Below are 56,044 nucleotides of genomic sequence, written 5' to 3' on the forward strand. Positions count from 1 at the left end.
AGGACCCGATGGGCCGTGCGTTGGAAGCCCGCTTTGAACGCCTTCGCCATCACCTTCAGCGACCGATTCCCGGCAGCTGAAAACTACTAAAGGAAACCGCCGGATACACCGTTAATGAGATAGTCCCGCGTCGACGAGCCCCTTGCGGACGAGTGCGCCGTCTTTCCTGATTTCCACGAATGCTCCCAGGAGGTGCTTCCAGTCGTCCTGGCGGTAGTGGGTCATGGGCGTTCCTTTTCGTTCAGCGGTGAGGACGCAGTTGTGTTCCGGGGTCCCTGAACTTTCAGCGGCGGCCCGCCGGTTCAGCGGGCGATGATGACGTCGAGCTTCCGGGGCCCGTGGACGCCCTCGACGCGTTCGAGTTCGATGTCGCTGGTGGCGCTGGGGCCGCTGATCATGGTGAGCGGGCGGGTGCCGTCGATCCGGCGGAGGGCGTCGGGAAGGATGCCGGCGATGTCGGCGGCCTGCACAATGCAGATGTGGTGGTCCGGGATGAGGCTGATTGCGCGGCGGCCCTGGTTGGGGCTGCCGTCCAGGATGATGGTGCCGGTTTCGGCGACGGAGACGGCGCTGCCGGTGACGACCGCGTCAATGCCGTCGAGTTCAGAGACGCTCAGCGGTGTGGCGGCGGAATCGGTGCGGCGCCGGCTGTCGCGGTCAAGTTCGAGGTGGGTCAGCCAGCCGGTGTCGAACCCGGCGGGAACGACGTAGCTCCGGGCATCGGCGAGGAGTTCCGCGATTTGTGCCGGCACGTCGGCGGCGTCAACCACCGCCACCTGCGCTTTGTAGTCAATAAGGCGGTCCTCCAGGAGCTCGATCAGCGCTGCCTGGTCCAGCCCGGACGTTGACCGGTACAGCCGCGGAACCGGGGGTGCCTCGGGGTTGTCCTGCAGGGCTGTGCGGATCCGGCCGAGAATGTCCTCGCGTGCGCTCATGGCTGGGATTCCTTGTTCTGTGCGGGTGTCTCCTGGGCCACGAAGGGGCCGCCGGCGGAGTCTAGTCTCTGGTGTTGTTTGGCCCACCAGTCGCGGAACGACTGGGAGGGCGGCGCCGGGATGTCCCTGCTTTGCGTCCACCCGGCGGCGATGCCGGGCAGTTTTTTGATCTTCTTGTCGGGGCCTGCGGCGAGGCGTCCCAGCGGCAGCCCCTTTTCGAGCAGTCCGAGCCGTTTGCCGGAGGACAGCGCCCAGGATGCGGCCTTCATGCCCGCGTCCATCTGGGTGGGGAGCTTCTTCTTCCCGCGTTGGCTGTCCACATCGACGCTGCGCAGGTGGACCAGGATGTCGGGGATGTTGATTTTCACCGGGCAGGCGTCATAGCAGGCCCCGCACAGCGAGGACGCGTAGGGCAGCGAGTTGTTCTCTTCCGCCTGGATGCCGGTCATCAGCGGGGAGAGAATGGCGCCGATCGGGCCGGGATAGGTGGAGCCGTAGGCGTGCCCGCCGGTGCGCTCGTAGACGGGGCAGACGTTCATGCACGCGCTGCACCGGATGCAGTGCAGGGCGGAGCGCCCCATTTCGTCTGCCAGGGCGGCGCTGCGGCCGTTGTCCAGCAGGACCAGGTGCATGTTCTGCGGCCCGTCGCCTTCCGTGACGCCGGTCCAGAGCGAGGTGTAGGGGTTCATCCGCTCGCCGGTGGAGGAGCGCGGGAGCAGCTGCATGAACACTTCGAGGTCCTGCCAGGTGGGCAGTAGCTTCTCCACACCCATCACGGTGATGAGGGTCTCCGGCAGGGTCAGGCACATTCGGCCGTTGCCTTCGGATTCGACGACGGCGAGGGTGCCGGAGTCGGCGAGGGCGAAGTTGGCGCCGGAGACGGCCACCTTGGCGGTGAGGAATTTGCGCCGCAGGTGTGACCGGGCGGCCGCGGCGAGGCGGGCCGGTTCGTTGGTGAGGTCCGGGTCCACGCCTTCCATTTCGCGCAGGAAGATGTCGCGGACCTCGGTGCGGTTTTTGTGGATGGCCGGGACCAGGATGTGGCTGGGCTTGTCGTGGTCCAGCTGGACGATCAGCTCCGCGAGGTCCGTCTCGAAGGCGGCGATTCCCTGCTCTTCGAGGTATTCGTTGAGGCCGATTTCCTGCGTCGCCATGGACTTGACCTTGACGACGTCGGTTTCCCCGGTGTCCCGGATCAGTCCGGCGACGATGGCGTTGGCTTCGTCCGCGTCGCGGGCCCAGTGGACGACGCCGCCGCGTGCCGTGAAGTTCGCCTCGAACTGTTCCAGGAGTTCGGGCAGCCGGGCCATCACGGATTCCTTGACGGCGGATCCGGCGTCGCGCAGCTGTTCCCAGTCGGGCAGCTCGGAGACCATTTTCAGCCGCTTGTCACGGATGGTGTGGGTGGCGTGGCCGAGGTTGGCGCGAAGCTGGGCGTTGCCGAGCTCACGGTGTGCCGCCTTCGGGAAGGACTGGGACGCGTGCAGGTTGCCCGTGCCGTAAGCGGGCAGGGCGGGCATGCCGAGGAAGGTGCTCATCGTGTGGCCTTTCCGGTGGAGACGAGGACGTCGCCGGTGACGGCCGCGGGGGCTTCTTCGGTGCTGGCGAGGATTTCGGCAAGGTGGAGGGTAGTGACGGCGCTGCCCTGGCGGGACAGACCGCCGCCAATGTGCATGAGGCAGGACGCGTCCCCGCCGGCGCACAGTGTGGCGCCGGTGGCAGTGATGTTGGCCGTCTTGTCCTCAAGCATCGCGGAGGAGACATCAGCGTTCTTCATCGAAAACGTGCCGCCGAAGCCGCAGCACTGGTCAGCTTCGGGCAGTTCCGCCAGGTCGATTCCCTTCACGCTGGCCAGCAGCCGGGACTGCCGGTCCCCAAGCCGGAGCAGGCGCATGCCGTGGCAGCTGGGGTGGTACGTGACGCGGTGCGGGAAATACGAGCCGAGCTGGGCGCCGGCGTCGGTCACCCCCAGGACGTCGACCAGCAGTTCGGAGAGTTCGTACGTCTTGGCGCCGACGGCGTTGGCACGGGCTTCCAGGGATTTGTCGCCGCAGGAGCGGGCCACCATGGGATGCTGGTGCTTGACGGAGGCGACGCAGGATCCCGAAGGTGCGACGGCGACGTCGTAATCCCCGGTGTCGAAGGCCGCGACGTGGTTGGCCACCACCGGAACCGCTTCTTTGAGGTACCCGCTGTTGACGTGCATCTGCCCGCAGCAGGCCTGCCCGGCGGGGAACAGCACTTCGTGTCCCAGCCGCTCCAGAATCTTCACGGTGGCCTGGGCCGTGGCCGGATACATCGCATCCACAATGCACGTGGCGAATAAGGCGATTCTCATGACAGCCCTTTCGAGGAGCCTAGGATGATGTGGTCTGACCATAGTAAAGCACGTGACGCCCGCCACCTTCAAACACTTTTATAAAGTGAACCCGGTCACACGCAATGGCAAACTATGCGCTACACTCTGATGGTCCGACCACAGTGGTCCGACCATAGACCCGTCGTCTCTCAACGTGGAGGAACTCGCGTGGACACTTTCACTCCCAGCACCGACCCGGTGCTTAACAGCGTCATGTGGTCGGCCCTAGTGGCCCTGCTGCCGCTCCTGACCTTCTTTATCCTGCTCGCCGTCGTCAAGACCAGGGCCCATGTCGCGGGGGCGTTCGCCCTCCTGGTGGCGCTCGTCGTGGGCATCGTGGCCTTCCAGATGCCGGCCGGCCTGGCGCTTCTCTCCGCAACCCAGGGCGGGGTTTTCGGCGCCTTCCCCGTTCTGTGGATCGTGATCATGGCCGTCTGGCTCTATCAGGTAACGGTGCTGAGCGGACGCTTCGAGGACCTGCGCCGGGTGTTCGACGTGATCGGCAAGGGTGATGTGCGCCTGCAGGCCGTGCTGATTGCGTTCTGCTTCGGCGGGCTGCTTGAGGCCCTGGCAGGTTTCGGCGCACCAGTAGCCATCACCGCCACGATGCTGCTCGCGCTCGGCCTGCCGCCACTGCGCGCCGCCGCGGCCGTCCTGGTTGCCAACACCGCACCAGTCGCGTTCGGCGCCATGGCCATCCCGGTCACCACCGCCGCCGGCCTCACCGGACTGCACGCGACGGACATCGCCTCCATCGTGGGGCGCCAAGCGCCGCTGCTGGCGACCATCGTGCCGCTGATCCTGCTCTTCATCCTCGACGGCCGCAAGGGCATCAAGGATTGCTGGCCCGCCGCGCTGGTGGTCGGCCTCTCGTTCGCCATCGCGCAGTTCCTGTGCTCGAACTACTTCTCCTACGAGCTCACCGACATCGTCGCCTCCCTCGCCGGCCTCGGCGCGGCCGTCCTCTTCTTCCGCGTCTGGACCCCCAAGGGCAGCGTTGCCGCCCGCGAACGTCTCGGCGTTGCCACTAATGCGGACGCGAAAAAGACAGTCGCCGCCGCAGGGGGCAGCTCACGCAGGGCGGCGGCAGTCGCCACCGCCGAGGCTGCCGAAGACCGTTTGACCCCGACCCGCACCTGGCTCGCCCTCTTCCCGTACTTCCTCGTGATCGTCGTCTTCGGCATCGCGAAGCTGTGGAAACTGGGCGTGAACGTGCCCGCATTCCTCGCCTCCACCGATGTGAAGATCCCGTGGCCGATCCTCCACGACGCGCTGGTCGACGCCGCTGGGAAGCCCGTGTCCTCCACCGTCTACTCGTTCCAGTGGCTCTCCACCCCCGGCACCCTGCTGCTGATCACCGGCCTGATCGTGGCGTTTGTGTATTCGAAGTACAACGAGGCCGGCCGCTACAGCATCACGGTGGGGGACGCCGTCAAGGAGATCGGGCGCACCACCTACCGGATGCGCTGGGCAGGGCTGACCATCATCACCGTCCTGGCACTCGCGTACGTCATGAACTTCTCCGGGCAGACTGTCTCCATCGGCACCTGGCTGGCCGGCACCGGAGCCTTCTTCGCATTCCTCTCCCCGGTACTGGGCTGGATCGGCACCGCCGTCACCGGTTCCGACACGTCCGCCAATGCGCTGTTCGCCAAGCTGCAGCAGACGGCCGGGCTGAAGGCAGGCATTGACCCGAACCTCCTGGTGGCCGGCAACACCTCCGGCGGCGTGGTGGGCAAGTTGATCAGCCCCCAGAACCTCGCCATTGCGGCGTCCGCGGTCAGCCTGGAAGGCCATGAATCGGTGATCCTGCGTAAAGTAGTCGGATGGAGCGTGGCTCTGCTGCTGGTGCTTTGCACCCTGTCCTACCTCCAGTCCACCCCGATCCTTGGCTGGATGCTGCCTTAGCGTCCGCCGCGCCGCTACGGGGAGTGCGGACCAGCGTCCGGCCCGCACTCCCGCTACTCGAAGGAAGTGCCCGTGACAGCCGCCGAAGCAGGAGCAAACCCCCGCCGCCGCACCCACGACGCGCTCCTGCAGGACATTGAAGCGGACCTCCGCTCAGGCAAGATCAAACTCGGGGACCGGCTTCCCGGTGAACGCACGCTGGCCGAAACCTACGGGATCTCCCGCTCGTCAGTGCGGGAGGCCATCCGGGTTCTTGACGCCATGGGGGTGCTGCGCAGCTCGGTGGGATCCGGGCCCACCTCGGGGGCCATCGTCGTCTCCGATCCCTCGGCCGGCCTGTCATCGGCCCTACGACTGCACGTCGCCAGCAGCCGGCTTCCCGTCGAGGACATTGTGCAGACCCGCATCCTGCTCGAAACCTGGACGGCCACCGCGGGGGCGGCCCGGCCCGGTGGCGAGGATGAGCTTGCGGAGGCAGCCAGGCTGCTCCAGGCCATGGATGATCCCGGCATTGACCGGGCCACCTTCCACGAACTCGACGCGCGCTTCCATGTGACGCTCAGCTCCCTGGCCGGAAACGCCGTGGTGGCCACCATGATGGAATCCCTCAGCGGCGCGATCGTCGGCTACGTCAAGGGAGCGATGGACGCCATGGATGCGTGGCCCGACGTCGTCTGCGTGCTCCGGGCCCAGCACCACGGCATCTTCGACGCCGTCAAGGCACGCGACGGCCAACTCGCGGCCCGGCTCCTGCGCGAACACATCGAATGGTTCTACACCCGGGCGCACGAAGTCACGGCCCAGCCCGCCGCCTGAATCTCGCACTAGTCGGGCGCAAGAAGATGACCCGACCCGTCGTTACCGTTTATCTCGGCTCTCGAATTCTTCGTCAAGTTCGTACCGCCGGAACTCTGTTTCCGGATTGGGCTCGCCCTCGGCCACGATCTCGTGGTCAAACTGGCGTTGGATCTGGCTGTCGAGCACCTGTAAGTCCTGGTCTGAGACCTGCTCCAGATGCAACGGGAATGACTCTTCCGGGGTCAGATGGAAATTGTCCCTCGTCATGGTGATCCACCCTTTTACATCAGGCTCTGGGGCTCCGGTGCTGCCAAACAAGTCTAAACTCGGCAGCCACTGTTCAGGTACTCGATTCGGAATGTGTCCTCAGGCGTACAGAAGAGGCTGCCGTGCGCTGTCACGAGCCGGCTCGGCGGCCCATGGCTGCTTCGAAATCGAGCGGGATAGCCTTACGTCCTTGACCTGATTCCGTTCGGCATCGCCGTCCTGCGCAGACGTCATGGGCGCAGTGGCGCACCCGAGGAGTGGAGGACGCGATACCGACCCGACCAAAGCAAGCCGGAGGTGGCTGCCCACTTGACGGGCTGGGGCGAACAGAGGGTTAGCACGGGACGACGTGGACCGTGGCGTCCATTCAAAGAAGGCTTGGCAGAATCGAGATTCAGCGTTCAAGTCCCCCGCGTTCCATAGGCCGGCCTTTGCCGCCCAGCTCAGCCGTTCTTGATGTCCTGGCCAATGAGGGTTTCTGCGCAACAGCAGCCGAGGGGTGGGTGCCCTGGTGCTTGTCTGCCAGGAGCCGAGAAATAACTGCTTCGCGGTCCCCTCTACCTCCCAGACTTTCGGCCAACTGCTGGCGCCGTTCTGCCGTGTCCCAAGCCGGTTCGCTTTTGCCGGCCCGGTCCTGGCGGTTTGCTGCTGCTACTGCTGCGCCGGCCACCACTTTATCGGCGCGCGCCGCCGCTCTTTTGGTCCGTTCACTTTCGGCCTCGGATCTGGCTTGCTGTGCGCGGGCCAGCGCCGCAGACACGGAGGCCTCGTCCGCTCCGGTGTTATTCACGTCGATGCCGTAACGGCTCTGGACCTGGTCGCTGATTTTCCCGGCCGCCTGCGCAGCTACGGGGTCAAACGGCTTCCATGCGGTGGCGGTTTCATGGACCCGTTCGATCATTGCGGGGGTGGCCTTGTCCCACCAGTCATCGCGGGAGACCGGTGCCAGCTGGGCCCGGGCGGTAGCCCGCTGGGCGTCGAAGCGTTCCTGCAGCTCACGGGCGCGGTGTTCCTCCACTGTGGCGATGGTGCGTTGCTCTTCTTCCCGCATTCGTGCCAGTTGTTCTCCGACGCGCGCGGCGACCATCAGCCCGGTACGCATCGCCCCGTCCACCGCGTCGTCCATTCCGTCTGCTTCGCTCATGCTCGTCCCCTATCGCTCGATGCCTGGATTCTTCTGCGGGTGAGTCTCTTCGGTCCGTGGTTGCGTTCCCTGCAGCTGCTGCGCCGCATCTGGTCGAGTCAGAACGGGAGGCAGCGGTGAGCCGCCTCGTGAACGTTCGACCAGGAGCCTTGATTTGAGGGCTTCTTCTGACGCTTCCGGGTGCTGATGGCGCAGCGTCTCCATCGACATCGGCTGTTCCGTGTGTGTCTGTACGGTGAGTGTCTGTGCGGTGGCGCTGGCTTCGACGACCCTGCTGGCCGCTCGGACGGCCGTGGAAAGTCCCCGGACCCGGCGCAGATCGTCCGTGGCCTGGTGCATGTCATGGATCGCCCGGGCCGTCTGGGCGAGCTGCCGGAACAGGAGGGCGTACGCCGCACGGTCGCTCTTGGAGGTCACGGCCAGGAGGATCATCGCCGCCCCGCGCGCCGACGGCAGGGACACTGCCGGGCGTGCCGGGTAGCGGCGCAGCTGGGCGGACTTGGCGAGTTCCCGGGCGGCGTCTGCGAGCGGTCCCGGCGTAGGTTCGATCCGCTTGGACCATGCACCAAACGCCGCCGATGCCTCGCGGGCTGCCTGCGCCCAGGCGGCGTGATCATCGTTGGCGGTGGCGGCCAGTTTCTCCCGGAGGGAACTGACATCGTTGGCGTACTTGCTCCACAGCTCCGCAGATGGTTGCAGCGTCTCCCGGCCGGGGCTTACCGGCCGGCGGTTGCGCGCCGCAGCGTTCCATTCCGCGACAGCGGAAGTAGCTGACTCAGGGGTGCTCTCCCACTCTGCCCGAAGCTTGGGCAAGGCCAGGTCACGGCCCAACGAGTTTCCGCCGAACCAGACAGCCCGTTCGCCCTTGCGGGGGCGTTCGGCCACGGAGTAGCCGGTCACGACGTCGGTACGCCCGGCCGCGTAGCGGGGCCGGACGAGCATGTCCTCCTGGCGTGCGCGGCGGACGAACTCTGCCTCATCAACCGATGCTGCGGCGCAGACGCGCACCTTGCGGGCGAGGCTGTGGCGCTCAACTTCGGGGAGGTTCTGGCGCACGGCCTTGGCCTGTTCGGCTGGCGTGAATCCGCGCTCGGCGCGCAGGGTCCCGACGACGTTCAGCGCGTACTTCTTCTCCAGTGCCCTGGCAGCCTGCTGGGACTTGTACTTGCTCTTCCAGCCGTTCCATTTGGTGCCGTCGTCCCGGACCATGGACGCCACGATGTGGATGTGGTCGTTGCCGTTCTTGCTCAGTCCGTGACGTACCGCGACCCACCGGGAAGGAGCCCTGCCGCGGTCCTCGGTGAAGTCCATTTCCTTCATGAAGTCGTTCGCGATTTCACCCCAGCGTTCATCGCTGAGCTGGCCTTCTTCGGCGGCCAGGCTGAGGGAGCAGTGGAAGACGTGTCTGCCGTCGACGTCGGTTCCGTAGAACTGCCGGGCCCGGTCGAGTGCGTTGGCAATATCGAGGGCAGCGTCGCGGTTCAGCTCGTTATCGTCGTGCCAGGCCATGAGTGCCGAATCGCCCGCGACGAGGTGCGGCTCCTCGTGTTCGTTGGCCCGCCCCGGCCCGGCAAGGTAGATCATCAGACCCGCCATGCGGTCGCCTTGGGTGATGTTGGCTGGCCTGGGCGCCGGCTGCAAGGGTGATAGACGCGTGGCCTTCCCGTGCCCCCGCTGTGTCCGCTCGCACTCCGCGTAGGCGGGCTTCGCGTTCAGGGGCGATCCATTCTGCTGGCGCCGCTGGACGAGAGGCCGCCTCCCGGCAGCGGCTGGTTCTCGTCGTTGTCGGCGCGCTCCCCGCGCAGTTCACGTCCCCGCCGAATGTCCTCTTCTTCCTTGGCCTGCAGCTTGTCGCTCTTCTTCGTGCCCAGCGGCGGAAGCTGGATGGTCTCCTCGGCTTCGATGCCGGCCTGGAGCTCGCGTCCGCGCTCGGTCTCGGCGTCGAACTCGGCACCGAACAGCAGCGACATGTTCAGGATCCACAGCCACAGCAGCGCGATGAGGATGCCGCCGATCGCGCCGTAGGTCTTGTTGTAGCTGCTGAAGTTGGCCACGTAGAACCCGAAGGCCACCGAAGCGAGCAGGAAGATCAACAGGGCGATGGCCGAGCCCATGCTCATCCAGCGGAACTTCGGCTGCTTCACGTTCGGGGTGGCGTAGTAGAGAATGGCGATCGCCACGATGATCAGCACCAGCATCACCGGCCACTTGGCAATGTTCCAGACGGCCAGGAACGCGCCGCCCAGGCCGATCACGTTGCCGACCTGTTCGGCCACTGTGCCGCTGAGGACCAGCATCGCGGCGAGGATGACGACGATCAGCAGGTTGACCACGGTGACGCCCAGCATGGTGCCGCGCAGCTTGAGGAAGGGCCGGCCCTCATCGGTCTCGTAGACGCGGTTCATGGCCCGGCCGAAGGCGCCCACGTAGCCGGAGGCGGACCAGAGCGCGGTCAGCAGGCCGAAGACGAACGTCAGTCCCGCGGCCGAGGAGCTGGTCAGCTCCTGGATCAGCGGGCGGATGGTGTCCACCGTCTGACCGGGCGCGATCCCCTGGACAATGTCCAGCAGCGCCGAGGTGGTCTTCTGCGCGTCGCCGAACAGGCCGAGCAGGGACACCAGGGCCAGCAGGGCCGGGAAGATGGACAGCACGGAGTAGTAGGTCAGCGATGCCGCCAGGTCCGGGCACTGGTCCTTGGTGAACTCGCGCAGGGTTTTCCGGGCGATGTACTTCCAGGTGGGCTTGGTGACTTCGGTGGGGCGTTCCGGCTTGCGGGAATCGTCCGGCGCGGGGGAGGTGCGCGCTTTGGCGGTGCTGCTCGTTGCGGTTTCGGCGTCGTCCATGGAGCCAGTGTCCGCCTGTGTGAGGTTCTTGGCCATCGGGATCTTCTTTCGTGGTTAAGCGCAGCGGCCGGCTGCCCGCCGCGTCAGCGAGGGCAGCCGGCCGTCTTCCGGGACAGGCTAGGCCTGCTGGACGTTGTCCTTGGCGTCGGCGGCGCGGCCCTTGACGTCGTCGACGGCCGTCTGGCCCTCGCCCTTGACGTTCTGGGCGGCGTCGGTGGCGGTGGCCTTGACGTTCTCCATCGCCGCCTGTGCGGGCTCCTTGAGCCCCTGGGCGACGTTCTGCGCCGCCTCGGTCAGCTCGGTGGTGAGCGGCTCGGCGGCCGACTTCAGTGCGTCGGCTGCCTCGCGTTCCTTCTGGCTGGCCGGGATCAGGGAGGACACCAGCAGTCCTGCGCCGAAGGCGATCAGGCCGGCGGCGAGCGGGCTGCCCTGGGCCTTGGCTTTGACCTGGTTCGGGGCGTCCGCCACGGCGGAGCCTGCATCGCTGAAGTGCGAGGCGGCGCTGCCGCCTGCGGACTGGACGTTGCCGGCGGTGTGGTCGGCTGCTCCCATGACCTTCTCCTTCACTCCGAAGACTGCGTCTTTTACTTTGTCGGTCTGGCGCTGGACGATGTGCGACGGAGTGACCTTGTCGGCCACGGCGTCGACGTTGGTTCCAAGCCGGGCGCGGGTTGCTTCAATGTCGGCACGGATGACATCCGGGTTTTCACTCATTGTTTTTCCTCGCTTTAGTGGCTGGGCTTGAGGGTCGGGGGGATTTCCTGAATCGTCTCGGCGGTCTGGGGCAGGCCCTTGATCGCTTTGAGTTCCTTGCGGCCGATCGAGGCCAGGACGGCACCGATGATGCCCCAGATGATCGCGACGATGACCGCGGACCAGCCAAAGCCGGTCCACTCCTCACCGATGCCCCACCAGAGTGCGAGGGAGAGGAACAGCAGGACGAAGTGGCCCGCGACGCCGGCGCCGGCCAGCATGCCGCCGCCCTTGCCGGCCCGGCTGGTGGTCTGCTTCAGTTCGGCCTTCGCGAGTTCCACTTCCTGACGCATCAGGGTGGACATGTCGCGGGTGACGTCACCGAGCAGTTCGCCCAGGGAACTCGTTTCGGCCTTCACCTGAGCGGTGCTGGGCGATGGCTCCGGTATCTGGTGGCTCACAGCTGGCCGTCCTCCCGGCTCGGAAACGGAACATCGTCCCGGAGGCTGGCGTCGACTGCGGTCCCGGACGGCAGTGTTCGGGTCGACACAGGACCCGACGTGCCGGGCAGGACCGGCTCGTCGAAGAACCGGTCGCCTGAGCCGGCCGCGATCACCGTCTCCTGCTGAACGGGGGTCGTTGCCCGTTGGGCGGGGGGCGTTGCCGACGACGGGAGTCGAGTGGGCTTCGATGGTGCCTGCTCCGTGTCCGGGGCTCCGGCCTGCAGGCTGCGTCCCAGACGTCCGGCAAGGATGCCCGCGCCGGCGGCGGCGAGCAGGAAAGTTCCGGGACGCTGGCGGGCGAAGGACTTGACCTCGTTCAGCAACGAACCGGGATCGCGGTTCTCAAGCCAGGTCGCGACCGAGGCGGAACGCTCCGCCGCCTGGCGGATCAGGTCGCTGGCGACACCCGGCTGGTCCGAGGCGTTGGCCATGGTGTGCAGTTCGCTGGAGATCGAGTGCAGGCCCTCGGCCGCCTTCTGCTGCTGCGTACCGGCCTGGGCGGTAAGGTCCGTCCGGGCCTGGTGCAGCAGGTCCTTGGCGTTGCTCTTGACCTCACCGGCAACGTTAGCGGCTTCAGTCTTGGCCGTCTCGGCGACATTCTGGGCGGAATCAGCGGCCTGCGCCTTAACGTCCGCGGCCGCGTCTTTCGCTGCTTCCTTCTTCGACGAGGAACCCTCCGTGTCGGCTGTGGTGACTGACCCGGTGCCCGGGTAAGCCTCCATGGACGTCGTTGGAGCCGTCTGGGCCCATTCATTCTCTGTCATCGTTGCTCTCTTTCAGGAAGGGCCCGCCGGCAAATCGGGAACCTGCGGCGCCGGATGAATTAGTAAGCACGGTTACTACCCAAATACTAAGCACACTTTGCATTCGTTTCGCAAGAGCCGATGCTCAGGCCGAAAAAAGATAGTAAGTAGGCTTGCCAAGCGCTTACTAAGCATGCTTATGGTGGAGTCATGCAGCGTTCCACTCGGACTTACTGCACCCCCCATAGCATCAAAGATCCAAAGGAGACCTCATGCTCGCCAAGGAACACATCGATGACCTGCTTCAGCGCAACGGAAACGTCGTTTCCAGCGATGGGAACAAGATCGGATCCATCGGCCAGGTCTACGCGGACGACAACAACGGCCAGCCCACTTGGGTCACGGCCAAGACCGGACTGTTCGGGACCTCGGAATCCTTCGTTCCGCTGGAAGGGGCCCGCATCGAAGGCAGCGACGTCGTCGTCCCCTACACCAAGGAACAGGTAAAGGACGCCCCCCGGGTGGACGTTGACGGTCACCTCGAGCCGACCGAGGAAGAACGGCTCTACTCCCACTACAACCTAGCCGGCGGCAACCAGACCTACACCGACGCGGCAGCGGCCCAGGACGCTGACTACCGGGATGCAGGCCAGCCAGATACCGGCCGAGGAACGGTAGGACGCGACACCTCGGGCCCCACCACCGATGATGCCATGACCCGTTCCGAGGAACGCCTGAACGTCGGCACCGAGAAGCAGGCCACCGGCCGGGTGCGGCTGCGCAAGTACGTCACGACCGAAAATGTCACCCAGACGGTCCCCGTGCAGCGCGAAGAGGTCCGCATCGAGCGCGAGCCCATCACGGATACCAACCGTGGCTCGGCACTGTCGGGCAAGGACATCAGCGAGGAAGAACACGAGGTCATCCTCCATGAAGAACGCCCCGTAGTTGAGAAGGAAACGGTCCCGGTCGAGCGCGTCCGCCTCGGCACGGAGACCGTGACCGATGAAGTCACCGTCAACGAGGAAGTCCGCAAGGAACACATCGAAACCGACGGCGACAACAAGCGCCGATAGCACTCCAGGGCAGGCCAGGGTCCCGGTTTAGGCGGGTTCCTGGCCTGCCCTCCCCTTAGTGATGTGTTCTGCAGGAATGGAAGGCCGTCATCGATGTCCCTCGACCCCCCGGCCCACGTCCGCGAAGGCTATCTCCTTCTCACCACGGCAGCCCGCCTGGTACAACGGCGTCTCGACGACGCACTCGCACCGCTGGGCCTCACCCGGGCGGGGGTGATCGCCCTTCGAACGCTGGCACCACACCCCATGAACCAGGAACAGCTCGCCGCAGTCATCCACGTGCAAAGCCAGACCCTGGGCCGCGTCCTGGCCCGCCTGGACAGGAGAGGCCTGATCACCAGGAAACGAGACCCGGACGACCGCCGTCAGTTCCAGGTCGAAATAACCGACGCCGGGGAAAGCGTCCTGCTAGCAGCCCGACGGGCTGAGAGCGCCGCCATTCCCGCAGATTTCGGCCAGTGGGACACCCTTCGGGACCAACTCTCCCAATTCGTGAAGTACTTCCAAGACACCCGACAAGCACCCGGTTCAACCCCCAGCTGATCGCCGTTTCGAGGCAGACCATCGGGGCGGCGACGACGCCATCCGGACCGAGCGCGCCCATCACGCCCCTGACCTGACTTCAATGGCGTCCCCGTCTCGAAACCCTTGGTTTCGAGACACTGAGGTCATGAGACGCAGGGATCCAGCTCAGGTAAGAGGATCTTCTATCGGGCGCGGTGCCACACCGTCTATGTGGTTGCCACAAGCGCCAGCTTGAACCCACCCGAGTTTGCGAGGTATGCGGGTAGTTATCGGGGCCGCGAGCACGGGATGACGTAGATGGATTTGCCTGATTTCAAGTAAAATACTCCAGTCGCGGGTGTCCGTTGGTGTGGAGTGCCGCTGTCGAAAGGTCAGGCTATGTCATCGAATCTGCGGATCACCCCTACGGATCCTTTCCCTGAGGATCTGGAAGAACTGAAAGACGAGAAGTTGCAGGTTCTCGACAGCCAGGTGCAACGTCAGTTGGACCATGAAGTCGTCGCCGACGGTGAGCCCAACCCGGAGACCGAGTTCCGCCACCAAGAGCTGGATGAAGAATTCGAGCGCCGCGACAACTAGACCGGCTGCAGGGGGCTGCGGACACTGGACGCAGCATTTGACGCGTCCCGTATACCGGGCCTGCAGAATTGATAGGCGAAGGTGCCCTAAACGCTTACACGCCGCGGCGTCTCATAACCCTAGGGATTCGAGACGGACTAGGTTATGAGCTGGGGAGCCGCTCCGCGGCGTTGGGGGCTTGAGAAAACGGCCTTGTGGCTGGCTTGGGTAGCGGCGGATGATTGGCGGTGCCGCGGTCGACGCCGCTGTGTCTTAGTGCTCAGAGCCTGTTTATGAGCATGGTGTGGAGTGAACCGTACCGGGTTTGATGCCGCTTCCTTTTTTGTGAAGGATGGCGATCATGCCCAAGCGATACCCCCAGGATCAGCGTGAGCGTGCCGTGCGGATGGTCCTGGACCACCTCAGTGAGTACGACTCCGTTTTCGCCGCCTGCTCCGCCATCGGACCCAAGCTGAACATCGGCAGGGAGTCCCTGCGCCGGTGGGTTCTCCAGGCCCAGATCGACGCCGACGAACGTCCCGGCGTCACCAGTGCCGAGCAGACCCGGATCAGGGAGCTGGAAAGTGAGAACCGGGAACTGCGGGAGGCCAACGAGATCCTGAAGAAAGCCTCGATTTTCTTCGCGAGGGAGCTCGACCCTCGCCGCCGCAAATAGCCGGATTCATCGACGAACTGCGTGCCGATGGCCACGGGGTCGAGCCGGCCTGCAAGGTCCTGCGTGAGCAGGGCGTTCAGGTCGCCCCGCGGACTTACCGGTCCTGGAAATCCAAAGCACCCGCTGCCCGGACTGTCACGGACGCTGCTATCGTCAACGCGCTGAAAGACACCGCAGAGAAACCCGAGTCCCTGTACGGACGGCGGAAAATGACAGCCTGGCTGCGCAGAGAGGGCCACGAAGTGGCCAGATGTACCGTCGACCGGCTCATGCGGGATGAAGCCATGAACGGCCTCGTCCGGGGCCGGAAACCCAAAGCCGTCGCGCCAGCGAAGGACTCCCAGCGGGCCCCGGATCTACTGAACAGGGACTTCACCGCGGCCCGGCCGAACGCCGTGTGGGTCACCGACTTCACCTATGTCAGAACGTGGGCCGGCTTTGCGTACGTGGCCTTCGCGATTGATGTCTTCTCCCGGGCGATCGTGGGGTGGCACGGCTCGACGATCAAGGACACGGACATGGTGCTCACCACCTTGAAGATGGCGCTCTGGCGCCGGGATCAGGCCGGAACGCCGGTCCCTGCTGGCATGGTTCATCACAGTGACGCCGGCTCCCAGGGCGTATTCAACCGGTCGAAGCAACAGTTGCTTTTGGGACTGAGCTTAGCTGGTCCGCGAAGGCTTCCGCTGGAGTGCGCCATCCTAGGACGCCGCGCGGCCGGTTGTTGATGATGTCGGCGACAGCTTGGATCTCTGGCGTGCTCCAGCGAGAGATGTCGGTGCCTTTCGGGAAGTACTGCCGAAGTATCCCGTTGAGATGTTCGTTGCTCCCGCGCTGCCACGGGCTCTTCGCGTCGGCAAAATAGACCGGCAACCCGATTTCCTGCGTCAGAAGGGCGTGCGCGGACATCTCCTTCCCACGGTCCCAGGTCAGGGAGCGTCGCAGGTCCGCCGGGAGCGGCTCGAAGGTCCGGACGAGTGCGTTTTTCATCGTGACCGCCCCGTAGCCAGCCAATGCAGGCCCATTCTTTGTCGGCTTGACCAGTCCGTAACCCTTCTGCCGAGGCAGATGGACGAGCATGGCGAAACGCGTCGTGCGGTCGATCAGAGTCGCGATCGCTGACCGGTTGAGACCAATGATGAGATCCCCCTCCCAATGGCCTGCGACTTTCCGCTCGTCGGCTTCGGAGGGTCTCTTCTTCAAGGTTGTGGCGTCGGTGACATGCGCCCAGGCTTGCTGGCGTGTTCGCGCCCGTGGCGTGCGTTTCGTGCGCCCTCGGCGCAGGTGCCACGCCTGCTGCCTTGTGAGTCCGCCTCTGCTCGGAACGTAAAGGGCTTGGTAGATCGCTTCGTGCGAGATCCGCATCGTTGGATCATCCGGGAACTCGACTGGTAGGCGTTTCGCGATCTGCTGAGGGCTCCACCCCCTCACCCATTCGCGGTCCTCCCGATGCGGCTTGTTCTTCCCGTCCCAGATCGGACCGACCGGGCCCAAACGTTCTCCTCCGCCCGATCTGACGTGTCCGCTGAGCTTGTCGTTGACGTAGTCGCGGAGGCCATCGTTCCTGATCAGCTTCGCGGTCTTGGGACGGCGGGATCGTCGTTCGGCGTGCCACTGCGCTGTCGACGCCTTGTAGTCCAAGCGATACGTTCTCGTCGACGCGTTCCGACGCAGCTCCCGCGAGATCGTAGACGGGCTTCGGCCCAGCCGCCGAGCAATCTCTCGCACCCCACAGTCCTGCGCACGCCACAATGCGATGTCCTCACGGTCGCTCGAGGACAGATAACGCCCGGACAGTGTCGGGGCCAGCTGAGGATTCACACCGCCAGCGTGCAGGAACCAGCGATGCGCGACGGGCTCTGACACGCCCGCCGCGACGCCGGCGTCCCGGGTCTTCGCACCGGAGGCGATCGCGACCCAGAACCGTACCCGGTCCTCGCGCCAGGCCACCGACGGCCGACCCGGTGAAGGGATCTGCCCTCGATACGCCCGTACCTGCTTCTGACGATTTCGAACCGACATCCAACACCTCCGTGATCAGGTGTTGCTTCGACCGGTTGAATACGCCCAATACACCTCGATCCGGTTCGGAGAGGCACTGCTGCTTGAAGGCTTGGCGGCTTCCGTCGGCAGCGTCGGCGACGCGTACGACAACGCCCTCGCGGAATCCACGATCGGTCTGTACAAGAACGAATGCGTCCGCAAAGGCAGTCCCTTCATGACAGGCCCGCTAAAGCAGTTGGCGGATGTGGAGAAGGCGACCATGAACTGGGTCCACTGGTACAACACCAAGCGGCTGCACAGCACCTTGTCCATGATCCCGCCCGACGAGTTCGAGCAGAACTACTATGCTCAAATAGACGCCTCATCAGACGACGAGGCCACCAGCAAGAAGACGGCCTAAAACCCGGTACGGTTCACACCCACAGCATAGCCATTCCGAGATTGTTGCCGGTCTTGAACTCCTCAATCCTCTGCTGCGTCCTCCCTGGATTCAAGGGCGACGTCTCACGAGTGGCGCTGTCACTAGAATCGTGTTTACCAGTGCATCGGTCCTTCACCGAAAGCCTTCCAGCGATATGGTGGTAACCATGAGACCCACCCCTTCGGATTCTTACCACTCACCGAATTCCATGCAGGCCGCCCTCGTCAGCCTGGCGCGTGCAGGCGTGAAGGGGAGCCCCAGCACCGTTCGCAAGGTGGCTAACCAGCTGATACGACGCGTACCGGATGGCGTTATCGATGTGGAAACTTTCCGCTCTGCTCTTCACGAGGCGGTTAGCGCCTATCCGGGAAGTGAGTTGATTATGTCGGGAGACTCGCTGCCGATGGAATCCGGCGGTGCTGGACCACTGGTGGACGTAGATGTCAGTCCTGACGGAACTGGACTTGTACTCCCAAGGAGTGTCCAAGCCGACTTAGACGAGATCGTACTTGAGCGTAACAGCGAGAGCCTCCTGGCTCTCCGTGGCATGGCGCCCTCACGCTCGGCTCTGTTCTCGGGGCCGCCAGGTGTTGGGAAGACTCTTGCGAGTCGGTGGATCGCGCAGCAGGTTGGATTGCCCCTGGTTTCCTTGGACCTAGCCGCGGTGCTATCCAGCTATCTAGGTACCTCGGGTCGTAACATTCGCGATGTACTGGACTTTGCTAAGTCGAGGGCATGCGTGCTGCTCCTGGATGAGTTTGACGCCCTGGCGAAGGCTCGTGACGACGACAGCGATGTGGGAGAACTCAAACGAGTAGTGAACGTTCTCCTTGTGGAACTTGATCGCTGGAATGGCCGTAGCTTTCTCATCGCGGCCACTAACCACGCCCAACTACTAGACCCGGCGATTGGCAGACGTTTCGATAGGATCGTCACCTTCCCATTGCCAGGGATAGAAGAACGACTTGCATTGCTCAAGGCCGGCGCAAGTGCACCCCTGGACGCCAAGATCCTCCGGGTGGTCGCCGAAATCACCGACGGGAGCTCGCCGTCCGACCTAGCGCGCCTTATGGAGATGGTTGGCAGGAGGAGCGTTTTGCGCGAGGTGCCGTTTGAGCGGGTTCTACTCACGGAGCTCCTGACGGTCGCCGGCCCTTCAGGGAATAACCGCGACACGCTTTGGCAAAAGCTGCACAGAGAATTTGGTTTATCTCTTCGAGCGATTGCAGACTTGTCGGGGGTCAGTCATCCGACCGTTTCCCAAGCCATTCGACGTATAGAAAAATAGGGGGACGCATGGCTGATATCAGGGAAACAGGGCGCCCGTTCTTGTACCAAGGTGAAGCTTTGCGGACTCCTGCGGAGAAACCTCCGACAGGTGGAGGCGACAAATACGAGCCCCAGACGGCTGCTGAGGCGCGCGAGGTACTTTTGCCGCAGCTCAGGTCCGTCCGAGCGGAGGTCGCCTCGCTGGATGAAGAGTTGCGCGTTCCAGGACATACATTCATTGAGGCCAAGCTTCTCCCAAATTATCTCGCAGCATCTTCTTTCCCTGGTCAGCTCATCAATAAACTAGGTGCGATGCCGGTCGGATCCCGAGCCGAGCAAGGTCTATACGTGACATCAACGGCGTCTCGAGAAGCCGTGACGCGGAGGCTGGTCTTATCGGTTCCCGATGACTCCATGGCTGAGCTGGAGCAACTCCTAGACTCGCGAGGTACTGACCGCAGTGAACGGGCGGCTTTCGAGGAGATCAAGAAGCTGGATGAGTTTTCTCTTCCCTCCCAAGCTGTTACAAGGGCTCTTGGCGACGTTGAAAACCCGGGTGACGAGATCATCCTCTGGGAGTCAGTCCTAAACCCAATAGGTCTGCAAGGTGGCGCCCTGACGCCGGCTGACGATCACATTATCGAACGCTGGGCCGCGGCCGTTGAGCGGGAAGGCGGCAGTGTCGAGAGAGACTTCGTACGGCAAGTTGGTGGTCTCACATTCGTCCCAGTACGTGCGGCAAAACGTTCCCTCGAATACCTCGCCGGCTTCAACGCTCTTCGAATTGTGCGCCCCATGCCCGCCATGCCGCCCCGGCCTGTTTTTGGCACGAGATCCTCCACAACTTGGCATGGACCCGGTTCCTCATCGACCAGGTCCAGTGACTTCAAAGTAGCCGTTTTTGACGGGGGCCTGGATGAGGCCGCTAACTACAACAGTCACATGGTCGCCGATGCCATCGACCTCACCGGCGAACCTCCTCAGCCAGGATCCCTTGTCCATGGAACGGCAGTTACGGGGGCGGCTCTATACGGGCTGGTGGTGGCAGGCCAGCAAGCAAGCGCTCCGCCTCTTCCCCTTGATAGCTTTCGAGTCCTGCCCGCGCCTGGGATTCCGGGTGACATGCACGGTTATTGGGTGCTTGATCGAATCAAGGAAGTGGTTTCCCAAGGTGAGCACAAGATCATCAATCTTAGCCTCGGCCCAACATTGCCCGTCAGGGATGATCTAGAGCCTAACCGCTGGACAAGTGAGCTTGACATGCTGGCATGGGAACGCGATGTCATGTTCATTGTCGCTGCTGGTAACGACGGCCATCTTGACCCCAACTCCGGTAGGCACCGAGTCCAAGTACCCGCCGACATGGTGAACGGTTTTAGCGTCGGTGCTTGCGACGTGCCGTCCCCCGAACGGCCGTGGCAGCGATCGTCGTACTCGTCCGTTGGCCCGGGCCGTTGGGGTGGCAGAGTTCGGCCACTTGGAGTTCAGTTCGGGGGGTCCGAGCTTAGAAAATTCCCAGTCTTGGCTGCTGACGGTACATTTCTTGAAGCCACGGGAACCAGCTTTGCTGCGCCACTCGTCACACACGCAATGTCTGAGCTGGCCATCAACTTTCCAACTGTAAACACCAATGTCTTACGTGCTTTTGGAGTTCACTTCGCTGAGCGGCCGTCCAAGGGCCACAAGCAGCTTCAACCGGAAGTTGGATACGGGCGTATTCCAAGTGACTTTCTCGACAAACTGACATGTTCGGCCGACGAGACTCACGTTCTCTACAAGGACTCCACGGAACGCGGCGAACTGCACGCTTACAAGTTGCCTATCCCCCGCGGACTGTCCGGAAAGTTGGACGTTCGAATCACTCTCGCCTACCTGTCCCCCGTTGAGCCGACAGAAGCCACCGAGTACACACGTGCTTCCATCGATCTGGCGCTCAGGCCGCACGCTTTTATGCATCGGTTCACCTCCCCGACCGATAACAGGCAGTTTCAGATTCTCGATCGCAGAACCCCCGAGGCGCTCACGCTGCTGGGACAAGGGTGGCGGGAAAGCCAGGAGCCCGTAACGAAGTCCCTCGGCGCCTCGAGTGGTCGAAACGAGGCAAGCCTGCGTGAAGGAGGCAAGTGGGAGACTCTTCGTCATTACCGATTGAGTTTCTCTCCCGCTGACGTAGAGGACCCGCGCATTGAGCTGACTTATCTGACGAGGGGACTTGGCCGGCTAGACAGTTCGCCGAGCAAACTACCGTTTGCGCTACTTATCTCCGTGTCAGATAACTCGGGCGCGGGAACGCTTTATGACAACGCTGTAGCCCAATTCCGGGCCCTCCAACCGGCAGGACGAACCCGCACGAGGCTAGGAGTGCGCTCCCAGTCGGAGCCGCTGTGGGAAGAGTGAGTGCGGCGTGGGGCAGTCACGGAGGCATAGGAACGTTCAGCTGTTGGTTCCAGCCACAAACGCAGAGTCACAGGTGGCGGGAGAGCTCAACTGCCGGCGACATCATACGAAAGTTGTCGCGAAGCGTCTCGACTGGGGCACTGAGAACCGTTTAGCCGCGTACGCGGAGGCGCCTCCGCGCCTTCGCATGCTGGATTTCGAACTGTAGAGGATTTAAATAAGGTCCATTATCGGCGCGTCTGGACGCCCCGGGAGAAGCTTCGAAAATGGCTGCCCCTATCCTTCGACCCTGTCGGAGTCGGTCCCATTCAAGGGCTGCGACCAGAGTGTTAACGGTCCGTTGAGCTTGGGCTCTCGCACCTGAAATGCGGGCCTTCATAGCTTCCAACAACTCCACATAGTTCGCAGGCAGTTCGATTTCTGGAGACATAAGGCCTCAAGCCTACGTACCGGCAATCGTGCCACAGGCTGTGGCACGAGGGCTTATCGGGCTTGGCGCCGCTGCAGAGAAGGGGTATCGGGTAAAAATTCTGGCTATCCTCCTGGCTCGTCCACGAAATCGTCGAGACCGCTGACGAGAAATTCCCCGCAACACCATCGCCGGATGCGGCCGGGCTGGCCGGCAGCGTACTGACGAGTTCGCCAAGACGTCCCCGGCCCGCCTGCGCCGCGTTGACCGGTTGGCCTTCAACGGCACGATCATCGAAACCGGTAATGACTTCTACCGCCTCGCCCACAGCCTGACGAGGAACGCGCACTAAAAGGTAGCCGCGCCGGGCCGCCCCGCGAACACATAGGTTGTCGTTGGCCACATTATGCCGCGCAGCAGGACAGCTTGGAGACGTCAGTAGTGAAGGACTGGGCCGCGATCTTGATACCTTCGGCCATGGTCAGATACGGGCTCCAGAGATTCGCGACCTGATCAACGGTCATCCCGGCTTCTAGAATGTAGACCCCAGCCGCGGCGATGTCCCCGGCTTCCTTACCCAAAGCAGTGATCCCGACGATCCGGCCGGTGTCCGCGTCGGCAACGATCTTGATGAACCCGCGGGTGTCACGGTTCACCAGGGCTCTGGGGACAAATTTGAGCGGCAGAACCCGGCACACGCACCGGATCCCGGCCTGATTCGCTTCCTTGTCCGTCATCCCGACGGCCGCCAAGGCAGGGCTCGTGAACGTGACCCGGGGCAGATGCCGGTAGTCGACCTCGCGCCCCGCACCCTCGAAGGCGTTATCCACCACCAGGGCCCCGTGCGCGGCGGCTACATAGACGAACTCCCGGTGACCCGTCACGTCACCAGCGGACCAGATCCTCGGATTAGCACTGCGAAGGCTCCCGTCGACCAGGACTTCACCGCGGTTCCCGGTTTCAACACCGACCATGCACAGGTTCAAATCCTCCGTGACCGGGCGCCGGCCTGTCGCCACGAGCAAGCGGGCAGCCTTGAACTCCTCCTGTCCTCCTGAGACGGAAGCGTCCACGACCACATCCCCTGACGCCTGATCGGTCCGGACCGAGGACACTGTCGCTCGGCGGACGACCCGGATGCCCTCGTCGGCGAAGACACCGGCGAGGGCGTTCCCGGCTTCAGGCTCTTCAGCCGAGGCGAGCCTGGAGCGGACCAGCATGGTCACCTTCGTTCCGAGCCGGGCGAAAAGCTGCGCCTGCTCCAGTGCCACATAACCGCCGCCCAACACCAGCATCGACGAGGGAACTTCCTGCAGCTCCATCGCACTCGTGGACGTCAGATAATCCACCTCGGCCATTCCCGGCACTTCGGGGATCCAGGGAGTGGAGCCCGTGGCCACGAGGTAATGTTCGGCGCTCACTGTTCCGGTGGTCCCGCCCGGGACGGTGATGTTCAAAACCGGTGCGGCCGCGGTCCCGGCGAACGCCGCCGTCCCATGCTGCAGCTTCCATCCGTAGTCCGCGGCGAGGTCCACATACTTCTCTGACCGCATGGCTTCGACCAGGGACCGTTTCCCGCTGACCAGTTCTGGCATATTCACCGGTCCGGCTGAGGTGCTGATACCGGGGAAACGCCCGGAAGCGTCCAGGGCGACATGGCGGGCCTCCGCGGCGGCCAGCAGGGCCTTTGAAGGAATGCAGCCCGTGTTCACGCACGTGCCGCCCACCGTGCTTCGCTCAACCATCAACACCCGCTTACCGCGATTCGTTGCCCGGATGGCCGCAGCAAAAGCACCACCACCGGAACCGATAATGGCGAGGTCATAATCGAAGGCTGGTACCGACACAAGGACTCCTAAAGATGGGAGGGAGAGCAACCGCCCGAACAACTACTGGCTCAGCTGCTGCCATTTGCCGGCCCACGATGGAAGACCTGCTCCGCATCTCATTCTCAACCTTTCCCTATACTGGAATGTCAAGGAATCGCCGTCCTGGTGACCTGCTATGAAAAGGTTTAAGATGCGTATCGGTGAGGCCGCGGCAGCGGCAGGAATGACAACCAAGACGTTGCGCTTCTACGAGGACAGCGGGCTTCTCCCCGCAGCGAAAAGATCCCCTAACGGATACCGGGACTACACCGAAGACTCCGTGGCCCGGCTCGAGTTCATCCGACGGGGACGGGCTGCAGGCCTCGCCCTGACACAGATACGAGAAATCCTCGGCCTCCGTGACGCCGGAGAAGCCCCCTGCGACCACGTCCAGGACCTGCTTTCGAACCAGCTGGTCGCGTTGGACCACCAGATCGGCGAACTGATGGCGTTACGGTCCATCGTTTTCGGCCTTCACGCCAACGCCACGGCCGGGATCGAGGCAAGCTGTGATCCCGGACGCATCTGCAGCTACCTCTAAATGCATTCCTCGCCCGGACACCAGCTCGCAGCTTCCGGGGCCGAGGATCCAGTCCCCGCTGCACCAAATCCTCGCCCCCCGGTACGTCCATGCAGCCACCGGTGGCCCGTAGTTATGTTGATGCCGACAATCCTGCAGGCTGCCGCGTTCGAGTGCCCTTCTTTCATGGGCTGAACCTACAAGGGCTCTTTCTCAACCAGTTCGCAGAGAGTTCTTTTTCCTCGATCGGCGCATCGAGCTGCGCATGAATCAGCACCGCTTCCCGTTGGTGTCGGGACGTTGGTGAGGAATCGCCCACCTTTAACCGGTGGCATTCGTGACGAAAAAGGGGGTCAAGCGGCTCTGGCGTTCTGGTACTCCAGTCCTCAATCTTCTTAGAAGGAGGGCCGAATCATGATGGATGGCTGGTATGGAAGCGGCTGGGGCATCGGCGGCTGGATCGTCATGGCCGTGCTGATGCTGATTTTCTGGGGCGGTGTGGTCACGGTGGTGGTGTTGCTTCTACGCCGGCCCCACCCCGGGCAGGGGTTCGCCGAGCGGCCCGCCCAGGACGAGGCCGAGCGGATCCTTAACGAGCGCTTCGCCCGCGGGGAGATTGATGAGCAGGAACTCACCGCGCGGCGGGCGGTCCTGAGGCGGCGGGAGTGAGCGGATTGTCCCGGCGGGGCCAGAACCTCGTGGCGGCGGCCGTCGTCGTCCTCTTGACCGTGCTGTCCCTCCTGGCCGTCGGGCTTCTGGGGGATCCCGCCGCTCCCGGCGGCGGGCGGCCCGTGGCTGGGTGCACCGTTCCCGGCCTGGCCGGAACCCAGGTGAACGTCACCCTGACCAACATGGGCGGCCCGGTCATGCGCCCGCGGAACGGCATGATGGGCGGGGCGATGCGTCTGACGGCCGACCGCGGCGCGGTCCCGCATGGCAAGGTCTCGTTCCTGGTGACCAACGCCGGGAGCATCAGCCACGAGATGGTGATCCTGCCCTTGCCCGACAACCAGGTTCCGGGCACCCGTCCGGTCGGGCCGGACGGCACCATCGACGAAAGCGGCAGCCTCGGGGAGGCCTCCGGGACCTGCACGGAAGGCTCCGGCGAGGGGATCCTGCCGGGGACCTCGGGCTGGGTGACTCTCATGCTGCCGCCGGGCCGGTACGAGCTGGCCTGCAACCTCCCCGGTCATTATGCGGCCGGCATGTACACCCAGCTCACCGTGACCTGAGGCTCCTCCGGCACGACGCGCCTCCGGAGGAAAAGGTAGCCTTGTAACAGCAGTTTCCACCAGGAGGGATGATCGCCGTGACCGGACAGGCCGCCAGCATGATGGCTGCCCTGCGCCTCGCGCGCCTGGTTCTGCTGTCTCTGGCCCTGATGGCCGGCATCCTCGGAATGCACATCATGTCTCTCGCACCGATGGACAGCCAGGGAGCGCCATCGGCCGCCGGCGAGCACGGCGCAGTGCACATCCTGGCGTCCGCGGAAGACCCCGGACACGTGGGCCACCCTGGGTCCAGCGCGGTCTCCGGCCATGACCACACCGGATCCCGGCAGCCTGGCCCTCAGCTCGACGAAACCTGCAGCGGAGACCACGGGTGCGCCGGTATGCACTCCATGGACCCGAGCTGCACCCCTGCCGCGAAGTCGGCATCACTCGAAGCGCCGCTCCCCGGCACCGGAATCAGCGTGGTTAATCCCCCGGCCGGTGAGCCGCTTCAGACGGCGGCCCTGTCCCGCCGCCCGGTAGGTCCCTCCCCCGGGGATCTCTGCATCAGCCGGACGTAAAGAAGAGGCCGCGCCGTGATACCTCCGGCGCACGCTCCGCTGTCTTTCCGCCTGTGGATGGGCAGCGCGCCATTGACGACTGCCTCTTTCCCGGGCCTCTCTGCGCCCGGGACATTCCGAAGGATCCCATGAAAACCCAGAAGTACCTTGCCCTGTCTGCCACCGCCGTCGCCGCGGCCATTGCCCTCGGCGGCTGCGCATCCGCCTCCAACGGGACCTCCGCCCCGGTGAATTCCATGAACGGCATGGACCACGGGAGCATGTCCGGCAGCGCACCCACCAGCAGCTCGCCGGCTGCCGCGGACCACAACGCCGCGGACACCATGTTCACCCAGGGCATGATCCCGCACCACCAACAGGCTGTGGAGATGAGCGACCTGATGCTGGGCAAGAACGACGTCCCCGCCCCGGTGAAGGACCTCGCCACCAAGATCAAGGCAGCCCAGGGCCCGGAGATCGCCACCATGACCGGCTGGCTCAAGACATGGAACGAATCCGCGACCATGGCCCCCGGCCACACCATGGAGGGCATGATGGGCGACGACGACCTCACCCGGCTGAAGGCCGCCCAGGGCACGGAGGCCGCGAAGCTGTTCCTGACCCAGATGATCGCCCACCACCAGGGCGCCGTCACGATGGCCAAGAGCGAGATTGCTGATGGTACGAACGCCGCCGCGGTGGCGCTGGCCAAGAGCATCGTCACGGCCCAGGAAGCCGAGATCAAGGACATGCAGACCCTGCTGCCGACCCTCTAGGCGGCCCATCCCGGCCGGGCGTGCCGCCGGTCCCGCACCGGTATCGGTGGCACGCCCGAGCGGGCACCACGTCCGCGCCCACTAGGTGCGTCTTCCCGCAATTCCTCATCACATCCCGCTTTCAGGAGCCTCGAATGTCCGTGCTTCGCAAACCCCGGAAACGCCCGACAGCAATGGTCTCGGCGGCCGCCGCCATAACCTTCCTGCTACCAGCCTGCAGCCCCGCTCCGCCATCCACGCCCATCTCGGTCTCCCCGCTGAACAATGCACTTCCCGACGCCCACGTCCATGGGCTCAGCGCTGATCCCGCCTCCGGGCAACTGCTCCTGGCCACCCATGAGGGCCTGTTCGACGTCACCAGCAGCGCGGCCGTGAAGATCGGGCCAACAAATGATCTGATGGGCTACGCCACGGCCGGTGAACGGGGAGTTCTCTTTGCCTCCGGCCATCCCGGTCCCGGCACCGCGGCACCCGATCCCCTCGGCCTCATCAAGAGCACCGACGGCGGGAAGACGTGGCAACCCCTCTCACGTCAGGGTGAGTCAGACTTCCACGCACTCACCGTGACGGGATCCGGGCTCGTAGCCTTCGACGGCACCCTGCGGACCAGCACGGACGGCACCTCGTGGAAAGCCGTCGGGGTGGACTTCCACCCCGCAGCACTGGCAGGGCATCCCGGCAGTGGGATTGTCCTCGCCACCGCCCAGGACGGGCTGCGGCGCTCAACCGACGCCGGCGCCACCTGGACGAAGGTCCCGGGCTCCCCCGTCATACAGTTCGCCACCTTCGCCAGCGTCCAGACCGCCGTAGGGGCCGCCCCCGACGGGGCCGTCTACCGCTCGGACGACGGCGGTGCGACCTGGAAGGCCGCAGGCAAGCCGACAGGCCCTGTCCAGGCGGTCGCCGCAAACCAGAGCAGCGACGGAAAGCTCCGCATCTGGGTGGCCACAGCGCAAGGGTTGGAAGTCTCCGCAGACGGCGGGCAGACTTTTTCCGCCTACGATCCCGCCGGTGCGGGCCCAGGCTCGACGGCGGTGACCCGGTGACGGGCATCCCGGAAACCGGACGGCAGGCGGCCCACGTCCTGCTCGATGCGGTATCGCTGTGGGACGAAAGGCCGGACCCGGAGCTCATCAACCGGGCCCTGGCCAGGCTGGGTGAGATCGGAGCCGTCCAGGCCCGGGGGCCCGCGGCCGCCGATCTGGAAGGCATCGGCATCGACGTGACCCACCTCGTGGGAGGCGCCACCGTGGCGATCAGGTGGTTGGTGACTCAGTTGGCCGAAGCCCGCGGCGTCGAGGAATCGTCCATCATCTCCGACCTTCGGCTCCACCTCGATACCTGACCCTAGGGCAGCTGCCTCCCGGCACACCGCCGCATTCCCCGGCAACCCCGACTCCTCTGAAAGATCCGCAATTATGCCAACCCCAATGAATCCCCGACTCAACCGGCGCAGCTTCCTCGGCCTCTCCGTGTCCGCGGCGGCTACCGCGGCTCTGGCAGCCTGCACCAGCACGCCTCCCTCCGCGGACGCCCCGCGGAGGATCATGCCCGGCGATGCGGCCATTGCCGAGCTGGAGGCCGGCCGGGCCTTCACCGGCACCACCGTCAGCCAGAACCTCACCGCTGCACCGATATCGGCCTCGGTCGCCGGCAAGACCGTGTCCACTTGGGGGTACAACAACGGTCTGGTCGCGCCCACCATCCGGGCGAAGGCCGGCGACAGGCTCCGCGTGGCCCTCAAGAACAACCTTCCGGACCCCACCAGCATCCACTGGCACGGTCTGGCGCTGCGGAACGACCAGGACGGCGTACCCCACGTCACCCAGGATGCCGTCGCCTCGAACGCCGACTATTCCTACGATTTCCGGATCGCCCACCCGGGCACCTACTGGTACCACTCGCACGTGGAAATGCAGCGCGAACGCGGGCTCTACGGCGCCCTCATCGTCGACGACCCGGCCGAGAAACTGGTCTACGACCGGGATTGGGTCATTGTCCTTGACGACTGGCTGGACGGCGTCACGGGCACCCCCGACGAGGTCCTCAAGGAGGTCTCCGGCGGTATGGGCATGGGCGGCGGCGCCATGCCTGGAATGGATCACGGTTCGATGGGCGGATCCATGGGTTCAACGCCGTCTCCGTCGCCCGGGTCCGGAACGCACATGTTGATGGGTTCACGCAGTGACTTCCTGGGCGGCGACGCCGGTGACGTCCGTTACCCGTACCACCTGTTCAACGGCAAGGCTCCCGATCAGGCAGAGGAATTCCCGGCCAAGGCCGGCGAGATTATCCGGCTGAGGATCATCAACGCGGCCGGGGACACCGCCTACCGGGTCGGCACCCCCGGCCGGAAGCTCACCCTCACCCACACGGACGGCTTCCCTGTAGTGCACAAGGACGTCGACGCCGTGGTCCTCGGCATGGGCGAACGCATTGATGCCCTGGTCACGGTGGGCGACGGCTACACCCCGGTCCTGGCCCTGCCCGAGGGAAAAACCGGCCAGTCGGTCGGTTTCATCCGTACGGGAACGGGCAAGCGGCCCCTGCCGACGACGCTCCCCATCGCACTCGACGGCGATGTGGTGGACGGCGGCCAGTTGACGGCAGACCCGTCGGTTGCCCTGCCGTCAAAGACCCCGGACAGGACCCACGTCCTCAAGCTCACGGGCGGGATGATGAAGTACGACTAGGGCATCAACGGCCGGCGGTTCGACATGAACGACCCCCTCCGCGACGCCTTCGATATCAAGCGCGGCGAGCGGGTTGAAGTGCAGTTCGTCAACGAGACCACCATGTGGCACCCCATGCACCTCCACGGCCACACCTTCCAGGTGGGGCGCGACGGTGCCCGCAAGGACACGGTCATCGTCAGGGCGGGTCAGACCGTTACGGTGGTTTTTGATGCGGACAACCCCGGCCAGTGGCTGACGCACTGCCACAACGCCTACCACGCCGAGCGCGGCATGATGGGTGTGATCTCCTACGTGGCCTGAGAACGGCAGCGGAACCCGGCGCGCTGGTCAGCGGCCGGAAGCGGGTGAAGGGAAAGGCTGATTGTCGATGTACTGGGGAATCCTGAGCATGCTGGGGCTGGTCCTGGCGGGAGTCGGAGGCTTGTATGCCTTCGCCAAACTCACTGCCGTCGCGCGTAATCCGCTGATCAGCCGACCGTTCCTCAGCGGCTGGATCCCCGACCAGCACGCGCTGTCCCGCTATCACGCCCGCTACTACCCCGTGACCCTGGTGTTTCTGGCCTTCGACGTCGAAATGCTCTTCATGTACCCGTGGGCGGCAGTGGTGGGCCGGCTTGGAGCGGGGGCCGTGATCGAGATGTTTGTCTTCCTCGGAGTGCTGATGGCCGGTGTGGTCTGGGCCTGGCGGGAAGGGGCGTTCAAGTGGGTCTAAAGAATATTTTGGGCAGGCTGGCGACCACGCGCTGTCACGTTCTGATCGTCGAGGCACCCGGTCATGCTTCAGTCCGGATGGCAGTGGAGCAGGACATGGTGGAGCGGGGCTGGGTGCCCGCGCTGTCCCCAGCGGACGCGGACATCCTCTGTGTCTGCGGGGAACCCGCAGCCGACCTCGCCCAGGTCCTGGACCGGATCTGGGATGAGCTTCCCTCGCCCCGGGCCAGAACAACTGTCGTGGCGGCCGCGGACATTGACGGGGCACTGACCGCGTGCGCCCGGGAACTCGCCGACCCCGAGCGGCAGGCCTCCCAGGCCGGGGCGCGGAACAATGACGCCGGCTCACCGGACTGCCGGGACCACGGCCAGATGCACGACGGCGACATGGACCACAGCCAGATGGACAACGGCGACATGGACGACGGCGACATGGACCACAGCCAGATGGACAACGGCCAGATGGACGACGGCGACATGGACGACGGCGACATGGACAACGGCGACATGGACGACGGCGACATGGACGACGGCGACATGGACAACGGCGACATGGACAACGGCCAGATGGACGACGGCGACATGGACCATGGCGGTATGGATCACGGCGGCATGGACATGCCGATGCCGGACGGGATCGGCCTCGCCGGTCAGGGCGCGGACCGGGACGGCCTGGACCTGGACGAGCTGCAGGTACCTCTGGGTCCCGTGCTCCCCTTCTGGCCCGCCGGACTGGTGCTGCGCTGCACGCTGCAGGGCGACGTCGTAATGTCCGCGCAGGCCGAATGGCTGTCGACCGGCCCCGGGGCCGAGGCAACCGTGGCCGACTCCCGGGCGGTAGTGGTTCACCAGACCGACCTGGCCTCCCGGCTCCTGCGGCTCGCGGGGAGCACCGACGCAGCCGGACGGATGGAGCGGATCCGGAACCAGGCGCTGGCGAGCGGCTCCTCGGCCGCCAGCCACGGACCTCTCACTGCCGAACTGTCGCGACTGAAGCGTTCCTTCCTGCTGCGCCGGTCCCTGCGGGACGTGGGCCGGGTCGGGACGGACGCGCCCCGTCCGGAGGCGGGCACCGACGCCTGGGAGCGCCTGCTCGGCATGGTCGAAGCGGCAGTCTCCGCTGCCGCGGGGGTTTATCAGCCGCCGCCCCGGCTCAGCCGGCACGTGGACGCCGCGCTGCTGGCGGACCTGGCGGCCGGGCAGGAACTCGGGCGGGTCCGGCTCATCGTTGCAAGTCTTGATCTGTCCCCGGTCGCGGCGTTGACGGCGGCAGCCCGGTGAGCGGCGTCGTGCAGGTGGCCCCGGTCTGGGCCGCGGCTGCGGTGCTCCTGACGGTACTGGCGGGTGTTGCCGGGGCGGTCTTCGACGCCGGGGTACAGGCGCGCTCGGATGGCCGCCGGGGCGGGCTGCTGGCGCCTGTCGCGGAAACGGCGCGGCTCCTTCGCCAACCACGCCGGTCCTTGCTCTCGGCCGACGTCCTGTTGTGGCGGATCGGGACGACGGGTCTGCCGGTCATCGCCGTGCTGATGGCCGCGGTCCTGCCGTTCGGGTCCTGGGTCATCGCGGACCTACCGGTCGGGCTGGTCTGGTTCAACGCCATGGACGTCATGGTGTGGGCTGCGGTCTGGCTGGCAGGGTGGGGGCCCAACTCCGCCCACGCGATGATCGGCGGCTACCGGTTCCTCGGGTTGGCCCTCGGGTACGAGCTGCCGCTGATGTTCGCCCTGACCGCTCCGGCGGTCGCGGCAGGAAGCCTGCGCATGGCGGACATCGTCGCGGGCCAGGAAACGCTCTGGTACGTGGCTTGGATGCCCGTCGCGTTCGTGGTTTTCTGCGCCGCGGTGCTGGCGTTTTCGCTGCACCGGCCGTTCGACGCACCGGCAGGGGCGGACCTTGGCGGAGGGGTCCTGGCTGAGGCCGCCGGCGTGGACCGTCTTCTGCTGCTCGCCGGCCGGCACATGCTGCTGGCTGTCGGTTCGGGCTTCGCCGTCGCCCTGTTCCTGGGCGGCGGCGCGGGACCGTTCCTCCCCGGCTGGGCCTGGTTCCTGACGAAAACGCTGGTGCTGCTGGGCGTGCTCCTGGTCGTCCGTCGGCGCCTGGGTCCGCTCAGGCCCGACCAGCTGATGGCCCCGGCCTGGCTCGTGGCGCTGCCGGCCGTGCTCCTCCAGCTTGCCGTGGTCGCCGTCGTCGCTGTTGCGAGAGGTTGAAAACATGCTGACCACCGTTATTTTTGCCGCACTTGCCCTGATCGCCGTAGCCGCCGGCATAGCCGTGTTCCGCACGGATTCCATGGCGCGGGCCACCTACGCCCTGGCTGTGTCCTTCGTCGCCGTCGGCGCCATGATGCTGCAGTTCGGTTTGGACTACATCGGCGTGGTGACGATCCTGATGATGGTGATGGAGATGGCCATCATGGCCATCTTCATGGTCATGTTCATGGGGATGAACCCGGCCCTGATGCCCATGGACATGGTTCACAACAAACGGGGTTCCCTCCTGATCGCGGGCGGCGTCTTCGTAGTGCTCGCCGCGGGGGCGCTCCTGGTTCCCTGGCCGGCCCGCCGCGGCGCACCTGCCGTGGACCTCACCGCCTCGCTGGGCGAGGCGATCATGGGCAACAAGATGCTCGTGATGCTGACGGTGAGTCCGGTGCTGTTCGCCACCCTCGTCTCCGCCGTGGTCCTTGCCAATCCCCGCGGCCGCTACCGGGGCTATCCCCCTCCCCTGGCTGCCCCCGGGGATGCCGCCGGCGGCACGGATCGCGGCGGGACCGGATCCGACGGCGGTGCCGCCCCGCACGATCATGGACACCATGGAGGTGGGCACTGATGAGTCTGCCCCTTGTCCTGGTGGCTGCCGCCGCGCTCTTCAGCGTGGGACTTTACGGCGCACTGTCCCAGCAGGTGGTCGTCATGGTCATGATGGGACTGGAACTGATGATCAACGGCGTCATCCTGGCCGCCGCCGGTTTCTGGTGGTTCCTCGCCCCCGCACCGGACGGCCAGGTTCTCCTGCTGGTCGTTATCGCGGCGATGACGGTCGAAATGGCATTGGGATTTGCCGTGGCGACACTGTTGCACCGGTCCCAGCAGACGGACATGACGGACATGGCCACGGAGCTCTCCGAATGAGCGTCCTCTTGATCCTCGCGATCCTCCTTCCGGCCGCCGCCGGTGCCGGGCTCTGCGTCGCCGGCCACCGGGCCGACCGCATCGCCCCGGGCACCGCCATCGGGGTCTCCCTCCTGGTGCTCGCCGCGACCGCCGCGCTGGCCGCCGCCCGGCCTTCCTGGAGCGCGCCGTTCATGGCCGGAACCAGCTTCGGGCTCACCGTCGACGGCCTGACGGCCCTCATCCTTCCGGTCGTGGCCGCGGTAACGCTGCTGGTGCTGGTCTTCGCCGCCGCCGAGGGAACGTCCGGCGCCGCCCGCTTCCACGGACTCATGCTCCTCTTCTCCGCCGCGGTCCTGGTGACGTTGACGGCGACCACGTTAGCGGCGCTCCTTTTCGCCTGGGAACTGATGGGGGCAGCCTCTTTCGCCCTGATCGGCTTCAACTGGCGCGAAAGCCACCGCGTCGGCTCCGGCCTGACCGCCTTCGTCACCACCCGAAGCGCCGACCTGGGGTTGTATCTTGCTGCGGGAGTGGCCTTCGCCGGAGGCGGGACGCTGGACCTGGGCTCCCTCGCGGACCTGCCCCCGGGATGGCGGGACGCTGCTACGGCCGGAATCCTGGCCGCCGCCCTCGGCAAGGCCGCCCAGCTGCCGTTCAGCTTCTGGCTGTCCCGCGCTATGCAAGGTCCCAGCACGGTGAGCGCACTGCTGCATTCGGCGGCAATGGTCGCCATGGGCGGCTACCTGCTGCTGCGGACCCAGCCTCTGCTCGCCGCCACGGCCTGGGGCCCGACGACGGCGGCCTGGGCCGGCGCCGCCACGGCCGTCCTGTTGGGGGTCGTCGCGCTCGCGCAAAAGGATCTGAAGCAGTTGCTCGCCGCGTCCACGGCCGCGCAGCTAGGGTTCGTCGTGATGGGGGCCGGGGTCGGCGACGTGGCAGGCGGCGCCGCGCACCTGATGGCCCACGCGGCGACGAAGGCCGCGTTGTTCCTCTCCGCCGGGGCCTGGCTGGCCGCCCTGGGCACCAAGCAGCTTCCGGCGCTCCGGGGTGCCGCGCGCCGCTGGCCGGTCCTGGGGGCCGCCTTTACCGTCGGGGCGCTGAACCTGGCCGGGATGCCGCCCCTGTCCCTCTGGGCCACCAAGGACAATGTGCTCGCCGCCGCCCTTGAGGTATCCCCGGCCCTGTATGCCGCAGGCCTCGCCGGTGCCGCATTGTCCGCGGCTTACGCCGGCAAGGCCCTGGCCTTGGTGTGGCGGCCGCTGCCAGCCGACGCAGCCGCCGCCTACGACACGGAAGAGAAGGGCACGCGCCGGGTGGAGCCCGGGCAGATTCTTCCGGTCGCTGCCCTGGCCGCCGCGGCCGCCGTCGGTGGCCTGCTGGTCTCGGGCCCGGTCGGCAGAGCCGTCAGCGCCGCCGTGGGTGGCGGCGCGGAGCCGGGCGTTGCCGAATTGATCACGTCCGCGGCCCTGGCCGTCGCGGTCCTGGCCTACAGCCTGTGGCGTCCCGCCTCCGTCCGGGCCGGGCACGCGGCGGACTGGTTCGGACTGGAGCGGGCCGCGGCCGCCGTCGTGGTCCGCCCGGTTGAGCGGGCCGCGCACGCCCTGGCGCTGTTCGATGACCGGGTCCTGGACCGCGGCGTTATGGCGATGGCCCGGACGATCGTCAAGGCCGCCGGTCCCGCGTCCCGGGCCGATGCCGCGGTAGACCGTGGCGTCGAGTCCGTGGCCCGCGGCTTCCGCAGCGCGGGCCGGCAGGCCAAGCGGCCGCAGACCGGTTTGATCCACCAGTATTACGCCCAGGCGGTGCTGCTCCTCGTGGGTGCCGCGGTTCTCCTGATTTTCGTGAGGTAAGTGTGCTTAGCCTGATTATTGTGTTGCCACTGGCTGCAGCGGCGGTGCTGGCCGGACTGCCCCGGCTGAAGGACTCCGCGGCACGGACGGTGTTCGCCGCGACGGCGGGCGTGGAGGCCGTGCTGGCCGTCGGCCTCTGGGCCGGTTACCGCGACCCCGGGCCGGGCGGCCTGGCCTACGAGGAACGACTGCAGTGGATACCCAATGTCGGCAGCAGCTACCACCTGGGCGTGGACGGCTTGTCGCTGCCGCTGCTGGTGCTGTCCACGGTCATCTTTCTGGCCTGTGCCGTCTATGACTGGAAGTCCCGGGACCGGGTCAGGGCCCGGTCGGCGCTCTTCCTGTTCCTGGAGACAACCTGCCTCGGCCTGTTCGCGGCGCAGGACCTGATCCTGTTCTTTCTTTTCTTTGACCTATCGATCGTGGCGATGTACTTCGTCATCGCCGGATGGGGCCACGGAGACCGCGCCCGCTCCGCCATGAAATTCTTCCTCTACACCTTCCTTGGCTCCCTCGCCCTGCTGGTTGGCTTCATCGGCCTGTACCTGGGCGCCGATCCCCACACCTTCGACATTCCCGAACTCGCCGCGGCGAACGCTTTCCGCGGCAACCCCGCCGGCGGCTTCGTGCTCGCCGCGATTCTCCTGGGCCTGGCGGTCAAGACACCCACCGTGCCGTTCCATACCTGGCTGCCTCCGGCCCATACCGATGCCCCGGCCACGGGTTCCGCGGTGCTGGCCGGAATTCTGCTGAAGATGGGCACCTACGGGTTCGTCCGAATAGCCATGCCGCTGCTGCCGGAGGCCTGGCGGGCCTGGTCCCCGGCCATCCTCACCGTCGGGATCCTCTCGGTCCTGTACGGCGCCCTGGTCGCGCTGGCCCAGAGCGATCTGAAGCGGATGATCGCGTATACCTCGGTGAACCACATGGGCTACATCCTGATCGCCCTCGGAGCGGCCGGAGCCGCCACGGGCGCGGGGTCAACGGTCCGCGCCACAGCCGTCACCGGCGCCGTCACCCAAATGGTCAGCCACGGCCTCATCACCGGGGCGCTGTTCCTGCTGGCCGGGGTCCTGCAGGACCGGGCCAAGACCTACGACATGGGTGCCTTCGGCGGGCTGGCGGCGCCGGCACCGAAGTTTGCCGGCTTCTTCGCCGTCGCGGCGTTCGCCTCCCTCGGCCTCCCGGCCTTCAGCGGCTTCATCGCCGAGTTCCAGATCTTCGCCGGAAGCATCGGGGCCGTCCCGCTCACCGCCATTGCACTGCCGGGGATCGTGATCACCGCCGCGCTGTTCCTCAGAGCCCTCCAGAGGATCTTTACCGGCCCGGTCAAGGGCAGGGCCGAGGGGTTCACGGACCTCCGCCCGGCGGAGATGCTCTCCGCAGGGTCCCTGCTGGTCCTCTCAGCCGTCGTCGGAGTGTTCCCCGCGCCCCTGCTGGCTGTCATCACCCCGGCGGCCGACGCCATAGTTACCCTGGTTCGGCGGTAACCGGTGACTCTTCTACTCCTGACCGAAGCCGCACATTCGGGCCCGGACCCGCTGGCCCTGCTGCCCGAAATCTTCCTGCTGGCCGGCGCCATCACCGCCCTGCTCACCGGTTCCTTCCTGGCCCGCCAGCGGCAGTGGATCACCCGGCTCATCGCCATTGTGGCGCTGCTTGGCGCGGCTGCCGCTGCCGTGGCCGCCCTCGGCGCGCCGGTGTCCAGCGTGTACGACGGCAGCTACACCGTCGACGCCGCCACCGGGGCGGCCCGGCTGATAGTGGCAGTCTCCGCGCTGCTGGTTATCCTGCTCGGCCGGGACGAACTCAAGGGAACCGACAGGGAAAGCGAACACCACGCCCTTGTCCTGCTCGCCTCGCTGGGCGCCGTCGTACTGGCCGGCACCAGCGACCTGCTGGTCCTCGCCGTCGCATTTCTCTTAGCCAGCGTCCCCCTGTATGCCCTGATCGGAATGAACCGAACCCGGAGCGGGGCGGAAGCGGCCCTCAAGACCTACCTCATGGGCGCGCTGTTCGGCATTGCGCTGCTCCTCGGAGTGACCATCACCTACGGGCTCGCCGGAACCACCGACTACGCGGGCCTCGCGTCCGGCCTGGCCACCGCGCCCGGCGCCGCGATCGCCGTCGGCCTCCTCGGCATCATCGCCGGGCTGATGTTCAAGGCCGGCGCCGTGCCGGGCCACTTCTGGGTCCCCGACGCCGCCCAAGGTGCGGGGACCGCCAGCGCAGCATTCGCCACCACGGTGCCAAAAGTCGGCGGATTCATCGCCGCCTACCGCCTGTTGGACGCGGTCCACGGGACGGTGAACTGGCCCCTGCTGATCGCCGTACTGGCCGCCCTGACCATGACGCTGGGAAATCTTGCCGCCTACACCCAGGACGATCCGCGACGGCTGCTCGGCTGGTCAACCGTGAGCCAGGCAGGCTACCTGCTCATGCCCGTCGCCGTCGCCGGAAGCGTGCCCCTGGCCCTGCCGGCGCTGCTGGTCTACCTCGCCGGCTATGCCGTGTCCAACCTGGCCGCCTTCGCAGTCACAGCCGCCTACCCCGACCGGCGCACCCTCGCCGGGTTCCAGGGCCTGGGCAGCGCCCGGCCCTGGCACGCCGGGGCCCTGGTCGTCTCCCTCCTCAGCCTCGTGGGAACCCCGCCCACCGCCGTGTTCCTCGGAAAACTGACGGTCTTCACGGCGGCCTGGGACGGAGGGTTCTGGTGGCTGACAGTCATCGCCGCCGTGAACACCATCGTCAGCCTGTTCTACTACCTGCGCTGGATAGCCCCCGCCTTCCGGGCAGCCGGCCCAGACACGCCGGGCGCCGGCGACTTCTCGCCCCGGCCATGGGCGGCCCGAACCGCCGTCGGCGCGGCATCCCTGATCCTGGTCATCGGCATCACCGCCGGCCTCGCCTGGGCCACACTCGCAGGGGCGCCTCACAGCTGAAATGTCTTTTTGTGATCATCAAAAATTGCCAAGGCGGGACGAGCCGGACAGCTTGTCCGTTCCACTATCGAAATTCGCGGACGTCCGGAAACCAGCCGGATGGGGCCTTTTTGGGTTCAAGATGATCGGGGTCGCGGTGCTTCTGCATGTCACATTTGTAGAACGGGCCCCGGGGGTCCAGGAGCACGCTCATGTGGTGGTCGGCATGGTCTCTGTACCAGACACTTATCCCTGTCGCTCCGTCCAGCCGCAGATGTTCCCAGGCGCGCCACAGGGCTTCTATCCGGCTGACAGCTTCCGGGTGGAAGTACCACTCGATGCACCATTTAGCGGCGCGGCCGTCGACGTCGCGGACGTAGGTGGGCAGCAGCTGCTCGTGAAGAAATTCCTCGGCCGAGCCGTAGACCAGCTCGGGTGTCTTCTGATCTTCTGCCGGAACAGCTGCGGGTGTTTCGGCGTCGATTGAGCCGAAGAGGCCGATTTCGGTAGTCATTTCAGCCTCTCCTTAGCCCGTGACCCAGGGGTTGGAGACCGCAGCGGCAGCGGCCGGAACAGCTTCTTCTTCGGGGCGCGGGCTGTAATGCTTGATGGATGCCTCGACGGCCTCCTTGTGGGCTCCTGTGTACCAGGGCATGGTGCGGACGAGGGTGGCGGGAGCGCCGGAGGCGAGGACGACGGCGCGGCCGCGGTCCAGTTCGGCGAGGTTGGAGACGTCGAAGATCCGTTCCTTCCCCTCTTGGCGTGAACGGCTGGACCCGGTTTTGCCGGAGCTGATGGAGACGTTGGTGTAGCTGTAGTCCCCGATGAGGTCCGAGAGGGCGCGGAGGAATCCTTCTTCGGCCACTCCCCCGCCGTAGACCTTGACGTTTGCTGCGGACCAAATCTTTCTCATGTTCGCCTCGCCCCAGAGTTCGACGCCCTGGGACCAGGACTGCAGGATGCCCATGACGATCAGGCCCTTTGAGCCGTAGTGGCTGAACTGGTCCGGCAGGCCGGCCCAGCGTACGACGTTGGCGAGCTCGTCCAGGGCGAAGAGCGCCGGCTTGGGGAGGCGTCCACCGCTCCGTTCCGCCCGTTCTTCCATGGCTTCCGCGATGGCCACGGTCAGGGCCGTGGTGAGCGGGGCCGCAGAGCCTGCCCCTTCCTTGGAGAGGATGTAGATCGTTTCCTGCGACGCGGCGAAGGCGTGAGGGTTGAACTGCCGGCGGGCGTCCATGGCAACCGTGGCACCTCCGGTGGGGGCTACCCAGCGGAGGGTGTTGCGGCTCTTGAGGCACTGGATCATCTTCTCGGCGGTGCCGAAAATGCCGTCGCGCTGCTTGTCCGCGAGCTTGAGCGTGGATTCCAGGCCCCGGTACTGCAGCTCGTAGTCGTGCTCTTTCAGGATCTCGATTGGTTCCTGGCTAACCTGCTCGGTCACCCAGAAATAGACCTGCGTGATTGGCAGGTCGCCAAGGGCAGCGGCGAGGAAGTAGGAGGAGAGAATGTCTTCGGCTTTGGGATCGAAGTAAGCGTCCGGCTTGGAACCCGGAACGCGGGAGCCGACTGAGAAATGCTGGGTGAGCTTGTAGGCCTTCTCTTCGTCGGTGACGTAGGAGAGCGGGTTCCACCACCAGTCGGGCTCTTCCTGAGCGATTTTTTGAGGGTCGAAGACCCAGACAGGGGCGGTGGTTGCGCGGACGCCGCGGGTGCCGTCAACGACGTCGCGTTTGTTCGAGGTAGCCACGACGGCGCCCGGGGCGTCCAGGATCGCCGGCATAACGCGGGAGGTGGACTTACCGGTACGGGGTCCCCAAATGTCGAGGCTGAGGTCTTCCCAGGACTGGATGAATGTTTGCCCGGTGGAGACGACTTTGCCGACAACGATGCCCGGTTTCCCGGCGACGCCCAGCCGGTCTGCGGTGGCTTGGGCGCCCTTTTCGGAAAACGCGGTGAGGTTCTTACCGCGGCCGAGGTACCGGGCGGCTTTGTCGACCCGGGCACGCTTGGAAGCACCCTTCCGCCACGCCCAGAACACGACGATAGCCAGCGCCAGGATCAGACCCACGATGACGGCCACAACGACAGTTGCCTGGGCCGGCCAGATGACTTTGCCCTTCACGAGGCCGGCGATCAGGTCGATGGGGTGGCCCGGAGGGGTCGGCAGGCCGGCCATCCATGAGCCGATGTGCACGGCGGCGTACGTGCCGCCGCCGACGATGACGATGAAGCCGATGGCCAGCCAGACCAGGATGGCGTCCCCCAGGCCCATGCCTTTGCGGTTCGGTGCGCTCACTTTTTGCCACCTCTCGCTTTACCGCCATTCTGGAGGAGATCCCTGTTCCCGACCGTGGCCTTCCTGTTCGCTGCTTCAAGTTTCAGCTTCACGATTTCCAGTCGGAGGGCCTTGATCTCAGCCTTGTCTTTGGTTTCGGCTTTCCAGATCGGTTCGAGCAGGGCAAGCGACAGGAATATGAAGATCCAGCCGATCAATGTGCTCCACAGCGGAACCGCATCCCATGGTGTTATCCATGACGGAGGAAAATTGAAGGCTATGGCAGAGGCAAACACGCTGAGGATCGTAAGGCCATTTCTGGTCCACGTGATTTTGTGGTTTGGAGTTCTCTTGACGCGGTGGATGTAGATCCCTAGGACGCCCGATGCCACCGCCAAAATCAACCAAAGCCAGAGCCAGGACACCAGACCCTGAGAATGAGATGGGTCAGCAATCATGTTCACCAAGACGCTAAAAGCCACTGCAGCGCAGAAGAACACGGCCTCAACGCAGCGGTACCACAATTCGGTGAAAGTCGGTCTTCTCATGAACTGGCTCCTGTCGTCGGCAGCTCAGTGGTCGCAGGATCAAGCAACGGAGCCGCGGGTTCGTGCCAACGGGTGTTGGTGTCGTTCAGGCCCTCGGCCCGTTCGATGGAGGTCAAGCCGATCTGGACCGGGATTCCCGGGCGGCCGCCAACCTTGATGAGGAACTTTCCGCGGCCCGGGGGTTCGACGTCGGCGCCGCGTGAGTCCCAGGCGGGCGGGTCCTGCCAGGAGATGAGCTTCTGCTGTTCCTGCCGCGAGAGCGGGATTGCCTGAGTCAGCAGCGGCATCTCGGAGGCGGGGAGACCGCCGCAGATGACCATGCCGGAGCGTTCAACGAACCCGCGGGCCTTCATCCGGTCTTCTTCTGCCGGCAGTGCGAGCAGGTCGGACATGGTGTGGGAGATCATGATCTGCCCGACACCCACGGAACGGTTCAACCGGGTCAGGGCATCGACCCGGTCGACTATGCCCTTGCCCGAGCGCAGCGCCCGCCACAGCTCGTCCAGGACGACGAAGTAGTTCCGCCGAGGTTCGAGGCCGGCGTCGGCGAGGGCGTTGGCGACGTTGACCGTGCCGAAGCCGTAGGACCAGCAGGCCAGCAGCACGGCGGCCTGCAGGTCTGTTTCGGTCTCGTCAATGGTGGAGACGTCGAAGACGACGGCGCGGTCCCGGCTCATGGGGTTGGTGGTCTGGCGGGAGAAGATTTCGCCGAGCTTCCCGCCGCCGGTCAGACCCAGCAGGGTTGCCTCCAGCGCGCGGGTTTCTCTGAGGTAGACATTGATGTCGCCGCGGTCCAGTGCGACCTGGCGCAGCTCGTCAGGGGCGGAGACAATCACGTCGAGAAGGTCTTTGAGGACCGGGACCCCGTCGAACCGTTCATCGAGCACCCGCAGGGCACGGTCCAGAATGGTTTGTTCCTGGTCGGTGGGCGGGTTGTTCCGGCTGATGGTGATCAGGGAGACGACCATGTTCAGGCGGCGGCCGTGGGCGTCGGCGCGGACGCGGGTGGCGGCCTCGTGGTGGCCGGCTTCTTCGAGTCGCTGGGCGACTTCGACGGCCTGGCCGGGGTCAAGGATGTTCAGGTACCCGACGCCGCGGCCGAGCTTGATGACCTGCCCGCCCAGTGCTTGGACGGCTTTGACGTGCTCACCCTTCAGGTCGCCCAGGACGAGGGCGTTGACGCCCTGTGCGGAGAGGCCCAGGAACATGCGGCGGACCAGTGTGGACTTGCCCAGGCCCGGCTTGCCGAGGATGAATGCGGACGGGTTGGAAATCAGCCGGGCCCGCTGGAACCAGCTGATCGGGTCGCAGCAGACCGTGGCCTGGGTTTCCTCGTGCCGGCCCAGCGGCACACCGATCATGGGCGAGGACGCGCCCGAGGAGAACGGCCACAGACCGCAGACCTGGACCGTGGTGCCACGGTATTCCGTGACGGACGGAACGAGGGCGGCCATCCCGCCGCCGCGGCCCGTCCAACCCCGCGCGCCCGGGCCGGCGTCCCGCGCCGGGCGCTTCTCCGGACGCTCGACAGGATCCTTTACTGTCTTTGACTTCTTTGCAGTCAAAAGGCGCATGCGGGCCATTAGAGGGCGTCCTTAATCTCGGAGGGCACCATGCTGTGCTTGGGCAGGACCAGCCCGAGGGGCAGGGACGCGGCGAAGGCGGTGTCCTGGGAGCCGTAGGCCCGGCGGAGCAGCACCCGGGCGGTGCCGGAGGTCTGTTCAATGGCGGCCACGGCGTCCGCGAGGCGTTCCTTGTCGGTCACGGTGGCGGTGACGACCATGCCGAAGTTCACCAGGCCGGCGCCCTGGGCTTCTTCCTGGGCGGTCTGCACCGCGGAGCGGGCATCGACCAGGGCGCGGGCAGAGGGCCGGTTCCCGGAGGTGATGCGGACGTTGGCGTTGTTCTGGTCCCGTTCAACGACGGCCGCGGCGCGGGCCGAGTCCATCGGACGGTAGAGCAGGGAGATGCGTTTGCGGTCGATGTCCCCGTGCGGGGCCAGCAGGCGGGAGAGGACCGAGGAGTTCACGGACCCGCGCGGAGCCCCGGTCATGGTCCACGAGGCGGAGAATGCGCTGTCGTGGCGGTAGTCATCCCAGGAGGCCTGGGTCGCGGTTGGGCCGACCTCGCCCCAGTTCAGGGAGACCGGGGAGCCGGCGGCGTGGGCTTCATCAATGATAAGGGCAGCCGGCGGGTCGTAGGCGATTCGGACGACTTCGCAGAGTTCCTGGGCGGACATGGGACGGGCGATGCCGGCGCCGGTGGATTGCAGCCGGGCCGAGAGGCCCGGGATGCGGGAGGCGAGGTCACGGGCGACGTCCTCCGGGGTGCGCTTCTTCGACCCGGCCCGGAGGGAGGCGTTGAAGGTCAGGGACACCCAGGCCCGGACGGTGGCGGAGCCTTCGGGGTAGGTGTCCACGACTTCGCGGAGGATGGCCTGGGCGAAGGCCGGGGCGTTGGGGTCGATGTTCATCTCGACTTCGTTGCGGAGCCTGTAGCCCGAGTCCGGTGCGGTTTCCACGGTGACGGCGGCGGCGTCGAGTCCGGCTTCGTCGGCGAGGCCGGCGAGCCAGCCGCCCCAGTTGGCTACCCACGCGTCGACCTGTTCCGGGTCGACCAGGGACGCGCCATCGGGTTCGGTGGAGAAGATCACCGTGAAGTGGTTCGTGGCCGGGACGTGCAGGAGAGCGAACGGGCGCTTGTAGGAGTCAGCGAATTCGTACAGCGTGGACTTCGCTGCAAGTCCGGGTAGCTGGTACATGCCCCACTGGGTCACACCCAGCGGGCCGGAACGGTAGAGGTTCGTGCCCGAGGACTTCGAGATCCGGAAGCTCATCCGGGTAGCGAACCGGTCGACAACGGACTGGCCATGCTTGTCCTTGACCGTCAGCAGCAGGGCGCTGATACCGGCGACGGCCAGCACAGCCAGGCCCGGAAGCAGGCCCCAGATAGCGAAGCTCGTGATGCCCAGCAACAGACCGACCATGACGATGCCGGTGCCGATGGCGCCGAGGTTGCCCAGCCCGGCCGAACGCGGCACGCGCCAGTTTCCGTAGGACGGTTCTTTGTATTCGGTGCTAATTGCTGCCACTGGGGCCCTCCCCGGTTGAGTCCTGTGCGGTCTGTTGTGCGGCCTGGGAAACCCGGGACGCTACTTGTGTTCCTGCTGCCACGGCCATGCCAGCCGGGCCGGCTGCTGCCGTTGCACCTGACGCGGCGCCGGCAGCGCCGGCGGTGCCGGCTCCTGCTGCACCCGCTGAGCCCGCAGCTCCTGCGGCTCCCGCGGTGGCAGCTCCCGGTGCGCCGGCCGATCCTGCCGACCCGGGAGTCCGCTTGCCGCCGCTTCCCTTGGGTCCCGGTGTCCCCTCGCTTCCCTCGGAGCCGCACCGGCCTGGGTGCCCGTGTAACTGGCCGGTGTAGGGGCGGCATTGCCTCGCCCACTACCGCCGCGCCCCAAGGAAACGGCGCCGGTGGCCACCGCACCGACAGCGGCGCCGGCACCCGCCCCGCCCCCGGATGCGACAGCACCCACCATGGGGGTGACGAAGCGCATCAGCGCCGGCATCGCGAACAGGGCCACAACCATGAGCGTGAACCCTGTGATCGAGCCGATCAGTGCGTTCTTTCCGCTACTGCCCATGAGCAGGAACGCGACGGAGTAGACGATTGCCGCGGCCGGCTTGTAGAGGATGAACGCTATCGTCCAGCCCACAGCCTTTTGGAACCACTGCTTGCCCATTTCCGTGTTCGTGAACGCGGCTGTCGTAGGCAGGATGCCGGCAAGAATCACCAGCATCCCGCTACGGACGACCATGAGCACTACTTGGACCAAGGAGGCCAGCAATCCGATCAGACCCAGAACGATGAGAATGAAGACTCCAACCCCGGTCTGGTTTGTCATGACCAGAATCTTCATCGCATCCGCGAACCCTTTACCGTCCGTCGAGCGGTTGATGATCGCGGCCGAAAACGCATCCGCCGCGACCACCAGAATGGAAATGACGCCCAGACCGAGGCCGGAGACGAGCGTCAGCGTCACCAGGGACCGCAGAAGCTCCTTCAGCGGTGCACCCCGCTGCTCCCAGATCATGCGGATACCGCCAACAATGACGGCAAGCACTGCCAGCGCTACTGTCCAGACCATGAGCTCGCCATTGACCATGGATACAACGGGGCTTGCCGCGCTGCCGTCCTGGCTCGTTAGATTGACCGTCGGCATCGAAACCCAGAAGGTCGACAGAGTCGTCACCATCTGACTCATGCCCTCCATGATCGCCTTCGCCATGTTTCCCATGGCGTCGTTGACTGCACCGGATGCGATGTTGCCCGCGACGCAGGTTATGTCCCCCAGCCCGCACTCAGCCATGTCAGACGCCCGACCAGAGGATGAAGCCGCTCAGATCGGTAAGCTGGGCGATTCCATTGAATACCTGCCCATCATCTGAGGCCTTCACTTTCCAGTCTCCTGCTACCCAACGTAGGGAGAGTACGGAGTGCGCCAAAGCGCCGTTCGGGAGTTTGATCGCAAGATCGACGTCCGCTTCGGCAGGACTGTAGGACTTGACCAGGAAGCCGCTGACTTGAGCGACCTCACCGCTTTTCGGAATTGAGGTCTGCGCCTTGGCTTGGGCCATGGCCGCATCGCGGCCGGGGCCCGGAACCACAAGCTTGTCTGCGAGTTTCAGCGAATCCACTGTCGCTGAAGAACCAAGGGCGATCATGTTGACAGCGGCGTAGAGCGCCCCCGTCGGTGAATGGGCAAAGCAGGAGCGGAAGCCTTCACCGTCAGTCAAACCAGGGCCGAAGGTCTTTGGGTCGGTAGGGGCGGCCGTCTTGCCGACGAGCTCCCACTTGGACTTCGGCGCCGTTCCCAGCGCTGTGTCAGTGCTGGAGGGCAGTCCGCAGATGCTCTTGCCCTCCGCGTCGGCCGGAGCCGACGACGACGTGGAGACGTTGCCAGAGGGCGACGCGGGGGCAGGCTGGGCGGCGGTATCCCCTTTGGGGAGCAGGAAGATGACGATGGTGGCCGCGAGGAGCGCCACGACCAGCGCCGTAGCGATGATGAACCCCGGTTTGGTGAAGGGGTTGCTCTCAGGGTTGCCTTCGGTGGACTGGCTCATGGTGAACCTCCCGTGTGGTGGTGGTTTAGACGAACGCGCGAACGATGCCGGAGGCGCCGGTGATGATGATGCAGCCCAGCAGGACCCAGCCGAGCTTGCCGATGGCCTGGGCGCCCTCACCGCGCTGCAGCTGGATCACCATGCCGATGCCGACGATGATTACGCCGAGTACGCCGAGGACCAGGCCGATGCCGGAGGCCCAGTTCAGAATCGTGAGCAGACCGCCGGCCTGCGCCGGGACAACCGGGGTGGGGTTGGGGATGACGCTTCCGTCGAATACGGCGAGAGAGTTCATGATGAGACCTTTCATTTGGTGGAGCTGGTGTCAGCTAGGAGTGCAGCTATATCGGTGGTGAAGCGTTGGTATTCGCGGGCTGGGGGGACGCTGGGGGTGTCTTCGTGCCGCCAGGCCTCGACCCACGGCAGGGTCCAGAGGCGGGGTGCTCCCCCGCCGACAAGGGCGGCGAAGTCACGGAGGGCCTTGGGTGTCTTTCCGGGGGCGTCCGCGAGGATGGCCAGGCCGAGGAGGTCAACGGCCGGGGCTGCGCCGGCGGCCCACTGGGTGAGCGCGCTGCGGGCCGCGGTCAGTCCGCGCATATCGGCGCGGCAGACAAGCAGCAGCTTCGGGGTGCTTCCGTCCTGAGGGACGGGCCAGCAGTGCCCTGTGGCGCGTGCCCCGTCCAGGAGGTCCGCAATGCGGCTTTCACTTGATCCGCCGTGGGCTCCGGTGACCCAGAGGGCAGCGGCGCCGGCGACGTTTCGATGGCCCAGGCGGTCAGCGGCGTCTGGTTCGACCATCCCCCGCAGCGGGGCGTTTATCCCGGCCGCCGGCGGGGTGTGTGCCTCCGGTTCTGAGGCTTCGGCCTCGACAGCGGGCCGGGTGATCCAGGGGTTCAGGGTCTGTTGCATGGGTCCTCCTTTCGGTCTCTGGTGGGTGGTGTTTAGAAGCCGGCGGCGACGGCGGCGGCCGCGGCGAGCCAGGCCCGCTGCGTGGCGGGCTGGAGGGCTTCGTACCGGATGGGCCCGTTGACCAGGGCCGGGTCGTACGGGATGCGGACGACGGCGCGGACGAAGGGTTCGAAGCCCCTGGCGATCCGCGCGGCCTCGTCTTTGGCCCGCTTCAGGGCATCCCCGCTCATGGAGCGTTTCGCGTCCGTGGACTCAGAGACGATCACAACGGCGTTGCGCGCCAGCTCCGCGTCGTGGCCACCGCGGGATTCGAGGGTCTGCAGGGTCAGGCGGGCAGCCTCGGCACGGTCCTCAATAGCCGTCACGGGGACGACGAGCTGGTTGGTGTGGTCGATCATGCGCCGCCAGTTCGCGGCGCGGGCCGTGTTGCCCGAATCCATGATGACGAGCCGGTAGTACCGGGTCAGGACCTGGTGGGCGATGTCGACTTCCTCGGCGGTGACTTCGTGATCGCCTTCTTCGTTCTCATCCGAGCGGAGAACGTCGAACTTATCGGCCGTCTGGTGGTGGACGAACTTGGCGATCTCGGCGGCGTTCGTGGACGGGGAAAGCAGATCCGTTGAGGAGTCGATCAGATCCAGCACGCTGCGGTCGTGCGCGCCCTTTTCGGTCCGCCAGCCCAAGGTCCCCTGGGATTCATTGTTATCCCATGCGACCGTGGCCGCGCCGCTGTAGCGGGCGAGGATTGCCGAGAGCATGACCACGGTGGGGGTCTTGTTGGCCCCTCCCTTGCGGTTGACCACGGCAATGGTGCGCGGGCCGGGCCAGTGCTGGCTGACCGTACGGATGTCCTCGCGCTCGGAAAGCTCTTCCTCGGAAGGGTCCATCCGGATGCCCAGGCGAGTGAGTGCGCCGCGCCAGCCCTGGGTCGCCGGCTCGAGGACCGGCGCACTGACCAGAAAGGAAGTGTCCTTCAAGCTGCGCCGCGTCGGAGTTTCCTCCGCAGGAACCGCTTGTTGCTCCGAGGCGACCGCTGCCGGCTCGCTCTGCTCTGCCGGTGCGGGAGGCCACGGCTGGTCCTCGGCCACGGCCGCAAGAACCTGCGCGGGAACCACCGGCCTCGCTGCCGGCTCCGGCTCCGCAACGGGGACGGTGCTGATCACTGCCGGGGCGACGGTTTCCGGGGCGGTGGTCGGTGCTTCGGCCCGGCGTCGGGGCGTGCGTGCTTCGTAGGAGACGGATTCGATCTTGTTATCCGGGTGGACGATCAGCTCACCGTGGCCCTCGGGATCCTCGATCTGGACCCGGACCGGGCGCTGGAGCGTCTGCGCTTCGCCAACAACCAGGGCCAGTGCGTTGTTACGAAGGTCCTGCAGGGATTGCCCGACAGGAACGACGCGGGAGTTACCCGCGACGACGACCTCAGCGGTGCCGTTGTCGCGGACGATGGCCTTGATGCTGGGGAAGGCCATAACTTGCGTTGGTACAGTACCCATCGGCTTGTTCCTTAGGTGTGAGAAGGGAAAGGGGGTTGGCGTTTAGGATGCGGGCGGGGTGAGACGGTTGACCTTCCACGGCGCATCCTTGTCCGTGCGGAGCAGCTGCAGCGTGTAGGTTCCCGCATTGGTTGGGACGGCGGCGGTGACGCCGTAACCGTTGGCCTCATCGACGGACAAGGTGGCCGCTCCGGTGACGCGGGAGGCCGGAATGTTGGAAGGGTCGACGGAGGAGTAATCCGCGGTGGCCTGAGGAGTCAGCCAGCGGGCCAGGTCGTTGGCCCACTGCTTCTCATTAAGGCTCGGACGCGCGAAGTCGGTCATTGCGTTCTCAGCAACGTCCAGCGCGTCGTCCTTGCTGGCCTGATCCCAGGTGATGCCGATGGTGGGAGGGACGGTGCCGCCGGGTGCCTGGGGGCCGCTGTTGGCGCTCAGAGAGACCGGCGCTGAGGGTGTGGTGCTGGCGCTGGAAGATAGCGCCGGCGCGGTTCCGGTGGACGCGGCGGGCGCGCAGGCCGCGCATAGCAGCGCCACGGCCACCAGGGTCAGGGGCTTCTTCACTTCGTCTCCTCTTGGATGGGCAGGTACAGGAAGGCCGAGGGAACTGTGCTGGCCACGGTCCGGGTGTAGTAGTTGTGGTCATCCGGGGCAGGGTTGCCGTTGTAGCCCTCTTCGACGTAAGTTCCGTTGTCTTTGACTTCCTTCACCACGCCGACATGGCCGAAGCTGGGGTCCGCTCCCCCGGCCCCTGGCGCATACCAGACCACTGCACCGACTTTCGGTGCGCGGCCGGTGGGCCAGCCCTTGGCATCCCAGCCGGCCTTCCACGTCAGTGCCGAACCCAGGCCCTGACCGTCGGGACGGAAGGTGCCGTTGAGGAACTTGAACGGGGCACTCGTGGATCCCATCTGCTGGTTCACGCGCCACAGGGCGAAGTCCACGCACTCCCGGTAGTACATGCCCAGCGGTGAGGTGCTGGAAGCGTTGGCGCCGGCCTGCATCCAGGTCGGTGAGCTCTTCCACGGGTAGTCGTTCCCGGCGCCTGACTGCCCCGGGATCCCGCACTCGCTTCCCTGCAGGGAGAACTTCGAGGCGGAGAGAGCCTGGACGATCTTCACAGCGTCGGGCCAGTACTTCTGGTAGTGGTACGGGTCAGCGTTGCGCTGGACCTTGTTGGCCGCGATCGTTGGCTCAAGCAACTCCCACCCCGGCACACCCTGCAACGCCTTGACGAAGTTCGTGGCGCTCTTGGTCGGGTTCATACGGTCTTCGTAAGAGCCCCATGCACCATTGCCACGCTGCTGAAACAGACCGCGCGAATCGGGGCCGGCTACGTCGCCGCTGTCGAGAACACGAAGGCCGGACTCCCCCAGGGCAACCATCACCGCGAGCATCTGACCGTTCACGGACAGGTTCAAAGCCTTACCAGCGCCCATGATCGACGCAGCATTCTTCAGCTGTTCCTGTGTGTAGCCGTCGACCTTGGTGTTGGCGTCCACGGACACGGAAATCGCTGGGCCGCAGGCGGCAGCAGGAGATGGCTCGGAAAGGAGCAGCACCATCGACAGGACCAGGCCAAGAAAGATCGAGAACAAGCCAACTGCGGCGCCTACTTGCAGCCGCGGCACCCTCAATTGCGCCACAATGATCGACCTACAATAACTCTATTATTTATTGATAGAGTGCGTCCTCGAAAAGGGTCAGGCAAGATTGAGGCATGCCGAATTTGCTTCGACCGAAGATGCCCGTCGATGTTGAGGCAGCAGTCAGCCTCATTGGCAATCGAGCCCGCGCTGACATCTTGCATAACCTCTCCAGGCTCGGCCCGTCCACGGTCGGGCGTCTGCACTCTGCTCTGGATATCAGCCGGCCGAGCCTGAACCGACACCTCGATGTCCTTTCCAAGGCGGGATTGGTCCAAACTGATCCACCTGCGGGTCTGCGGCATGGCAAGAATGTTGTATACGCGATCCACCGAACTCGGGTTCGCCAACTGGTTCAGGCATACGCCGCCTTTATCGAAGGCGCCTGACTGAGATTGGTGCGGGGTTGGGTGGTGGCAAGCGACCGCGCAGGACCGGATCTTGGAAGATGTCGAAGTGCGCACGCATCTACGATATCAGGATTGAAACATGTTTCAATCATGGTTCAAACTAAGGCAAATTGACGCCCTCATCGCCATCCACATCATCCAGGAGCGCGTTAATTGCCTCGAGGGTCTTGATGTCTATGTCGCCGAGAGTCCGCGCGGCGATGTTCTTTAATCTGTTGCGACGCATCCTTTTCAAGAGCTGCAACTCGCGCTCAATCCGTTCCGGGAGCTCGCCGGTTTCATCGGTCAGGTATGCCGGATCTACCTCGAAGAATTTGGCCAGCGCAACCAGAGCTTCTCTTGGGACAGCGTCAGGTGACTCACCGGAACGAATACGCCACCAGCGCGTCCGAGAGAGTTCGTACCCATTTTCGCGCACGCCCGCTTGGATGTCGGAGAACTCATAGGGTTCCCCGCCTTCGGCCACGACGACATCCAGGAGGAGGTTCACCTTGCGAGCGAGTGTCTCCGCTCGCTCCAATCGAGTCTGGGGGCTGTCACCGCCAACCATAAATTCAACCATCTACTTTCATTCGCTGGCTGTCGCAGCTTGTTTTCCGGTCGGGCCAGAACGGAACCAATTCTCGTACCAGCGGCGGACGGCTAGGTTCCACCATACCGGGTCGGAATTCCATTCTTGAGTGTGCCCGGAACAGTCAAACTCAACTAGTTCGATCCAATCCTCGTGAGCCTGTGCGAAACGAGTCGAAATTTCAAAAGGGACAGACCAATCGTTCTTGTTATGGATGATCAGGACCGGAATGCCCAGATCGCCCGCAACCCTGGTCCTGTCAGCACCTCGTACATCGATCGGAGCCTCGAGGCCTACCAGTCTGCTGAATGAGCTGAGCGCTAGGAGACGGGCCATGAGCGAGCCCAACACCCGGGGCCACCCGTGATGGTGGGCGTTCGCACGCAGCACCTCCTCCCAAACCAATGCCGGCGAAACCATGACCAAGCCCTTAATCGTCCGAGCCAGCGGTGACCGCTGTACGGCATTTAGAGCCATAGTGGCCCCGAGTGACCAGCCAAACACTATGCACTCAGTTCCACCGCGCTCCGCAACAAATTGAAGAGCCGCTTCTATGTCGTGCCACTCTGATTCGCCCAGGTGGCATCTCGCGTCCTTCGAGCTGGGACCCTCACCATCGTTGCGATATGAAATCACCAACGAGCTGAGTCCCAGCCCCGATGCGCTCTCAACCCCACGCAAAGTCTGAGCCTTCGAGCTTCCCTGCCCATGGACATGGATGGCCCAGCAGTTAGTTCCGCGGTCGATCACCCATGCAGGGGCTGAGCCGAGGGAAGTCTCTATAAAGGCCGCGGTCGCGTCAGGTGCAACGGACAAAGGGTTCACCGAGACGATGCCACTCCACCGCCCCCGGGAATAGATGGAAAGATCCGCGGGCCGAAAAAGAAGTTGGCGCAGGACTTTTCCCTTTTGGACAGATACGACCGGTCCGATTACGGCCGGCGGGCCGCCACTAGAAAGGTGAAACCCGAATTGGCCCGGCGCTAGTGTGCGTCGCGAGGCTCGAAACAGAATCTGGTCGTCGGAAATTTCTAAGGGGACGATGTCATAGGTGGGCTTGTAGGTCGGTGACGTTGCCTCTCGGGCCGCCCAAATCAGCGCGGCCCCACCTACTCCTGCAGCCCCGAAAAGGCCTGCTCGCAACACGGAGCTCAGCGAGGACGCCACGAGAGCCTCTCGAGGTGATCGGAGGCATTCGACAGCTTAGTGAGACCTTTGGTCCCGATTTTGTCCCGTACGTCTGGATCCCGTGCAAGAGAATCCTGGATTTCTACAACCATGCGGTGCAGCTCCCTGCGCCGCCGATCTGGACGTTTCGGAACCACGCCAAGATCCAGTGTCAGCCCGGCATTCCCTGCTACTGCCTGCCCCCAGACTGGTTCCAAACCAGCAATCACAGAGCTGGTTCGCACTGTTTCGCGCATGGCCGCGACCTTGCGGCTGGCCGGAGGCAAGGCTAAGCCGGTGCAAAGCAAAAAGAATGTAACCGAGTTCAACCCCGCATACACGCCGGACAGCACCGAGAGAGGCGCGACGATGTCGAGAACATGGAGGGTGTCCAGTAATAGAACATCTAGGACTAACAGAACCGCGGATAGGCATCCAAAACCAACCAGCGCGAACGCGATGGTATAGACCCTCGCGGTCCACGATTTTCGGAACCGCACGCATGTCCAACCTGCGGCTGCCATAACCGCGCCGATGTAGAGATACTGCACAGCGGAATATAGACCCGCCGCCCATGCTCCACCGAAGTCCCTCATAAAAGTTGTCGACGTTACAGGGGCGTCAACCAAAAGGAACAGGGCAGTGGCCGAGATGGTGGCACCTGCAAGCCCCATCTTGGCCCACCTGTCATACGAAGATTCGTTGCCATAAGACGCCGGCCCCGCAGCGCGGTGGATGGCTCGGGCAAGAAAATAGATCCCTGTGAGCAGAAATAGATTTGATCCCAGGTCCGCGAAGTTCTTCGCCCCGACCCAGCCGTCTGCAAGCACGTATAAAGCGTCAACATTGAGAAGCATTGCCACTGAGATCAGCATCGAGGCGAACAGAATGCTGGTGTCCTTACCCTGGCCACGCGACGCGATAACAACAAGAGTCAGGGCCACCATGAGCCCTGCGGCGATGATCTCCATTAGCCGAACACATCCTCAAAGGCACCCGGTTCGCGGGGCCCCTTCCTCAAGGCCTCCGCCAAGAGATCGGCAAGATACTCGGCCGTCGCCTCTTCGAGGGTCCGATATTCGGTCCGCATAAGCGCCCTGCGCACGATTTCGGGAGAAAGACCGCGGAAGCCGCTCTTCAGAACGGTCCCTGCGCCCGGTGTTGTGTCATGGCCAAGAACCATGTGGGCAAGCTCGTGAAGGATGAATTGTTGACGCTGTAGCTCCCAGGGCGTTGGAGGATGAAAGACCCACTCGACCTTCGTTCCAGGAAGCCAGAGACCACAGATGGAAGTCCCGACGAGTTTTTCAGTGGCACGTATCCGGATTTGCTTGCCACGGATCCCGGCAACGACGCTGACGAGGCGGTCTAGAGTCAGGGCGCTTGGAAGTTCCAAGGATGAGAATGCGGACGATGCATCGCGGAAAGCCCGCTGAGAGGTGGTCACAGGCAGGGATCGCAAGGGTTGCGTCACGACTACTGGCCCTTCGGTATCTTCAACGGAACATGGCTTGAAACATGTTTCGAACATGGTTTAGGCTGTTTCAGGCATCCCGGATGGAACGGGGACAACCATATCAAGCGGCTTGGGGACGCCGCCCTCACTCCACGAAAAGGGGACGAGCATGCGCGATCAACGGTCCTGCGCTGAGGCGCCCCGGGTCCACCCGGCAGTCGTGAACGTCAATTCGCTGATTTCGCTGGGCATTCGGGGCCGGAGCGACGCGACACGCGGGTTTGTTTTCTGTAAACAAATCCCCGGATGCCTTCGAAAGCAGTGCTAGTTTCGACTCAGTCGATAGCTGTAAACAGAAACCTGATAGTGATCGACCGCAAGTAGCACCAGCGATGAAGCAGCCGCAACCGCAGGTTGTGCGAGATTCAAAGGACATGACCATGAGCGCAGTAATCAATCGTGGAGGCGGACGGCCCAGCAAGGGACTCCGCAAATACATTGGCTTCCGCACGCAGGCTAAGACCGCGGAGGACGTTCAGATGATCGCTGCCGCCAAGGGCATGACTGTCACAGACTACGTTTCATCCGCCGTAGACCGTTCCCTGCGCGAAGATCTGGCTCTGCTGGATCACTTCGCACACCAGGAGGAACTGCCGATACGCATAGCCTCATAACAGAAGAAGGCCCGCACTAGGCGGGCCTTCGAAGCTGAAGATCCACGATCCGGGAAGCTTGCCGGCGAACAGATCGTAGATCGGATAGAAGACCTTCACAGGGCTTCATTTGTGTTGCAAACCGATCTTGCAGGATCGGTCCTTAACCATTCCCTCGACAGGAACATCATCATCGTACAACAGCACGGTCGCGTGCTGCCAGCCCAATACGGGGATGGCGTGTCGCGCGAGCCATCCTCTGCTCACAGCCCCGCTCAGGCCTGGGCTGCCCTGGCACCTATCCTTGCTGGCCAGCCCCGTGTTCGACTCTCCCGGGACGCCGGCAAGACCTACCCGCAGAAGCACGAACGCGCCCTCTGCGAGACGCTACCCACACTTCCCGCCGCGGTGCGTATTTTCGGTAAAGACGGCACATGCGCTGCGATCTTCCTCGACTTCGACTCCTCGGTAGCCGGTGTCGACTGGGTTTTGGCGGACGTCCGCGCCGTCCAGGCCTGGCTCCACTCGTTCGGGGCGCGGTGGATCGAGGACTACTCGCCAAACGGCGGCCGCCACATCTACATCCCGCTTGCTCAAAGGGTCACCTTCTCTGAAGCGCGCGATCTTGTAGAGGCCCTGGGCACCCGGTACCGGACACTGGACAAGACCCCGCACCAGAACCTTCTCCACGGCTGCATGCGGACCCCGGGTTCCCCGCACAAACGCGGCGGCCACCAAGAGCTAGCCATGTCGTTATCCATGGCCTACGACGTCGCCCGCCGGCCAAACCCGACCGACATCTGGGCAGCCATGACCGCTGACCTGGCGGGCGAAATCAACGCTGCGCGGGCGCTCCGGCTTGAGGAACCCTTCGCTCCGGCAGCCGATGCGGCACCCGCGGTCAAGCACCCGGCCGGCCGAATGTCACGGGTTATGCAACTCATGGCGCAGACCGGACTCTACGACACCACCCGGTACGCCACCGACTCAGACGCCCGTCAGGCGATCGTCACCGGAGCAGCCGCCGCTGGCCTCCAGCTCGTCGACGTGGAACGCCGCATGAAGCAAGGGACCTGGCCCGGGCTGGCCTCCTTCTACGCCCGGTACGCCTCCCGCCACCGGATTCCGGCTCTGCGCCGGGACTGGATCAACGCCGTCGCCTATCTCAAAAAGAGTGCAACCGCGGACGGGAATGACAATGTCCGTAGATCCCCCACAAGCCAGCCAAATACACAGCCCCCTGTACTAAAGGGTTCGAATCCAATTTCGCTGAATCCTGGTGCCGAGCACCAGTTCATTAGGACATGGAGGAACGCGCTTCGGATCAGTGAGGTGCACTACCAGGAATCCAGAACAGGAATGGCACGAAGAATGGTGCTGAGATCTCTTGGTGAGGCAGCCCACATGACCGGGTCCCGGTTTATTGAATTCGGGGTGAGGTCAATGGCTGTAGCCACGGGCCTGGATCACACCACCGTGGCACTCCACTTGAAGGCGCTTCGGACAGAGAAGGACCCGCTCGTTACCCTGGTGGAAGAAGCTCGCGGGACTAAGGGCGATCTGTACATGCTGACCGTCCCCGAAGAACTGAAGACGGCCGCCGAGGATGCAGTATGGCAGAAAGGAAAGATCCACGCAGTACGCCCCGTCTTCCGGGAACTGGGCCTGCCGGCGGCGTTCGTCTACGAAGCACTCGAGAACTCCCCCGCCATGCCGATCGCCGAAATCGTGCGCGTTACCCGGCTCTCGAGGTCAGCGGTAAACGAAGCACTGGAAATCCTGGCGGCCTGGAACTTGGTGGCGCGGAATGCCGGGAAGTCCTGGGCCGTGGTGTCATCGACGTCGTTGAGACAACTCGCTGAACAACTCGGCGTCCTGGAGGCGGTCGCTGCGCAGCTGCAGCGCTACAAGCAGGACCGGATAATCTGGCGCGAATGGCTGGCCAAACACGTCAACACCGTCGCCGAGCTCCTCTCCCCCAGCGAAGACTACCCGTGGGAGACATTCGAAGGGCCGCCCGATGAATGGACCCTCGCGGACGT

General features: G+C 64.9%; 57 protein-coding genes, 1 pseudogene and 1 other annotated feature (1 of these 59 cut by a window edge). Of the genes and pseudogenes, 30 read left to right on the plus strand and 28 right to left on the minus strand.

The genetic code is table 11. The features are described from left to right. Positions 1-302: 302 nt before the first annotated feature. The 3 genes from ACFVY3_RS16185 to ACFVY3_RS16195 are packed head-to-tail and all read right to left on the minus strand — an operon-like array spanning position 303 to position 3,273. Complete coding sequence (locus ACFVY3_RS16185) at positions 303-935, minus strand: lactate utilization protein C (RefSeq protein WP_400160497.1); 633 nt, start codon at positions 933-935, stop codon at positions 303-305. After that, entirely contained in the window at positions 932-2,473 is a 1,542-nt protein-coding gene (locus ACFVY3_RS16190; protein WP_400160498.1) for a LutB/LldF family L-lactate oxidation iron-sulfur protein, read from the minus strand. Before ACFVY3_RS16190 ends, ACFVY3_RS16185 begins: the two co-directional genes overlap by 4 nt. Continuing rightward, entirely contained in the window at positions 2,470-3,273 is an 804-nt protein-coding gene (locus ACFVY3_RS16195) for a (Fe-S)-binding protein (RefSeq protein WP_400160499.1), read from the minus strand. The genes ACFVY3_RS16190 and ACFVY3_RS16195 overlap by 4 nt, the downstream gene beginning before the upstream one ends. A 189-nt stretch (positions 3,274-3,462) precedes the next feature. Between ACFVY3_RS16195 and ACFVY3_RS16200 the strand changes: the two genes are divergently transcribed. Together ACFVY3_RS16200 and ACFVY3_RS16205 are read left to right on the plus strand one after the other, a co-directional pair. Continuing rightward, a complete protein-coding gene (locus tag ACFVY3_RS16200) occupies positions 3,463-5,202 on the plus strand; it encodes an L-lactate permease (RefSeq protein ID WP_400160500.1) in 1,740 nt (579 codons plus the stop codon). Positions 5,203-5,274: 72 nt separating this feature from the next. Further along, complete coding sequence (locus ACFVY3_RS16205) at positions 5,275-6,018, plus strand: FadR/GntR family transcriptional regulator (RefSeq protein ID WP_400160501.1); 744 nt, start codon at positions 5,275-5,277, stop codon at positions 6,016-6,018. A 42-nt stretch (positions 6,019-6,060) separates the two neighbouring features. On the opposite strand, the gene ACFVY3_RS16210 is transcribed toward ACFVY3_RS16205, so the two are convergent. The 7 genes from ACFVY3_RS16210 to ACFVY3_RS16240 all read right to left on the minus strand — a co-directional run bounded on the left by ACFVY3_RS16210 (position 6,061) and on the right by ACFVY3_RS16240 (position 12,214). Beyond that, positions 6,061-6,267, minus strand: coding sequence for a hypothetical protein (locus ACFVY3_RS16210; RefSeq protein ID WP_400160502.1), 207 nt, complete (start codon positions 6,265-6,267; stop codon positions 6,061-6,063). A 394-nt stretch (positions 6,268-6,661) separates the two neighbouring features. Further along, on the minus strand, positions 6,662-7,411 hold the full coding sequence (locus ACFVY3_RS16215; RefSeq protein WP_400160503.1) for a hypothetical protein: 750 nt from the start codon (positions 7,409-7,411) through the stop codon (positions 6,662-6,664). Between the two features lie 9 nt (positions 7,412-7,420). Further along, a complete protein-coding gene (locus ACFVY3_RS16220) occupies positions 7,421-9,007 on the minus strand; it encodes a relaxase/mobilization nuclease domain-containing protein (protein WP_400160504.1) in 1,587 nt (528 codons plus the stop codon). A gap of 116 nt (positions 9,008-9,123) precedes the next feature. After that, the gene (locus ACFVY3_RS16225; RefSeq protein WP_400160505.1) at positions 9,124-10,290 is read right to left on the minus strand and encodes a YihY/virulence factor BrkB family protein; all 1,167 of its coding nucleotides are present in this window, start codon (positions 10,288-10,290) and stop codon (positions 9,124-9,126) included. A gap of 81 nt (positions 10,291-10,371) precedes the next feature. Beyond that, the gene (locus ACFVY3_RS16230; protein ID WP_400160506.1) at positions 10,372-10,968 is read right to left on the minus strand and encodes a DUF3618 domain-containing protein; all 597 of its coding nucleotides are present in this window, start codon (positions 10,966-10,968) and stop codon (positions 10,372-10,374) included. A 14-nt stretch (positions 10,969-10,982) separates the two neighbouring features. Next, positions 10,983-11,408 carry a phage holin family protein gene (locus tag ACFVY3_RS16235; RefSeq protein ID WP_400160507.1) on the minus strand — a complete coding sequence of 142 codons (426 nt, stop codon included), beginning with the start codon at positions 11,406-11,408 and terminating at the stop codon, positions 10,983-10,985. Continuing rightward, a complete protein-coding gene (locus ACFVY3_RS16240; protein WP_400160508.1) occupies positions 11,405-12,214 on the minus strand; it encodes a hypothetical protein in 810 nt (269 codons plus the stop codon). Before ACFVY3_RS16240 ends, ACFVY3_RS16235 begins: the two co-directional genes overlap by 4 nt. Positions 12,215-12,465: 251 nt before the next feature. Between ACFVY3_RS16240 and ACFVY3_RS16245 the strand changes: the two genes are divergently transcribed. The 5 genes from ACFVY3_RS16245 to ACFVY3_RS16265 all read left to right on the plus strand — a co-directional run bounded on the left by ACFVY3_RS16245 (position 12,466) and on the right by ACFVY3_RS16265 (position 15,756). Further along, positions 12,466-13,269: a DUF2382 domain-containing protein gene (locus ACFVY3_RS16245; RefSeq protein ID WP_400160509.1), complete on the plus strand. Its 804-nt coding sequence runs from the start codon at positions 12,466-12,468 to the stop codon at positions 13,267-13,269. A 93-nt stretch (positions 13,270-13,362) separates the two neighbouring features. Further along, the gene (locus ACFVY3_RS16250) at positions 13,363-13,812 is read left to right on the plus strand and encodes a MarR family winged helix-turn-helix transcriptional regulator (RefSeq protein ID WP_400160510.1); all 450 of its coding nucleotides are present in this window, start codon (positions 13,363-13,365) and stop codon (positions 13,810-13,812) included. 360 nt (positions 13,813-14,172) lie between these two features. Next, a complete protein-coding gene (locus ACFVY3_RS16255; RefSeq protein ID WP_400160511.1) occupies positions 14,173-14,373 on the plus strand; it encodes a hypothetical protein in 201 nt (66 codons plus the stop codon). Between the two features lie 340 nt (positions 14,374-14,713). After that, entirely contained in the window at positions 14,714-15,028 is a 315-nt protein-coding gene (locus ACFVY3_RS16260) for a transposase (RefSeq protein WP_400160512.1), read from the plus strand. Next, positions 14,983-15,117, plus strand: a sequence feature (AL1L pseudoknot). (Overlaps the previous gene by 46 nt.) Next, complete coding sequence (locus tag ACFVY3_RS16265) at positions 15,046-15,756, plus strand: IS3 family transposase (RefSeq protein WP_400160559.1); 711 nt, start codon at positions 15,046-15,048, stop codon at positions 15,754-15,756. (Overlaps the previous feature by 72 nt.) On the opposite strand, the gene ACFVY3_RS16270 is transcribed toward ACFVY3_RS16265, so the two are convergent. After that, complete coding sequence (locus ACFVY3_RS16270; RefSeq protein WP_400160513.1) at positions 15,653-17,050, minus strand: IS30 family transposase; 1,398 nt, start codon at positions 17,048-17,050, stop codon at positions 15,653-15,655. The two genes, ACFVY3_RS16265 and ACFVY3_RS16270, sit on opposite strands and share 104 nt — an antisense overlap. Positions 17,051-17,093: 43 nt before the next feature. On the opposite strand from ACFVY3_RS16270, the pseudogene ACFVY3_RS16275 reads away from it, so the two are divergent. From ACFVY3_RS16275 to ACFVY3_RS16285, 3 genes and pseudogenes are all read left to right on the plus strand, one after another. Beyond that, positions 17,094-17,432, plus strand: a pseudogene (locus ACFVY3_RS16275) (integrase core domain-containing protein); the annotation flags it as partial. Positions 17,433-18,000: 568 nt separating this feature from the next. After that, on the plus strand, positions 18,001-18,741 hold the full coding sequence (locus tag ACFVY3_RS16280; RefSeq protein WP_400160560.1) for an AAA family ATPase: 741 nt from the start codon (positions 18,001-18,003) through the stop codon (positions 18,739-18,741). A gap of 8 nt (positions 18,742-18,749) precedes the next feature. Next, positions 18,750-21,119, plus strand: a complete 2,370-nt coding sequence (locus ACFVY3_RS16285; protein WP_400160514.1) for a S8 family peptidase — start codon at positions 18,750-18,752, stop codon at positions 21,117-21,119. Positions 21,120-21,932: 813 nt separating this feature from the next. On the opposite strand, the gene merA is transcribed toward ACFVY3_RS16285, so the two are convergent. Then, positions 21,933-23,375 (minus strand): mercury(II) reductase, encoded by a 1,443-nt coding sequence (gene merA, locus ACFVY3_RS16290; protein ID WP_400160515.1) that lies wholly within the window; start codon positions 23,373-23,375, stop codon positions 21,933-21,935. A gap of 172 nt (positions 23,376-23,547) precedes the next feature. Between merA and ACFVY3_RS16295 the strand changes: the two genes are divergently transcribed. The 17 genes from ACFVY3_RS16295 to ACFVY3_RS16375 all read left to right on the plus strand — a co-directional run bounded on the left by ACFVY3_RS16295 (position 23,548) and on the right by ACFVY3_RS16375 (position 37,775). Beyond that, positions 23,548-23,937 carry a heavy metal-responsive transcriptional regulator gene (locus ACFVY3_RS16295; protein ID WP_400160516.1) on the plus strand — a complete coding sequence of 130 codons (390 nt, stop codon included), beginning with the start codon at positions 23,548-23,550 and terminating at the stop codon, positions 23,935-23,937. Positions 23,938-24,330: 393 nt separating this feature from the next. After that, the gene (locus ACFVY3_RS16300) at positions 24,331-24,585 is read left to right on the plus strand and encodes an SHOCT domain-containing protein (protein WP_400160517.1); all 255 of its coding nucleotides are present in this window, start codon (positions 24,331-24,333) and stop codon (positions 24,583-24,585) included. Next, the gene (locus ACFVY3_RS16305; protein ID WP_400160518.1) at positions 24,582-25,148 is read left to right on the plus strand and encodes a sulfocyanin-like copper-binding protein; all 567 of its coding nucleotides are present in this window, start codon (positions 24,582-24,584) and stop codon (positions 25,146-25,148) included. The genes ACFVY3_RS16300 and ACFVY3_RS16305 overlap by 4 nt, the downstream gene beginning before the upstream one ends. 68 nt (positions 25,149-25,216) lie before the next feature. Then, positions 25,217-25,708 carry a hypothetical protein gene (locus ACFVY3_RS16310; RefSeq protein ID WP_400160519.1) on the plus strand — a complete coding sequence of 164 codons (492 nt, stop codon included), beginning with the start codon at positions 25,217-25,219 and terminating at the stop codon, positions 25,706-25,708. 128 nt (positions 25,709-25,836) lie between these two features. Further along, positions 25,837-26,463: a DUF305 domain-containing protein gene (locus tag ACFVY3_RS16315; RefSeq protein ID WP_400160520.1), complete on the plus strand. Its 627-nt coding sequence runs from the start codon at positions 25,837-25,839 to the stop codon at positions 26,461-26,463. Between the two features lie 134 nt (positions 26,464-26,597). Beyond that, positions 26,598-27,509 carry a F510_1955 family glycosylhydrolase gene (locus ACFVY3_RS16320; protein WP_400160521.1) on the plus strand — a complete coding sequence of 304 codons (912 nt, stop codon included), beginning with the start codon at positions 26,598-26,600 and terminating at the stop codon, positions 27,507-27,509. Beyond that, positions 27,506-27,808: a hypothetical protein gene (locus tag ACFVY3_RS16325; protein WP_400160522.1), complete on the plus strand. Its 303-nt coding sequence runs from the start codon at positions 27,506-27,508 to the stop codon at positions 27,806-27,808. Before ACFVY3_RS16320 ends, ACFVY3_RS16325 begins: the two co-directional genes overlap by 4 nt. Positions 27,809-27,893: 85 nt before the next feature. After that, entirely contained in the window at positions 27,894-29,156 is a 1,263-nt protein-coding gene (locus ACFVY3_RS16330) for a multicopper oxidase family protein (RefSeq protein ID WP_400160523.1), read from the plus strand. A 24-nt stretch (positions 29,157-29,180) separates the two neighbouring features. Continuing rightward, positions 29,181-29,459 (plus strand): multicopper oxidase domain-containing protein, encoded by a 279-nt coding sequence (locus ACFVY3_RS16335; RefSeq protein WP_400160524.1) that lies wholly within the window; start codon positions 29,181-29,183, stop codon positions 29,457-29,459. A 67-nt stretch (positions 29,460-29,526) separates the two neighbouring features. Further along, entirely contained in the window at positions 29,527-29,871 is a 345-nt protein-coding gene (locus ACFVY3_RS16340) for an NADH-quinone oxidoreductase subunit A (protein ID WP_011689666.1), read from the plus strand. Between the two features lie 77 nt (positions 29,872-29,948). Then, the gene (locus tag ACFVY3_RS16345; RefSeq protein ID WP_400160525.1) at positions 29,949-31,151 is read left to right on the plus strand and encodes a hypothetical protein; all 1,203 of its coding nucleotides are present in this window, start codon (positions 29,949-29,951) and stop codon (positions 31,149-31,151) included. Then, a complete protein-coding gene (locus tag ACFVY3_RS16350) occupies positions 31,148-32,077 on the plus strand; it encodes a complex I subunit 1 family protein (RefSeq protein ID WP_400160526.1) in 930 nt (309 codons plus the stop codon). The genes ACFVY3_RS16345 and ACFVY3_RS16350 overlap by 4 nt, the downstream gene beginning before the upstream one ends. 4 nt (positions 32,078-32,081) lie before the next feature. Then, complete coding sequence (locus ACFVY3_RS16355; RefSeq protein ID WP_400160527.1) at positions 32,082-32,699, plus strand: NADH-quinone oxidoreductase subunit J; 618 nt, start codon at positions 32,082-32,084, stop codon at positions 32,697-32,699. Further along, positions 32,699-33,001 carry an NADH-quinone oxidoreductase subunit NuoK gene (locus tag ACFVY3_RS16360; protein ID WP_400160528.1) on the plus strand — a complete coding sequence of 101 codons (303 nt, stop codon included), beginning with the start codon at positions 32,699-32,701 and terminating at the stop codon, positions 32,999-33,001. The genes ACFVY3_RS16355 and ACFVY3_RS16360 overlap by 1 nt, the downstream gene beginning before the upstream one ends. Then, a complete protein-coding gene (locus tag ACFVY3_RS16365) occupies positions 32,998-34,833 on the plus strand; it encodes a proton-conducting transporter membrane subunit (RefSeq protein WP_400160529.1) in 1,836 nt (611 codons plus the stop codon). Before ACFVY3_RS16360 ends, ACFVY3_RS16365 begins: the two co-directional genes overlap by 4 nt. A gap of 2 nt (positions 34,834-34,835) precedes the next feature. Beyond that, positions 34,836-36,323 carry a NuoM family protein gene (locus ACFVY3_RS16370; protein ID WP_400160530.1) on the plus strand — a complete coding sequence of 496 codons (1,488 nt, stop codon included), beginning with the start codon at positions 34,836-34,838 and terminating at the stop codon, positions 36,321-36,323. Between the two features lie 3 nt (positions 36,324-36,326). Further along, on the plus strand, positions 36,327-37,775 hold the full coding sequence (locus ACFVY3_RS16375) for an NADH-quinone oxidoreductase subunit N (protein ID WP_400160531.1): 1,449 nt from the start codon (positions 36,327-36,329) through the stop codon (positions 37,773-37,775). A gap of 64 nt (positions 37,776-37,839) precedes the next feature. Here the strand turns inward: ACFVY3_RS16375 and ACFVY3_RS16380 are convergent, their stop codons facing one another. The 12 genes from ACFVY3_RS16380 to ACFVY3_RS16435 all read right to left on the minus strand — a co-directional run bounded on the left by ACFVY3_RS16380 (position 37,840) and on the right by ACFVY3_RS16435 (position 49,664). Beyond that, complete coding sequence (locus tag ACFVY3_RS16380; RefSeq protein WP_400160532.1) at positions 37,840-38,268, minus strand: DUF4913 domain-containing protein; 429 nt, start codon at positions 38,266-38,268, stop codon at positions 37,840-37,842. Positions 38,269-38,280: 12 nt separating this feature from the next. Next, complete coding sequence (locus ACFVY3_RS16385; RefSeq protein ID WP_400160533.1) at positions 38,281-40,050, minus strand: TraM recognition domain-containing protein; 1,770 nt, start codon at positions 40,048-40,050, stop codon at positions 38,281-38,283. Beyond that, a complete protein-coding gene (locus ACFVY3_RS16390; protein ID WP_400160534.1) occupies positions 40,047-40,577 on the minus strand; it encodes a hypothetical protein in 531 nt (176 codons plus the stop codon). The genes ACFVY3_RS16385 and ACFVY3_RS16390 overlap by 4 nt, the downstream gene beginning before the upstream one ends. Beyond that, positions 40,574-42,160, minus strand: coding sequence for a helicase HerA domain-containing protein (locus ACFVY3_RS16395; protein ID WP_400160535.1), 1,587 nt, complete (start codon positions 42,158-42,160; stop codon positions 40,574-40,576). The genes ACFVY3_RS16390 and ACFVY3_RS16395 overlap by 4 nt, the downstream gene beginning before the upstream one ends. Further along, positions 42,160-43,668 (minus strand): SCO6880 family protein, encoded by a 1,509-nt coding sequence (locus tag ACFVY3_RS16400; RefSeq protein WP_400160536.1) that lies wholly within the window; start codon positions 43,666-43,668, stop codon positions 42,160-42,162. The genes ACFVY3_RS16395 and ACFVY3_RS16400 overlap by 1 nt, the downstream gene beginning before the upstream one ends. Before the next feature lie 60 nt (positions 43,669-43,728). Beyond that, complete coding sequence (locus ACFVY3_RS16405) at positions 43,729-44,862, minus strand: hypothetical protein (RefSeq protein WP_400160537.1); 1,134 nt, start codon at positions 44,860-44,862, stop codon at positions 43,729-43,731. An 82-nt stretch (positions 44,863-44,944) separates the two neighbouring features. After that, positions 44,945-45,697, minus strand: a complete 753-nt coding sequence (locus tag ACFVY3_RS16410) for a hypothetical protein (protein ID WP_400160538.1) — start codon at positions 45,695-45,697, stop codon at positions 44,945-44,947. Between the two features lie 25 nt (positions 45,698-45,722). After that, the gene (locus ACFVY3_RS16415) at positions 45,723-45,992 is read right to left on the minus strand and encodes a hypothetical protein (RefSeq protein ID WP_400160539.1); all 270 of its coding nucleotides are present in this window, start codon (positions 45,990-45,992) and stop codon (positions 45,723-45,725) included. 11 nt (positions 45,993-46,003) lie between these two features. Next, positions 46,004-46,606 (minus strand): DUF6668 family protein, encoded by a 603-nt coding sequence (locus ACFVY3_RS16420; RefSeq protein WP_400160540.1) that lies wholly within the window; start codon positions 46,604-46,606, stop codon positions 46,004-46,006. A 32-nt stretch (positions 46,607-46,638) separates the two neighbouring features. After that, positions 46,639-48,102 carry a chromosome partitioning protein ParA gene (locus ACFVY3_RS16425; RefSeq protein WP_400160541.1) on the minus strand — a complete coding sequence of 488 codons (1,464 nt, stop codon included), beginning with the start codon at positions 48,100-48,102 and terminating at the stop codon, positions 46,639-46,641. 42 nt (positions 48,103-48,144) lie between these two features. Then, positions 48,145-48,663 (minus strand): hypothetical protein, encoded by a 519-nt coding sequence (locus ACFVY3_RS16430; RefSeq protein WP_400160542.1) that lies wholly within the window; start codon positions 48,661-48,663, stop codon positions 48,145-48,147. Next, on the minus strand, positions 48,660-49,664 hold the full coding sequence (locus ACFVY3_RS16435; protein ID WP_400160561.1) for a CHAP domain-containing protein: 1,005 nt from the start codon (positions 49,662-49,664) through the stop codon (positions 48,660-48,662). Before ACFVY3_RS16435 ends, ACFVY3_RS16430 begins: the two co-directional genes overlap by 4 nt. Positions 49,665-49,843: 179 nt before the next feature. On the opposite strand from ACFVY3_RS16435, the gene ACFVY3_RS16440 reads away from it, so the two are divergent. Continuing rightward, entirely contained in the window at positions 49,844-50,134 is a 291-nt protein-coding gene (locus tag ACFVY3_RS16440; RefSeq protein ID WP_400160562.1) for an ArsR/SmtB family transcription factor, read from the plus strand. Positions 50,135-50,255: 121 nt separating this feature from the next. Here ACFVY3_RS16440 and ACFVY3_RS16445 read toward each other — a convergent pair whose 3' ends face one another. Genes ACFVY3_RS16445 through ACFVY3_RS16460 form a run of 4 tightly spaced genes read right to left on the minus strand, consistent with a single transcriptional unit; the run spans position 50,256 to position 53,289 of the window. Then, positions 50,256-50,717, minus strand: a complete 462-nt coding sequence (locus ACFVY3_RS16445) for a hypothetical protein (RefSeq protein WP_400160543.1) — start codon at positions 50,715-50,717, stop codon at positions 50,256-50,258. Between the two features lie 6 nt (positions 50,718-50,723). Beyond that, positions 50,724-51,893, minus strand: a complete 1,170-nt coding sequence (locus ACFVY3_RS16450; RefSeq protein WP_400160544.1) for an alpha/beta hydrolase family protein — start codon at positions 51,891-51,893, stop codon at positions 50,724-50,726. Then, positions 51,878-52,864: a hypothetical protein gene (locus ACFVY3_RS16455; protein ID WP_400160545.1), complete on the minus strand. Its 987-nt coding sequence runs from the start codon at positions 52,862-52,864 to the stop codon at positions 51,878-51,880. Before ACFVY3_RS16455 ends, ACFVY3_RS16450 begins: the two co-directional genes overlap by 16 nt. Then, on the minus strand, positions 52,864-53,289 hold the full coding sequence (locus ACFVY3_RS16460; protein ID WP_400160546.1) for a hypothetical protein: 426 nt from the start codon (positions 53,287-53,289) through the stop codon (positions 52,864-52,866). The genes ACFVY3_RS16455 and ACFVY3_RS16460 overlap by 1 nt, the downstream gene beginning before the upstream one ends. Positions 53,290-53,789: 500 nt before the next feature. Between ACFVY3_RS16460 and ACFVY3_RS16465 the strand changes: the two genes are divergently transcribed. Then, entirely contained in the window at positions 53,790-54,023 is a 234-nt protein-coding gene (locus ACFVY3_RS16465; RefSeq protein ID WP_011689691.1) for a hypothetical protein, read from the plus strand. Positions 54,024-54,134: 111 nt separating this feature from the next. After that, positions 54,135-56,044: the 5' portion of a MarR family transcriptional regulator gene (locus tag ACFVY3_RS16470; RefSeq protein ID WP_400160547.1), read on the plus strand. The gene runs 22 nt beyond the window's last position; 1,910 of the gene's 1,932 nt are visible here — the first part of the coding sequence; its start codon is at positions 54,135-54,137; its stop codon lies off the right edge, out of view.

The organism is Arthrobacter sp. BPSS-3, assembly GCF_044628475.1.
GTDB lineage: Bacteria > Actinomycetota > Actinomycetes > Actinomycetales > Micrococcaceae > Arthrobacter.

Bases quoted from the DNA above. Each gene is read 5' to 3' on its own strand.
- ACFVY3_RS16185 (WP_400160497.1), bottom strand. From the start codon at position 935: ATGAGCGCACGCGAGGACATTCTCGGCCGGATCCGCACAGCCCTGCAG.
- ACFVY3_RS16190 (WP_400160498.1), bottom strand. From the start codon at position 2,473: ATGAGCACCTTCCTCGGCATGCCCGCCCTGCCCGCTTACGGCACGGGC.
- ACFVY3_RS16195 (WP_400160499.1), bottom strand. From the start codon at position 3,273: ATGAGAATCGCCTTATTCGCCACGTGCATTGTGGATGCGATGTATCCG.
- ACFVY3_RS16210 (WP_400160502.1), bottom strand. From the start codon at position 6,267: ATGACGAGGGACAATTTCCATCTGACCCCGGAAGAGTCATTCCCGTTG.
- ACFVY3_RS16215 (WP_400160503.1), bottom strand. From the start codon at position 7,411: ATGAGCGAAGCAGACGGAATGGACGACGCGGTGGACGGGGCGATGCGT.
- ACFVY3_RS16220 (WP_400160504.1), bottom strand. From the start codon at position 9,007: ATGGCGGGTCTGATGATCTACCTTGCCGGGCCGGGGCGGGCCAACGAA.
- ACFVY3_RS16225 (WP_400160505.1), bottom strand. From the start codon at position 10,290: ATGGCCAAGAACCTCACACAGGCGGACACTGGCTCCATGGACGACGCC.
- ACFVY3_RS16230 (WP_400160506.1), bottom strand. From the start codon at position 10,968: ATGAGTGAAAACCCGGATGTCATCCGTGCCGACATTGAAGCAACCCGC.
- ACFVY3_RS16240 (WP_400160508.1), bottom strand. From the start codon at position 12,214: ATGACAGAGAATGAATGGGCCCAGACGGCTCCAACGACGTCCATGGAG.
- ACFVY3_RS16245 (WP_400160509.1), top strand. From the start codon at position 12,466: ATGCTCGCCAAGGAACACATCGATGACCTGCTTCAGCGCAACGGAAAC.
- ACFVY3_RS16250 (WP_400160510.1), top strand. From the start codon at position 13,363: ATGTCCCTCGACCCCCCGGCCCACGTCCGCGAAGGCTATCTCCTTCTC.
- ACFVY3_RS16255 (WP_400160511.1), top strand. From the start codon at position 14,173: ATGTCATCGAATCTGCGGATCACCCCTACGGATCCTTTCCCTGAGGAT.
- ACFVY3_RS16260 (WP_400160512.1), top strand. From the start codon at position 14,714: ATGCCCAAGCGATACCCCCAGGATCAGCGTGAGCGTGCCGTGCGGATG.
- ACFVY3_RS16270 (WP_400160513.1), bottom strand. From the start codon at position 17,050: ATGTCGGTTCGAAATCGTCAGAAGCAGGTACGGGCGTATCGAGGGCAG.
- ACFVY3_RS16280 (WP_400160560.1), top strand. From the start codon at position 18,001: ATGGCGCCCTCACGCTCGGCTCTGTTCTCGGGGCCGCCAGGTGTTGGG.
- ACFVY3_RS16285 (WP_400160514.1), top strand. From the start codon at position 18,750: ATGGCTGATATCAGGGAAACAGGGCGCCCGTTCTTGTACCAAGGTGAA.
- ACFVY3_RS16295 (WP_400160516.1), top strand. From the start codon at position 23,548: ATGCGTATCGGTGAGGCCGCGGCAGCGGCAGGAATGACAACCAAGACG.
- ACFVY3_RS16300 (WP_400160517.1), top strand. From the start codon at position 24,331: ATGATGGATGGCTGGTATGGAAGCGGCTGGGGCATCGGCGGCTGGATC.
- ACFVY3_RS16310 (WP_400160519.1), top strand. From the start codon at position 25,217: ATGATCGCCGTGACCGGACAGGCCGCCAGCATGATGGCTGCCCTGCGC.
- ACFVY3_RS16315 (WP_400160520.1), top strand. From the start codon at position 25,837: ATGAAAACCCAGAAGTACCTTGCCCTGTCTGCCACCGCCGTCGCCGCG.
- ACFVY3_RS16320 (WP_400160521.1), top strand. From the start codon at position 26,598: ATGTCCGTGCTTCGCAAACCCCGGAAACGCCCGACAGCAATGGTCTCG.
- ACFVY3_RS16330 (WP_400160523.1), top strand. From the start codon at position 27,894: ATGAATCCCCGACTCAACCGGCGCAGCTTCCTCGGCCTCTCCGTGTCC.
- ACFVY3_RS16335 (WP_400160524.1), top strand. From the start codon at position 29,181: ATGAACGACCCCCTCCGCGACGCCTTCGATATCAAGCGCGGCGAGCGG.
- ACFVY3_RS16340 (WP_011689666.1), top strand. From the start codon at position 29,527: ATGTACTGGGGAATCCTGAGCATGCTGGGGCTGGTCCTGGCGGGAGTC.
- ACFVY3_RS16345 (WP_400160525.1), top strand. From the start codon at position 29,949: ATGGCAGTGGAGCAGGACATGGTGGAGCGGGGCTGGGTGCCCGCGCTG.
- ACFVY3_RS16355 (WP_400160527.1), top strand. From the start codon at position 32,082: ATGCTGACCACCGTTATTTTTGCCGCACTTGCCCTGATCGCCGTAGCC.
- ACFVY3_RS16360 (WP_400160528.1), top strand. From the start codon at position 32,699: ATGAGTCTGCCCCTTGTCCTGGTGGCTGCCGCCGCGCTCTTCAGCGTG.
- ACFVY3_RS16365 (WP_400160529.1), top strand. From the start codon at position 32,998: ATGAGCGTCCTCTTGATCCTCGCGATCCTCCTTCCGGCCGCCGCCGGT.
- ACFVY3_RS16380 (WP_400160532.1), bottom strand. From the start codon at position 38,268: ATGACTACCGAAATCGGCCTCTTCGGCTCAATCGACGCCGAAACACCC.
- ACFVY3_RS16390 (WP_400160534.1), bottom strand. From the start codon at position 40,577: ATGAGAAGACCGACTTTCACCGAATTGTGGTACCGCTGCGTTGAGGCC.
- ACFVY3_RS16395 (WP_400160535.1), bottom strand. From the start codon at position 42,160: ATGGCCCGCATGCGCCTTTTGACTGCAAAGAAGTCAAAGACAGTAAAG.
- ACFVY3_RS16405 (WP_400160537.1), bottom strand. From the start codon at position 44,862: ATGGCGAAGGCGATCATGGAGGGCATGAGTCAGATGGTGACGACTCTG.
- ACFVY3_RS16410 (WP_400160538.1), bottom strand. From the start codon at position 45,697: ATGAGCCAGTCCACCGAAGGCAACCCTGAGAGCAACCCCTTCACCAAA.
- ACFVY3_RS16415 (WP_400160539.1), bottom strand. From the start codon at position 45,992: ATGAACTCTCTCGCCGTATTCGACGGAAGCGTCATCCCCAACCCCACC.
- ACFVY3_RS16420 (WP_400160540.1), bottom strand. From the start codon at position 46,606: ATGCAACAGACCCTGAACCCCTGGATCACCCGGCCCGCTGTCGAGGCC.
- ACFVY3_RS16425 (WP_400160541.1), bottom strand. From the start codon at position 48,102: ATGGGTACTGTACCAACGCAAGTTATGGCCTTCCCCAGCATCAAGGCC.
- ACFVY3_RS16435 (WP_400160561.1), bottom strand. From the start codon at position 49,664: ATGGTGCTGCTCCTTTCCGAGCCATCTCCTGCTGCCGCCTGCGGCCCA.
- ACFVY3_RS16440 (WP_400160562.1), top strand. From the start codon at position 49,844: ATGCCCGTCGATGTTGAGGCAGCAGTCAGCCTCATTGGCAATCGAGCC.
- ACFVY3_RS16445 (WP_400160543.1), bottom strand. From the start codon at position 50,717: ATGGTTGAATTTATGGTTGGCGGTGACAGCCCCCAGACTCGATTGGAG.
- ACFVY3_RS16455 (WP_400160545.1), bottom strand. From the start codon at position 52,864: ATGGAGATCATCGCCGCAGGGCTCATGGTGGCCCTGACTCTTGTTGTT.
- ACFVY3_RS16465 (WP_011689691.1), top strand. From the start codon at position 53,790: ATGAGCGCAGTAATCAATCGTGGAGGCGGACGGCCCAGCAAGGGACTC.